The organism is Thioalkalivibrio sp. XN279 (genome assembly GCF_011089885.1).
Taxonomy (GTDB): Bacteria; Pseudomonadota; Gammaproteobacteria; order Steroidobacterales; family XN24; genus XN24.
On record NZ_JAANBD010000025.1, the window covers coordinates 283,548 to 341,218 of the forward strand.

General features: G+C 66.1%; 51 protein-coding genes, 2 tRNA genes and 1 pseudogene (2 of these 54 cut by a window edge). 10 read left to right on the top strand and 44 right to left on the bottom strand.

Annotated features, from left to right (window positions below; all coding sequences use genetic code 11):
- The 3 genes in view from G8346_RS06070 to G8346_RS06080 are tightly spaced (at most 48 nt apart) and all read right to left on the bottom strand, a layout consistent with a single transcriptional unit that may run on beyond the window.
- Positions 1–1,129, bottom strand: partial view of a tryptophan--tRNA ligase gene (locus tag G8346_RS06070; RefSeq protein ID WP_166049189.1) — the 5' portion only. The gene continues 89 nt to the left of window position 1, outside the view; 1,129 of the gene's 1,218 nt are visible here — the first part of the coding sequence; the start codon lies at positions 1,127–1,129; its stop codon lies beyond the left edge, outside the window.
- A gap of 23 nt (positions 1,130–1,152) precedes the next feature.
- A complete protein-coding gene (locus G8346_RS06075) occupies positions 1,153–1,782 on the bottom strand; it encodes a site-2 protease family protein (protein WP_240901318.1) in 630 nt (209 codons plus the stop codon).
- A gap of 48 nt (positions 1,783–1,830) precedes the next feature.
- Complete coding sequence (locus G8346_RS06080; protein ID WP_166049193.1) at positions 1,831–2,457, bottom strand: L-threonylcarbamoyladenylate synthase; 627 nt, start codon at positions 2,455–2,457, stop codon at positions 1,831–1,833.
- 47 nt (positions 2,458–2,504) lie between these two features.
- Here G8346_RS06080 and G8346_RS06085 point away from each other — a divergent pair, with 47 nt between their 5' ends.
- The 3 genes from G8346_RS06085 (at position 2,505) to G8346_RS06095 (ending at position 6,285) form a co-directional block, all read left to right on the top strand.
- The gene (locus G8346_RS06085) at positions 2,505–2,777 is read left to right on the top strand and encodes a BolA family transcriptional regulator (RefSeq protein WP_166049194.1); all 273 of its coding nucleotides are present in this window, start codon (positions 2,505–2,507) and stop codon (positions 2,775–2,777) included.
- Between the two features lie 677 nt (positions 2,778–3,454).
- A complete protein-coding gene (locus tag G8346_RS06090) occupies positions 3,455–4,360 on the top strand; it encodes a DUF6502 family protein (RefSeq protein WP_255453962.1) in 906 nt (301 codons plus the stop codon).
- Positions 4,361–5,031: 671 nt separating this feature from the next.
- Positions 5,032–6,285 carry a pentapeptide repeat-containing protein gene (locus tag G8346_RS06095; protein WP_166049199.1) on the top strand — a complete coding sequence of 418 codons (1,254 nt, stop codon included), beginning with the start codon at positions 5,032–5,034 and terminating at the stop codon, positions 6,283–6,285.
- A 158-nt stretch (positions 6,286–6,443) separates the two neighbouring features.
- Here G8346_RS06095 and G8346_RS06100 read toward each other — a convergent pair whose 3' ends face one another.
- From G8346_RS06100 to smc, 4 genes are all read right to left on the bottom strand, one after another.
- Complete coding sequence (locus G8346_RS06100; RefSeq protein WP_166049201.1) at positions 6,444–7,283, bottom strand: DUF6502 family protein; 840 nt, start codon at positions 7,281–7,283, stop codon at positions 6,444–6,446.
- 63 nt (positions 7,284–7,346) lie between these two features.
- A complete protein-coding gene (ligA, locus tag G8346_RS06105) occupies positions 7,347–9,371 on the bottom strand; it encodes an NAD-dependent DNA ligase LigA (protein ID WP_166049203.1) in 2,025 nt (674 codons plus the stop codon).
- Entirely contained in the window at positions 9,368–10,075 is a 708-nt protein-coding gene (locus tag G8346_RS06110; RefSeq protein WP_166049205.1) for a cell division protein ZipA C-terminal FtsZ-binding domain-containing protein, read from the bottom strand. The genes ligA and G8346_RS06110 overlap by 4 nt, the downstream gene beginning before the upstream one ends.
- A 17-nt stretch (positions 10,076–10,092) precedes the next feature.
- Positions 10,093–13,596 carry a chromosome segregation protein SMC gene (smc, locus tag G8346_RS06115; protein ID WP_166049207.1) on the bottom strand — a complete coding sequence of 1,168 codons (3,504 nt, stop codon included), beginning with the start codon at positions 13,594–13,596 and terminating at the stop codon, positions 10,093–10,095.
- 132 nt (positions 13,597–13,728) lie between these two features.
- Between smc and queF the strand changes: the two genes are divergently transcribed.
- The 5 genes and pseudogenes from queF (at position 13,729) to phaR (ending at position 16,720) form a co-directional block, all read left to right on the top strand.
- On the top strand, positions 13,729–14,142 hold the full coding sequence (gene queF, locus G8346_RS06120) for a preQ(1) synthase (protein ID WP_240901319.1): 414 nt from the start codon (positions 13,729–13,731) through the stop codon (positions 14,140–14,142).
- Between the two features lie 157 nt (positions 14,143–14,299).
- Positions 14,300–14,665, top strand: a pseudogene (locus tag G8346_RS14755) (histone H1-like repetitive region-containing protein); the annotation flags it as partial.
- A gap of 57 nt (positions 14,666–14,722) precedes the next feature.
- Positions 14,723–15,187 (top strand): RNA polymerase-binding protein DksA, encoded by a 465-nt coding sequence (dksA, locus tag G8346_RS14760; protein WP_240901351.1) that lies wholly within the window; start codon positions 14,723–14,725, stop codon positions 15,185–15,187.
- Positions 15,150–16,133 carry a tRNA glutamyl-Q(34) synthetase GluQRS gene (gene gluQRS / locus G8346_RS06130; protein ID WP_206202610.1) on the top strand — a complete coding sequence of 328 codons (984 nt, stop codon included), beginning with the start codon at positions 15,150–15,152 and terminating at the stop codon, positions 16,131–16,133. The genes dksA and gluQRS overlap by 38 nt, the downstream gene beginning before the upstream one ends.
- Before the next feature lie 86 nt (positions 16,134–16,219).
- Positions 16,220–16,720: a polyhydroxyalkanoate synthesis repressor PhaR gene (gene phaR / locus G8346_RS06135; RefSeq protein WP_166049211.1), complete on the top strand. Its 501-nt coding sequence runs from the start codon at positions 16,220–16,222 to the stop codon at positions 16,718–16,720.
- 218 nt (positions 16,721–16,938) lie between these two features.
- Here phaR and pnp read toward each other — a convergent pair whose 3' ends face one another.
- The 29 genes from pnp to rlmE form a co-directional block, all read right to left on the bottom strand.
- On the bottom strand, positions 16,939–19,026 hold the full coding sequence (gene pnp / locus G8346_RS06140) for a polyribonucleotide nucleotidyltransferase (RefSeq protein WP_166049558.1): 2,088 nt from the start codon (positions 19,024–19,026) through the stop codon (positions 16,939–16,941).
- A 55-nt stretch (positions 19,027–19,081) separates the two neighbouring features.
- Positions 19,082–19,351, bottom strand: coding sequence for a 30S ribosomal protein S15 (gene rpsO / locus G8346_RS06145; RefSeq protein WP_166049213.1), 270 nt, complete (start codon positions 19,349–19,351; stop codon positions 19,082–19,084).
- Between the two features lie 118 nt (positions 19,352–19,469).
- Positions 19,470–20,408 carry a tRNA pseudouridine(55) synthase TruB gene (truB, locus tag G8346_RS06150; protein ID WP_166049214.1) on the bottom strand — a complete coding sequence of 313 codons (939 nt, stop codon included), beginning with the start codon at positions 20,406–20,408 and terminating at the stop codon, positions 19,470–19,472.
- Entirely contained in the window at positions 20,401–20,778 is a 378-nt protein-coding gene (gene rbfA, locus G8346_RS06155) for a 30S ribosome-binding factor RbfA (protein WP_166049216.1), read from the bottom strand. Before rbfA ends, truB begins: the two co-directional genes overlap by 8 nt.
- Before the next feature lie 6 nt (positions 20,779–20,784).
- Positions 20,785–23,319, bottom strand: a complete 2,535-nt coding sequence (infB, locus tag G8346_RS06160; protein ID WP_166049218.1) for a translation initiation factor IF-2 — start codon at positions 23,317–23,319, stop codon at positions 20,785–20,787.
- A gap of 19 nt (positions 23,320–23,338) precedes the next feature.
- Positions 23,339–24,847, bottom strand: a complete 1,509-nt coding sequence (gene nusA / locus G8346_RS06165) for a transcription termination factor NusA (protein ID WP_166049220.1) — start codon at positions 24,845–24,847, stop codon at positions 23,339–23,341.
- Between the two features lie 22 nt (positions 24,848–24,869).
- Entirely contained in the window at positions 24,870–25,319 is a 450-nt protein-coding gene (gene rimP, locus G8346_RS06170) for a ribosome maturation factor RimP (RefSeq protein WP_166049222.1), read from the bottom strand.
- 128 nt (positions 25,320–25,447) lie between these two features.
- A tRNA-Met gene (locus G8346_RS06175) sits at positions 25,448–25,524 on the bottom strand.
- 65 nt (positions 25,525–25,589) lie between these two features.
- Positions 25,590–27,020, bottom strand: a complete 1,431-nt coding sequence (gene nuoN / locus G8346_RS06180; RefSeq protein ID WP_166049224.1) for an NADH-quinone oxidoreductase subunit NuoN — start codon at positions 27,018–27,020, stop codon at positions 25,590–25,592.
- Complete coding sequence (locus G8346_RS06185; protein ID WP_166049226.1) at positions 27,017–28,531, bottom strand: NADH-quinone oxidoreductase subunit M; 1,515 nt, start codon at positions 28,529–28,531, stop codon at positions 27,017–27,019. The genes nuoN and G8346_RS06185 overlap by 4 nt, the downstream gene beginning before the upstream one ends.
- 6 nt (positions 28,532–28,537) lie before the next feature.
- The gene (gene nuoL / locus G8346_RS06190) at positions 28,538–30,502 is read right to left on the bottom strand and encodes an NADH-quinone oxidoreductase subunit L (RefSeq protein ID WP_166049228.1); all 1,965 of its coding nucleotides are present in this window, start codon (positions 30,500–30,502) and stop codon (positions 28,538–28,540) included.
- Positions 30,503–30,505: 3 nt separating this feature from the next.
- Positions 30,506–30,811, bottom strand: coding sequence for an NADH-quinone oxidoreductase subunit NuoK (gene nuoK / locus G8346_RS06195; protein WP_166049229.1), 306 nt, complete (start codon positions 30,809–30,811; stop codon positions 30,506–30,508).
- On the bottom strand, positions 30,808–31,410 hold the full coding sequence (locus G8346_RS06200) for an NADH-quinone oxidoreductase subunit J (RefSeq protein ID WP_166049231.1): 603 nt from the start codon (positions 31,408–31,410) through the stop codon (positions 30,808–30,810). Before G8346_RS06200 ends, nuoK begins: the two co-directional genes overlap by 4 nt.
- Before the next feature lie 9 nt (positions 31,411–31,419).
- Complete coding sequence (nuoI, locus tag G8346_RS06205; RefSeq protein ID WP_166049233.1) at positions 31,420–31,908, bottom strand: NADH-quinone oxidoreductase subunit NuoI; 489 nt, start codon at positions 31,906–31,908, stop codon at positions 31,420–31,422.
- Complete coding sequence (nuoH, locus tag G8346_RS06210) at positions 31,908–32,954, bottom strand: NADH-quinone oxidoreductase subunit NuoH (RefSeq protein ID WP_166049235.1); 1,047 nt, start codon at positions 32,952–32,954, stop codon at positions 31,908–31,910. Before nuoH ends, nuoI begins: the two co-directional genes overlap by 1 nt.
- The gene (nuoG, locus tag G8346_RS06215; protein ID WP_166049237.1) at positions 32,951–35,122 is read right to left on the bottom strand and encodes an NADH-quinone oxidoreductase subunit NuoG; all 2,172 of its coding nucleotides are present in this window, start codon (positions 35,120–35,122) and stop codon (positions 32,951–32,953) included. Before nuoG ends, nuoH begins: the two co-directional genes overlap by 4 nt.
- Complete coding sequence (nuoF, locus tag G8346_RS06220; protein ID WP_166049239.1) at positions 35,122–36,429, bottom strand: NADH-quinone oxidoreductase subunit NuoF; 1,308 nt, start codon at positions 36,427–36,429, stop codon at positions 35,122–35,124. The genes nuoG and nuoF overlap by 1 nt, the downstream gene beginning before the upstream one ends.
- Complete coding sequence (nuoE, locus tag G8346_RS06225) at positions 36,429–36,920, bottom strand: NAD(P)H-dependent oxidoreductase subunit E (protein WP_166049241.1); 492 nt, start codon at positions 36,918–36,920, stop codon at positions 36,429–36,431. The genes nuoF and nuoE overlap by 1 nt, the downstream gene beginning before the upstream one ends.
- Positions 36,917–38,170, bottom strand: a complete 1,254-nt coding sequence (locus tag G8346_RS06230) for an NADH-quinone oxidoreductase subunit D (RefSeq protein ID WP_166049243.1) — start codon at positions 38,168–38,170, stop codon at positions 36,917–36,919. Before G8346_RS06230 ends, nuoE begins: the two co-directional genes overlap by 4 nt.
- A gap of 4 nt (positions 38,171–38,174) precedes the next feature.
- Complete coding sequence (locus tag G8346_RS06235) at positions 38,175–38,855, bottom strand: NADH-quinone oxidoreductase subunit C (RefSeq protein ID WP_166049245.1); 681 nt, start codon at positions 38,853–38,855, stop codon at positions 38,175–38,177.
- Complete coding sequence (locus G8346_RS06240; protein WP_166049560.1) at positions 38,852–39,322, bottom strand: NADH-quinone oxidoreductase subunit B family protein; 471 nt, start codon at positions 39,320–39,322, stop codon at positions 38,852–38,854. Before G8346_RS06240 ends, G8346_RS06235 begins: the two co-directional genes overlap by 4 nt.
- Before the next feature lie 20 nt (positions 39,323–39,342).
- A complete protein-coding gene (locus G8346_RS06245; protein WP_166049247.1) occupies positions 39,343–39,699 on the bottom strand; it encodes an NADH-quinone oxidoreductase subunit A in 357 nt (118 codons plus the stop codon).
- Between the two features lie 62 nt (positions 39,700–39,761).
- Positions 39,762–39,846: transfer RNA gene (locus G8346_RS06250), tRNA-Leu, on the bottom strand.
- Between the two features lie 32 nt (positions 39,847–39,878).
- The gene (gene secG, locus G8346_RS06255) at positions 39,879–40,268 is read right to left on the bottom strand and encodes a preprotein translocase subunit SecG (protein ID WP_166049249.1); all 390 of its coding nucleotides are present in this window, start codon (positions 40,266–40,268) and stop codon (positions 39,879–39,881) included.
- Positions 40,269–40,288: 20 nt separating this feature from the next.
- Entirely contained in the window at positions 40,289–41,041 is a 753-nt protein-coding gene (gene tpiA, locus G8346_RS06260; RefSeq protein WP_166049251.1) for a triose-phosphate isomerase, read from the bottom strand.
- Between the two features lie 54 nt (positions 41,042–41,095).
- The gene (gene glmM, locus G8346_RS06265; protein WP_166049253.1) at positions 41,096–42,433 is read right to left on the bottom strand and encodes a phosphoglucosamine mutase; all 1,338 of its coding nucleotides are present in this window, start codon (positions 42,431–42,433) and stop codon (positions 41,096–41,098) included.
- On the bottom strand, positions 42,430–43,287 hold the full coding sequence (gene folP, locus G8346_RS06270) for a dihydropteroate synthase (RefSeq protein ID WP_166049255.1): 858 nt from the start codon (positions 43,285–43,287) through the stop codon (positions 42,430–42,432). Before folP ends, glmM begins: the two co-directional genes overlap by 4 nt.
- Before the next feature lie 37 nt (positions 43,288–43,324).
- On the bottom strand, positions 43,325–45,247 hold the full coding sequence (gene ftsH, locus G8346_RS06275) for an ATP-dependent zinc metalloprotease FtsH (protein ID WP_166049257.1): 1,923 nt from the start codon (positions 45,245–45,247) through the stop codon (positions 43,325–43,327).
- A 54-nt stretch (positions 45,248–45,301) separates the two neighbouring features.
- Entirely contained in the window at positions 45,302–45,928 is a 627-nt protein-coding gene (gene rlmE, locus G8346_RS06280; RefSeq protein WP_166049259.1) for a 23S rRNA (uridine(2552)-2'-O)-methyltransferase RlmE, read from the bottom strand.
- A gap of 111 nt (positions 45,929–46,039) precedes the next feature.
- Between rlmE and yhbY the strand changes: the two genes are divergently transcribed.
- Positions 46,040–46,333 (top strand): ribosome assembly RNA-binding protein YhbY, encoded by a 294-nt coding sequence (yhbY, locus tag G8346_RS06285; protein ID WP_166049260.1) that lies wholly within the window; start codon positions 46,040–46,042, stop codon positions 46,331–46,333.
- Here the strand turns inward: yhbY and greA are convergent.
- The 7 genes from greA to grpE form a co-directional block, all read right to left on the bottom strand.
- Complete coding sequence (greA, locus tag G8346_RS06290; RefSeq protein ID WP_166049262.1) at positions 46,330–46,806, bottom strand: transcription elongation factor GreA; 477 nt, start codon at positions 46,804–46,806, stop codon at positions 46,330–46,332. The two genes, yhbY and greA, sit on opposite strands and share 4 nt — an antisense overlap.
- Positions 46,803–50,027 (bottom strand): carbamoyl-phosphate synthase large subunit, encoded by a 3,225-nt coding sequence (carB, locus tag G8346_RS06295; protein WP_166049264.1) that lies wholly within the window; start codon positions 50,025–50,027, stop codon positions 46,803–46,805. The genes greA and carB overlap by 4 nt, the downstream gene beginning before the upstream one ends.
- Positions 50,020–51,153, bottom strand: a complete 1,134-nt coding sequence (carA, locus tag G8346_RS06300) for a glutamine-hydrolyzing carbamoyl-phosphate synthase small subunit (RefSeq protein WP_166049268.1) — start codon at positions 51,151–51,153, stop codon at positions 50,020–50,022. Before carA ends, carB begins: the two co-directional genes overlap by 8 nt.
- Before the next feature lie 156 nt (positions 51,154–51,309).
- A complete protein-coding gene (dapB, locus tag G8346_RS06305; RefSeq protein WP_166049270.1) occupies positions 51,310–52,131 on the bottom strand; it encodes a 4-hydroxy-tetrahydrodipicolinate reductase in 822 nt (273 codons plus the stop codon).
- Positions 52,128–53,276, bottom strand: a complete 1,149-nt coding sequence (gene dnaJ / locus G8346_RS06310; RefSeq protein ID WP_166049272.1) for a molecular chaperone DnaJ — start codon at positions 53,274–53,276, stop codon at positions 52,128–52,130. The genes dapB and dnaJ overlap by 4 nt, the downstream gene beginning before the upstream one ends.
- A 75-nt stretch (positions 53,277–53,351) precedes the next feature.
- Entirely contained in the window at positions 53,352–55,283 is a 1,932-nt protein-coding gene (gene dnaK, locus G8346_RS06315; protein ID WP_166049274.1) for a molecular chaperone DnaK, read from the bottom strand.
- Positions 55,284–55,404: 121 nt separating this feature from the next.
- Entirely contained in the window at positions 55,405–55,965 is a 561-nt protein-coding gene (gene grpE / locus G8346_RS06320; protein ID WP_166049276.1) for a nucleotide exchange factor GrpE, read from the bottom strand.
- Between the two features lie 191 nt (positions 55,966–56,156).
- On the opposite strand from grpE, the gene G8346_RS06325 reads away from it, so the two are divergent.
- Complete coding sequence (locus G8346_RS06325; protein WP_166049278.1) at positions 56,157–56,666, top strand: fasciclin domain-containing protein; 510 nt, start codon at positions 56,157–56,159, stop codon at positions 56,664–56,666.
- Between the two features lie 88 nt (positions 56,667–56,754).
- On the opposite strand, the gene hrcA is transcribed toward G8346_RS06325, so the two are convergent.
- Positions 56,755–57,671, bottom strand: the 3' portion of a protein-coding gene (hrcA, locus tag G8346_RS06330; RefSeq protein WP_166049280.1) for a heat-inducible transcriptional repressor HrcA. 142 nt of this gene lie beyond the right edge of the window; 917 of the gene's 1,059 nt are visible here — the last part of the coding sequence; its start codon lies off the right edge, out of view; its stop codon occupies positions 56,755–56,757.

A 57,671-nucleotide genomic window follows, 5' to 3' on the forward strand; every position in this document is an offset into this window, starting at 1 on the left:
TGATATCCACGGTATCAGGGCTGGCGTTGTATTCGTCGATCTTCTCACGGATCGGCTTGAGCTCGGCCTGCACGGCGTCGATCACCGGCTGCTTGCACTCCACGCAACCGATGCCGGCGCTGCGACAGCCTTCCTGCACCCAGGCCTGGGTACGCTCGTCCGAGTACATGCGGTGAAACTGCCATACCGGGCATTTGCCGGGATCGCCGGGGTCCGTGCGCCGCACCCGCGCGGGATCCGTCTGCATGGTGCGCAGCTTCTTCTCCACGGCTTCGGGGTCCTCGGCCAGGCCGATGGTGTTGCCGTAGGACTTGGACATCTTCTGCCCGTCCAGCCCGGGCACCCGCGGCGTCGGCGTCAGCAAGGCGTCGGGCTCGACCAGGATAGTGCGCCCGATGCCCTCCAGGTAACCGAGCAGGCGCTCGCGATCGGCAAGGGTGAGGCGCGGGTGATTTTCCACCAGCGCACGGCCGGACTCGAGGGCGGTCTCGTCACCGCGTTCCTGGTAGCTCCTGCGGAACTCGAGATAGAGCTTGCTCTGCTTGCCGCCCAGGTGCCGCACCGCACGCTCGGCGCGTTGCTCGAAATCGGCCTCGCGCCCGTAAAGATGGTTGAAGCGGCGCGCGATCTCCCGCGTGATCTCCACGTGCGCGACCTGGTCCTCGCCCACGGGGACGTGGCCGGCGCGATAGATCAGGATGTCTGCGCTCTGCAGCAGCGGATAGCCGAGAAAACCATAGGTGCTGAGGTCGCGTTCCTTCAGCTTCTCCTGCTGGTCCTTGTAGGTCGGCACGCGCTCCAGCCAGCCGAGCGGCGTGATCATGGAGAGCAACAGGTGCAATTCCGCATGTTCGGGGACGTCCGACTGCACGAACACCGTGGCCGCCGCCGGGTTGATGCCCACGGCCAGCCACTCCACGAGCATCTGGCGCACGCTCGGGCCGATCCCGGACGGGTCTTCGTAATGCGTAGTCAGGGCATGCCAGTCGGCAACGAAGAAAAAGCACTCGTACTCGTACTGCAGCCTGAGCCAGTTGTTCAGTGCGCCGTGTAGGTGCCCGAGGTGCAGCGGCCCCGTAGGACGCATGCCAGACAGGACTCGCCGGTTTGGACCGGTGGTATTGCTCACTATTTGCTCCGTGCCGGCCCCGCCTAGAGACCCGCGATGCTCATGAAAAAGTTGGTGACCGTTGCAATGACGGGGCGCAAGTAGCCCCAGGCAAAAAAGATGAACGCCAGGACGATGATCAGGCCGTAAGGCTCAAGCGCGTCCAGGCGCGTGGACGCGCGTGGCGGCAACAGCCCGCTGAGGACGCGCCCGCCATCGAGCGGCGGGATGGGCAGCATGTTGAACACGGCGAGAATCACGTTGATGAAGACACCGATCTGGCCCATCGTCAGGAAGAATTGTGCAGTCATCCCGTCGAGGCCGCTGACCGCCACCAGCTTGGTAAAGAAAGCCCAGAACAGCGCCATGACGAGGTTGGCGCCCGGACCTGCGGCGGCGACAAACATCATGTCGCGGCGCGGGTTGCGCAGGTTGCGCATCGCCACGGGCACCGGCTTGGCCCAGCCAAAGAGGAATCCCGTGGTCATCAGGGCGATCGCCGGGACGATGACCGTGCCGATAGGGTCGATATGCTTGAGCGGATTGACCGAGAGACGCCCCAGCATCTCTGCCGTCCGGTCCCCGAAGCGCCGTGCCACCCACCCATGGGCGACCTCGTGCAAGGTGATGGCGAACAGCACTGGAATGGCCGCGACCGCAAGGACCTGGAGCATGGAAAGCTGTTGCATCGGCGTATTATAGAGAAGCCGGGGCCGCCTGAGTCAGGCCACTTCAAGGTGGCTGACGTCCCCCAGCCCGACCCGCGTCACGAGCGGCACCGGCCCGGTCAGGTCAATGACAGAGGTCGACTCGAGCGCGCACGGTCCGCCGTCGACAACCGCCGCGAGTTCATGATCGAGCAGTTCCCTGATCTCCCAGGCCGCGTTCATGGGATGGATTTGCCCCGGCAACTGCAGCGTGGTGCTCAGCAGCGGCTCTGGCAGTGCCTCCAATAGCGCCAGCGCGATCGGGTTGGCCGGCACCCTGATGCCGATGGTCTTGCGCTTCGGGTGCTGAAGCCGGTTCGGCACCTGTCGGGTCGCGGGCAGGATGAACGTGTAAGGTCCCGGCGTGAGCGCGCGAAGCAAGCGATAGGCCTGGTTGTCGACCCGCGCGTAGCTGGACAGCTCCGAGAGCCCCTCGCATACCAGGGTGAAATGGTGCTGCTTGTCCAGGTGTTTCAGGCGCCGAATACGCTCCTGCGCACTCTTGTCGCCCATGGCCCACCCGAAGGCATATGAAGAGTCGGTCGGGTACGCGACAATACCCCCGGCCTCGACGAGCGACGCCACTTCCCGCACCAGTCTCGGCTGCGGGTTATCAGGGTGAATCTCGAAGAATTCGGCCATGGCCGCAATTCTATCCCGAGAGCCCTTTACAGCATGAGGATTTCGGCATGACCCAAGCCCGCACGGAAATGATTCGCCGCTGCCTCGCGGAAGCGCTGGCGCCGGAGATGCTCGAAATCGAGGATGAGAGCCACCTCCACGCCGGGCATGCCGGGGCGCGGGACGGCCGCGGACACTTTCGCGTCACTGTTGTCTCGCCACGCTTTGCCGGCCTGTCCCGGATCGCCCGGCATCGCCTGGTGTTCGCGGCCCTCGAGGACCTGATGCATACGGACATTCACGCCCTGACCCTGCAGGCATTCAGCCCTGAAGAAGTGTGAGAGGGCTGCGCAAATTTTCGTGCTGCGCCGCAACAAATATCCCGCTGACCTCGCCACGCTCTCCTCCCCTGAGCGCAAACGGATCGTAAAACTGTGATGGAATCCAGATGTTTGCGAACGAAACTGTGAGCGAGTTCGTAGTTTGACTTAATCCGCGGCTGATATAGCGCGGCTCGGCGCCGGCCAGCTCCCGGCCGGGACGCCCCGATCCGGGCGCTGGGCCCGATACGGGTAAAGCCGGCATCGACCACTCCCCAGGGATCCACGGAGCTGCAGTCGACCCCGGATATTGTTAAACGACGCGGCGTGTAACGCGAAGTCTTGGGTCCGGGATCACGCGGAGCCTCGGGCCTTCCCCAGACCGCATCCAGAGCCCCGACCCCGGCGCTTCAGCGTAGCTATGACCTCATGGATGCCGCGTTTCGTGTTTAACATAATCTTCCGCCCGCATCGGGACTGAGGAGCCGCACTCCAGGTTTAGGTTTCTCACATTAGCACCTGAAACATTGAGAGTTTCCTTCCGGGCCACCCCCCTCTTCCGAGCCCCGCGTACCACCCGTCTTACGGAAAGTACAGCTGCAATATGTTGAATCGTTGACCAGATTACGAGGCTGGTTATAGTCAAATTCACCACGCCGCTGTGGTCTTTTCCCATCTCATGCAACGACCGAGGGCGAATGAACCTGGCTCCCCGCACATCGCGATTCGACACATTAGTCAGCTCAGTTGGTGACCACGTTCGGGCGGTCTACGTAGCTGCCTTCCGGAACCTGATGTTGCCCATTGTCAGAATGGCAATGCGGCATGGCCTGTCGCACGACGACCTTCATGAAGCCCTTAGACGATCCATCGCCGAGTGCGCAAAGGATTTGCATCCATCGGCTGCAACCTCGGATTCGCAACTCGCGATCCTCACGGGCCTGTCAAGGCCCCAAGCGGCACGTATACGGGCAACCATCGACGTAGGTGCCGCAGAGGAGTTGAGCAACTTGACGCTGATCGGACGTCTCATAGCCGGTTGGCAAAGAGACTTCTCCGGGCCTTATGGGGTACCGAAAGAACTCCCCCTCACCCCCGGTGAACACACCTTTCCAGACCTGGTCCGGAGGATCGCCGGACGCAGGCCTCCTAGTGATGTCTTAGAGGAGCTTAAAAAAGTTGGCGTGGTTGAGCTAACGAAGTCGGGCCGGGCCAAGCTTACCAACCGACCATATATCACTGGCCGACTTCGCCCGGAAAGTGTCGAGCGAATGAGCTGGGTCATTCGCGACCTTGCAGAGACACTGGATTACAACCTCAACCCTGATCGAGAAGGCCCTGCCCGATTTGAGCGGCGCATGTACACGCACGAGCCTCTCTCAGGCCAACTTCTGGCTGGTTTCCGTTTGTTAGCGAAGGATGAAGGCCAGGCATTTCTTGCGCGCTTGGACAGCTGGCTCAACGAACAGCTCAAAGAAATTCGAAAACGCCGCAGGCAATCCGGCGCTCCCTATCAACCGCTCTCAGACCTCCCCGATGCCAAACACGTAGGTGTTGGCGTCTATTGGTTTGAAAAAGACACTCTCGACGCCGAGGAAAGTTAGAAATGGTTATCACGCGGAATCCAAAACAAGTGAAAGTTGCGATCTTGGCGTTATCTTCGGCGCTAACTCTTTGTTCCGGCTCAGCAATAGGTGAACAACCGCGTCATGTGGAGCTGTCTCGAGCAATCGCCGCCGAGTTTCAGCAAGGAGTGACCCTCAAAGGCATCCTCTTTTTGGGCCCCGTCGAGCGAATCAGTTCTGACGGCCACCAAATTGAAATCTTAGGGAATCAGATCCCAAACCTGGAGCTTGCGCAGAGCCTTCTGCCAGCACAGTACGTTGCAGTCTACGGAGCTTTTGATAATGACGGTTCGATGGAGATCTCAAGGATCGAACTGCTCGATGAAGTCTATGCTCCCGGCTCCTCACCGGTCATTGCCGTTGGCACTCTCCTTCCATCGGGTTTTGGGCCAGGGTATGCCTCACTCGGCAGGACAGAAATAAATGCGGTCGCATTAGAAGGCTTTGGAGATTGGTCTACTGACCAGTTTGGCAAGGCCGGAGTCGTTTTCGGTACTCAGCCAATTGCCGGCGCTTCCATCGATGTTGTTGGGCTCGCGACTTTTGACCACAGTTCAGAACTTCTGTTTGACGAATCTATGGTCCGCGACAGAGGGGTTGATAGACCAAGCATTTCTGTACGTGGCCGTGGAATAGATGGATCCGGCATGGTGACGTTGGGTAGAGGCATCGACGGCTCGGGTGCCTTCACCAAGGGTATCGACGGATCGGGTGCTTCCACCAAGGGCATCGACGGCTCGGGCGCCTCCACCAAGGGTATCGACGGTTCGGGTGCTTCCACCAAGGGGATTGACGGCTCCGGTGCCTCCACCAAGGGTATCGACGGTTCCGGCGCCTCCACCAAGGGCATCGACGGTTCCGGTGCCTCCACCAAGGGCATCGACGGTTCCGGTGCCTCCACCAAGGGTATCGACGGTTCCGGCGCCTCCACCAAGGGTATCGATGGATCGGGCGCCTCCACCAAGGGTATCGATGGATCGGGTGCCTCCACCAAGGGCATCGACGGCTCGGGTGCTTCCACCAAGGGCATCGACGGCTCGGGCGCCTCCACCAGGGGTATCGATGGATCGGGTGCCTCCACCAAGGGCATCGACGGCTCGGGTGCTTCCACCAAGGGGATTGACGGTTCCGGTGCCTCCACCAAGGGCATCGACGGCTCGGGTGCTTCCACCAAGGGTATCGACGGCTCGGGCGCTTCCACCAAGGGTATCGACGGTTCCGGCGCCTCCACCAAGGGGATTGACGGTCCCGGTGCCTCCACCAAGGGCATCGACGGCTCGGGTGCTTCCACCAAGGGTATCGACGGTTCCGGTGCCTCCACCAAGGGTATCGACGGCTCGGGTGCTTCCACCAAGGGGATTGACGGTTCCGGTGCTTCCACCAAGGGGATTGACGGTTCCGGTGCCTCCACCAAGGGCATCGACGGCTCGGGTGCTTCCACCAAGGGGATTGACGGCTCCGGTGCCTCCACCAAGGGTATCGACGGTTCCGGCGCCTCCACCAAGGGGATTGACGGTTCCGGTGCCTCCACCAAGGGTATCGACGGCTCGGGTGCTTCCACCAAGGGTATCGACGGCTCGGGTGCTTCCACCAAGGGTATCGACGGCTCGGGTGCTTCCACCAAGGGCATCGACGGCTCGGGTGCTTCCACCAAGGGCATCGACGGCTCGGGTGCTTCCACCAAGGGTATCGACGGCTCGGGTGCTTCCACCAAGGGCATCGACGGCTCGGGTGCTTCCACCAAGGGGATTGACGGTTCCGGTGCCTCCACCAAGGGCATCGATGGCTCGGGTGCTTCCACCAAGGGCATCGACGGCTCGGGTGCTTCCACCAAGGGTATCGACGGCTCGGGTGCTTCCACCAGGGGAATTGACGGTTCCGGCGCCTCAACCAAGGGGTATTGATGGTTCTGTTACGTCTGCCCAGAGCAGCATTGAGCAGAATGGGAGGATGAACGAAGCCTGCGAACCCGACCCGGGCAAAGCCTAGAAGAAGCTATAGAACAGTCGACCGTGAAAGAGGGGTGTAAAGCACCCCTCTTTCGTTTTCCGAGTTGCAGTTCCTAGATAACTTCCTCTGGCTGTTCTCCGGCAACGGAGTCATCGAAGAAATAGACTCCTACACCAATTCGCCTGATAACCCCTTCACCATCGAGTTGAGGTGTACTGGATTCGCGCTCGCTTAACCAAGTATGCAAGTCCTGAAGCAGAAGCTCAGATTTATCTCGAGCGAGCTTCTTGAAACGCGAGCGTTGTGACACCGCTAACCTGTCAGAATAAACCCGGCGCTCCACGAACCTTACTTCGGGATCTTCACATTCCAAATTATGGACAATCGTAGAAGCCAGATCGCGTAGCGCCCCTCCAGCAAAGAGAATCCGCAGTGGATCATGTGGCTCTGGGATATAAGAACGCGAGACTACCCGCAGGTTCTCGCCCTCTTTAACCACAGACCCAGCCCGCAATAACTCATTGAGCATTGCCATAGGAGGGATATCTCCACCGGCACGGGACACTAAGTTGCGGAATGATATTTTGGAACCGTCGAACTCGAGAATCTTGGGTTGCCCTTGAGAATCTTGAAAGTCGGGATCTGTATGCCAGATGGTGAGCACTAACTCTGGACGCCGAGTACGACTTGGGATCTTAAGCGTTCCGCCGGAGATCAACTCGCGGACCCTTTTAATCTCCTTACGCGATAGTCCGGTCATCACGGCGACACGTGACATATTCGTTTTGCGGCCACGGATACCGTAATCCTCGCTGGCCACCTCCACAAACGCATTTTTCGCGATTTCGGCAAACTCTTGATACCCAACACCGTTCTTAATAAGAAGGCGGGCTATCGGCCGAAGAAATGCATAACAGGCGCTTAAGACAGCTGATTGGATGCCAGTCGGCATTTGGTCAACCTCACATGAACAAGAGGGGTTGGGGCTGCCCCAAAAAGTAAATACGAGCGACTACTACAGTTGGCTCAATAGCCCTGATTCATCGAGCACGGCCACTCCCAACTCCTCAGCCTTCTTCAGCTTCGAGCCAGGATCAGCGCCCGCAACCACGTAATTGGTGTTCTTAGAAACGCTTCCCGTAACCTTGCCACCGGCGGCCTCGATCCTTTTCTTGGCCTCATCCCTGGTCATTGATTCGAGGGTTCCAGTCAGCACGAACGTCATGTTCGATAGCGGTTTCGCACCGCCAGTCGGAACTTCGGTGGGCCAGCTTACACCATGCTCACGCAGCGCTGCGATGACTTTAAGGTTCTCGTCCTGATGAAAAAACTCATACACATGCTGCGCCACTACGGGCCCGACGTCTGGAACCGCCTCGAGTTGATTCACCTCGGCTGCCATGAGCGCGTCCAGGTCACCGAAGTGACGCGCCAGGACGGCCGCCGTAACCTCGCCGACTTCGGGTATCCCCAGCGCGTACAAGAACCGCGGCAGCGTCGTGTTCTTGCTGCGCTCTATGGCAGCTACTAGATTGTTCGCCGACTTCTCGCCCATACGTTCGAGTTGCGCCAGCTGGTCCGCCGTCAGTGCATAGATGTCCGCGGGGTCATGTATCTCGCGGCCGTCGATACCCTGCTCGACCAGTTGCTCGACGATCTTGGCGCCCAGGCCCTCGATATCCATCGCCCTGCGCGAGGCAAAATGCCGCAGCTTCTCTTTGCGCTGGGCCGGACACACCAGCCCGCCCGAACAGCGCGCCACGACCTGGCCTTCCGGCCGCACGACATCTGAACCACACGCAGGGCATTTTTTTGGCAAGCGGACCGGCTCGGGATTGCCATGCCTGCGCTCCTGCACCACCTTGACCACCTCGGGAATGACGTCGCCCGCTCGGCGAACGATCACCGTGTCACCTACGCGCACGTCCTTGCGCTCGATTTCATCCATGTTGTGCAGGGTCGCGTTGCTGACCGTCACGCCACCGACAAACACCGGCTCCAGCCTGGCCACAGGCGTCAAGGCGCCCGTGCGCCCGACCTGGAAATCGATGCCGTTGAGCACCGTTGTGACTTCCTGTGCCGGGAACTTGAAGGCGACCGCCCAGCGGGGTGCCCGAGACACGAAACCGAGGTCTTGCTGCAACTCTACGTTGTCGACCTTGAACACCACGCCATCGATCTCGTACGGCAAGTCGTCGCGCTGTCCGAGCATCTCGTCGTAATAGGCCTGGCATCCTTCGGCCCCGGTTACCACCTGCGTCAACGGCGACACCCTTACGCCCCAGTCACGCAGCATGGCGAGAATCTCGCTGTGCCGCGTCGGCAGCACACCGTCCTCGAAGAAGCCGACGCCATAGGCGAAGAATTCCAGTGGCCTGCTTGCAGCGACCTTCGGGTCGAGCTGCCGCAAGGTGCCCGCCGCGGCATTGCGCGGGTTGACAAAAGTCTTGGCACCGCGCTCGGCCAGCCTGGAGTTGAGTTGCGCAAACCCGGCCTTGGGCATGTAGATTTCACCACGAATCTCGAGCCTCGCCGGATGGCCGCGTCCGCGCAGCTTCAGCGGGATGGACTCGACCGTGCGGACATTGTGCGTAACTTCTTCCCCGGTCTGGCCGTCGCCCCGCGTCGCGCCACGTACCAGCTGCCCGCCCTCGTACAACAGGCTGATCGCCATGCCGTCCAGCTTGGTCTCTGCTGCGTATTCGATGGCCTCTTCGGCTTTCAGCCGGTCCCGCACCCGTCGGTCGAAGGCCACGAGTTCATCGGCGGTAAATGCGTTGTCCAGCGAGAGCATCGGCCGCAGGTGCCGGACTTCCTTGAATCCTTCCACCGGGGCGCCGCCAACCCTCTGGGTCGGTGAATCCTCGGTGCGCAGATCAGGATGAGCTTCCTCGAGCGCCTCGAGCTCGCGGAACATGCGGTCGTACTCGACGTCCGGAATCTCCGGATCGTCGAGGACGTAATAGCGGTAGTTATGATGGCGTATCAGCTCGCGCAACTCGGCGGCGCGAGCTGCGTCTTTTTTTCCCACAGCGTTCACGGCCGGGATTCTTTGGCCTCGTCGCCACTGGCGAGCTTGCTGCGACGGTGGTATTCGACCACCTGCTCCCGGAGCCATCCGGCCTGCTGCATGGTGAGCGGGTTGCCCTTGTCGTCGAGCACTTCGCCGTCGAGCCGTTCCGCCAGCCGACGGGCGCAAGTAAGCATCCCGTCGAGGGCCGTCAGCGGCTCCCGCGGACCGGGCAGGACCATGAACATCGAGACGCCAGGGCAGCGCAGCTCGTGCATCTTCTCGATCTCGAAGCTGCCGGGCTCCACCAGGCTGGCCACCAGGAATCGGCTGCGGCGACGCTCGTCCAGGGAATGGAAGGCGCCGAAGCGGCCATATTCAAGGCTCTCGGCGGAGAATGCCTTGACCAGGTCGGAGCCGTCGAACCCTTCAGCCTGTCTCGCCCTCAAGCGCAGCGCCACGATGAACTGCTCGCCCTCCGGCGGCAACTCGGGCGCGGCGTCAGCATCGGTATCGGGGGCGGTGCGTCGCTGGCGTGGCGGCACGTCCAGGTTGGGTTCCGGGGGAAGCGGCTCGGCCGCGGTGGAACTCCAGGGTGCGTCCCGGTCCTCCAGGCGCGGTTCGCGCCGGTGCGCGCCGTCCTCGTCGTCGTCGCGCTCACGGCGGCTCCAGAGGTACACGCCCACGATGAGAATGACGCCGATTGCGGTAAGGATCCAGCGAAGTTCAGGCATCTGACCCTGCTCCTGCTTCAGCCCGCCGCCATCCGCACGGCTTCCTCGATGTCCACGGCGACAAGCCGCGAGACACCGGGCTCATGCATGGTCACGCCGGTCAACTGGTTAACCATCTCCATCGTGGTCTTGTTGTGCGTGATGATGATGAACTGCACCTTGTCCGACATCGACCTGACTATATCGCAGAAGCGACCGACATTCGCGTCATCCAGCGGGGCGTCCACCTCGTCGAGCATGCAGAAAGGCGCCGGGTTGAGCTGGAAGATCGCGAACACCAGCGCCACGGCCGTCAGGGCTTTCTCGCCGCCCGACATGAGGTGAATCGTGCTGATGCGCTTGCCGGGGGGCCGAGCCATGACGGTGACGCCGGCCTCGAGCAGGTCGTCAGACTCCAGCTGCAGGTAGGCGTGACCGCCCCCGAACAGGCGTGGAAACAGCTCCTGTATGCCCACGTTGACCTGGTCGAAGGTTTCCTTGAAGCGCGTGCGGGTCTCGCGGTCGATGCGCCGAATCGCGGTCTCGAGCGTTTCCAGGGCGTCGTTCAGGTCAGCCAGCTGGGCATCGAGATAACCCTTGCGCTCGGTCTGCTCTTTAAGTTCGTCGATAGAGGCCAGGTTGATCGGCCCGAGCCGCTCGATACGCGCCGCCAGCTGGCCGAGCCGCTCGTCCCAGGCGGGGATGGCCGCATCTTCCGGCAACTCGGTGCGAACAGTCTCGAGGTCGAAGCCGGTGGCAGCGAACTGCTCCGCGGCGGTTTGCAGCCTGACACGGGTTTCACCCGCCGCCAGGCGCGCCGCCTCGAGCGTTTCCCGCACCTCGCCCACGGCGCTGTCACGCAGCGAGCGCTGCTCCTGCAGTTCCCTCAATCCGGCCTCGAGTTCCTGCACCTTGCGGCGTGCAGCACCGAGGCGCTCCTCGGTTTCGACGCGCGCGGCCAGGAGCGACTCGAGCTGGCTCTCACGCTCGGCGAGCGGCGCCACGCTGTCCTCGAGCTGCCGTTCGAGCTCCTGTTTCCTTGCGCTGAAGCGGGCCACCTGGTCCTGGAAACGCTGCATGCTCACGCCGGCGGAGTCCAGGCTGGAGCGACGTGACTCCACCCGGATCTCGATCTCCTGGGCCGCTGCGCGATCGGCGCGCGCCTGTTCACGGGCGCTCTCGAGACCATTGCGCAGCCGCTGGCGCTCTTCCTCCAGACCCTGGCGGCGAGTCTCGAAACCGCTCATGGATTCGATGCCCTGCTGCAGCTTGTTGCGGCTCTGGCGCAGCGACTCCTCGGCCTCCCCCACCTGGGTATCGATCTCCTGCCGCTCTTGCTCGAGGGTCAGCAGTCGAGTGCGTGTCTGCTCCATCCGGGAACGGGCGGTTTGCAGGCTGGCCTGCAGCCCGGCCGCGTTACGATGCGCCTCCGCTGCCTCTTGGCGCACTTCCTCGCGGGAGGATTCCAGCATCGCCAGCCGGGAGCGGATCTCTTCGTGCCGCGCGGCGAGCTCCTCGACTTCGAAAGCAGTGCCGCCGATCGAGGCCCGCAGCTCCCGGATTTCCTGCTCGCGCGCGAGCACGCCCGCATGCGGGTCCTCCGCCCGGTTCACGCGGAGCCAGTTCGGCCCGAGCCAGACACCATCGCGGGTAATGACCGATTCCCCCGGTCCCAGCCGGGGGCGCATGGACAGTGCGGCGCCGAGATCCTCGACCGCATGCACGCCCTCCACCAGGGTCGCGGCACCGGGGCCACCCTGCAGCTTTTCCGCGAGCATGCCCGCAGCGGCCTGCCGCCCCGCCCCGACATTCAGCGCGACGAAACTCGCCGCGCCCTGCGTCAAGCGGTCCAGGGCCGAGGAGACTTCGTCCAGGCCCTCCACGCAGACCGCTTCCAGGTAGTCGCCCAGCACCGTTTCCACGGCACGCTCCCAGCCCGGCTGGACCGAGAGTTTCTCCGCCAGTCGGGGGCGGTCGCCCAATCCCTGCCCGTCCAGCCACTCGATCAGCTTGCCACCATCGCGGCCCAGCGCGGCCTGCTGCAATGCCTCGAGTGACGCCAGGGTGCCGCGCAGCGTCTGCAGGGCGTTGCGGCCCTCGTCGAGCTGCACGACCAGTGCCCCGTCTTCCTCGCGCAAGGCCAGGATCTCGTCCCGCACCTCGACGTCGCGCTGCTGGGCGCTCTGCTCCCGCTCCCGGGCCTGGTCCAGCTCGAGCGCCATCGCATCCAGGTCCACGGTGCCGGAATCCGTATCGAGCCGCTCACGCTCTTCCTGCAGCCGGCGCCTGCGCTCGGCCAGGCGCGACAATTGCCCGTCGAGCTGCTCGATGCGCGCACGCTCCACCTCGACGATCTCGCGCGCGTTGGCGGCCTCGCGGTTGAACTCGTCCCAGCCAGACTGCCAGTCCTGCATCGCCTGCTCGGCGCTGCGCAGGGCTTCCGCCGAAGCGGCTTCCGCGTTCCGCGCCTTCTCGAGCTCAGGACCAAGCTCGCCCAGCACGCGATTCAACTCCTCCAACAGCCCGCGATCGCGATCGATGTGCTGGTGTACTTCGAGCAGCCCCTGCTGGGCCTGCTCGAGCTCCTGGGCCTGGCGCTGGCGCAGGTCCCGGGCATGCTGGATGGCTTGCTCGAGGCGCGCGATCTCGGCGCCGACCCGGTAATACTCGCCCTGGACCTGGTTCAGGCTCTCGCCATCCTCCCGGTGCCGCTCCCGTGCGGCCTCGAGCTCGGCCTCGATGCGGCGCAACTCTGCCACCGCCTCCTGCAGGCGCGTCTCGCGCTCGTCGAGGGCGCCCTTGTGACGCGCTTCCTCGCCTTCAAGCTGGCCCAGCCGCAAGGCGAGCAGCTCTGCCTCGAGGCGCCTCTCCTCGGCCTTCATCTCGCGATAGCGCTCTGCCGTCCTGGCCTGGCGTTGCAGGTGCCGGATCTGCTTTTCGACCTCCTCGCGCAGGTCGTTGAGGCGCTCCAGGTTCTCGCGCGTGTGGCGGATCCGGGTCTCGGTCTCGCGCCGCCGTTCCTTGTATTTCGAGATCCCGGCGGCCTCTTCGAGATAGGTGCGCAGTTCCTCGGGCTTCGCCTCGATCAGCCGGGAGATCATGCCCTGCTCAATGATGGCGTAGCTGCGCGGCCCGAGCCCGGTACCCAGGAACAGGTGGGTGATGTCCTTGCGGCGACAGCGGGCGCCGTTGAGGAAGTAGCTCGAGGTGCCGTCACGCGACAGGACCCGCCGGGCTGCGATCTCGCCGAAGCTGGCGAACTGCCCCCCCGCGGAGCCGTCCGAATTGTCGAACACCAGCTCGATCGAGGCCGTGCCGACGGGCTTCCGCCCGGTGGAACCGTTGAAAATCACGTCCGTCATCGAGTCGCCGCGCAGGTGCTTGGCAGAGCTCTCGCCCATGACCCAGCGCACGGCATCGATGACATTCGACTTGCCGCAACCATTCGGACCGACGACCCCGACGAGGTTGCCGGGGAACCGGATGGTCGTGGGGTCTACAAAGGACTTGAAGCCGGCCAGCTTGATCTTGCTGAGACGCATGCAGAGGGATTTCCGGGAGGCTCGACACGGGTGATTAACAGAACCGGGCTAGTGTAAAGTAATTCGCCTTCATTTCCAGTCGCGGCAGGAGGCCGAGGGCGCCGCCGCGGCATCCTGCAAAGGAGTGTCGAATTGTCAGACCTGCACGCCCTGGGCGGTCAATCCGTGCCCAATCGGGATCTCGAGACTTTCCCCAACCCGACTCCCGAGAACGACTACACCATCCGCATCAGGATCCCGGAATTCACCTGCCTGTGCCCGAAGACGGGACAGCCGGATTTCGCCGAGATCCTGCTCGAATACGTCCCGGATGCTCGTTGCATAGAGCTCAAGTCGCTGAAGCTTTACGTGTGGAGTTTTCGCGACGAGGGCGCGTTTCACGAGGCCGTGACCAACCGGATCCTCGGGGAATTGCGCGACCGGCTCGCACCGCGCTTCATGCGGGTCACGGCCAACTTCAACGTGCGCGGCGGGATCTACACCACGGTCGTCGCAGAGCACCGCAAGGACGGCTGGACCCCGCCGCCCCGGGTCGAACTGCCGTGAACCGGTGGTGGTCTCCCGGCCGGCCGCCTGCAGGGCTGGACTCGGGAGCCGAAACGGGCTAAAAAAGGCAGTTTGTATCGCCCGCCCTGGCCGTCCCGGACGGACGCGCCAGGCTTAATCCAGACAAACAGAATTCGCCATCCGCCGGGAGGCCATGATGCCCGCGAGCAAGAGCAGCAAGAAGAAGTCAGCGAGCGCGAAGAGCGCGTCCGCCAAGGCCGTTTCCCGCAAGAAGCCGGCCGCGAAGAAGACTTCTGCCAAGAACGCCACGACCAGCAAGCCGGCCGCGAAGAAGGCGACGGCGAAGAAGCCCGTGAGCAAGAAGAAGCCGGCGGCGAAGAAAGCGGTCGCCAAGAAGGCTCCAGCGAAGAAAGCCCCGGCCAAGAAGACTGCGGCGAAGAAGACTGTGAGCAAGAAGAAGCCGGCAGCAAAGAAAGCGCCTGCCAGGAAGGCTCCAGCCAAGAAGACCGTGGCGAAGAAAAAGCCGGCCGCCAGCAAGGCCCCGGCGAGGAAGGCGGCCCCAGCCAAGGCGCCGGCGAAGGCGCGGGCAAGCGACGCGCGCGCCAAGAAGGCGCTGGCGCTGCAGCCGGAGCGGCCGGAGCCGAGCTTCGCCTTTTCCGGCCCGCTCAAGTCCTTCAAGCCCTACCAGCCGAAGCCCGGCGAAGAGTACATGAGCGACCGCATGCTGGATCATTTCCGGCAGATCCTCACGGCCTGGAAGCAGGAACTGATGGAAGAGGTGGATCGCACCGTCCATCACATGAAGGACGAGGCCGCGAACTTCCCCGACCCGAATGACCGCGCCACGCAGGAATCGGAGTTCGGCCTCGAGCTGAGGACGCGGGATCGTGAGCGCAAGCTGCTGAAGAAAATCGAGCAGGCACTGCTGCGGATCGAAGACGGGACTTACGGTTTCTGCTCGGAGACCGGCGAGGAGATCGGCCTGCGGCGCCTCGAGGCGCGTCCGGTCGCCACCCTGACGGTCGAGGCGCAGGAGCGCCGGGAACTTGCCGAGAAGCAGTACCGGGATCGCGACGAGCGCTGACGGGCCTGACCGCCCCGGTACGCCCGCCGCGTCGGCCGCGGGCGTTTACCGCGGGCGTTTCGCACCCTCCCCGACCGGCCCCCTTCATTTCGGCTCGCTCCTGGCCGCGGCCGGGAGCTGGCTCGATGCGCGCGCCGCAGGGGGACGCTGGCTGCTGCGCATAGAGGACATCGACCCACCCCGGGAACCACCGGGCGCCGCCGACGAGATCCTGCGCACGCTCGAGGCATTCGAGCTCCACTGGGATGAAACCGTGCTCTACCAGGGCCGACGCAGGGAAGCCTTCGACGCTGCGCTGCTGGCCCTGCGCGACGCCGGATGGGTCTATCCTTGCGGCTGCAGCCGGAAAGACATCGAGGCTGCCAACAGGGCGCTGGGCCGCACCGGCGCGCGCACGTACCCGGGCACCTGCCGCAGCGGTGTGCAGGCGCCGCGCCGCAGCCGTGTCCTGCGGGTGCGCACAACCCCGGAGCCCACGGGCATGCACGACCGCCTCCAGGGCGCGTTTCAACAGCAACTGGAACTGGAAGTGGGGGACTTCGTCGTACGGCGGCGCGAGGGATACATCGCCTACCAGCTGGCTGTCGTGGTTGACGACGCGGCCCAGGGCGTCACCGACGTCGTGCGTGGCGTCGACCTCCTGGATTCCACCCCGCGCCAGCTTTGGCTGCAGCGGCTGCTCGGCTTGCCCGTGCCCCGCTACATGCACCTGCCCGTGGTGGCCGCCCCGGATGGCCAGAAACTGAGTAAACAGACCGGCGCCGAGGCGCTGGATCCGCGCCGCGCCGGCGTGCTGGCCTGGCGCGTGCTGCAGTGCCTGGCGCAAGCCCCGCCGCCTGAACTCAAGGGCGCTCCGCCCGGGGAGCTGTGGGCCTGGGGCGCGGCGCACTGGCGGCCGCAGCAACTGGCCGGGAGCCGCAGCATCCCGTTGCCGCCGCGGCTTTAGCTGCAGTGCAAAATGGATTATCTTTAGGGGGCTGATCAGCCCTCCACCCCGGCCGTGTCCGCGGCCGCCAAAGAACGGAAGTCGTCATGAGCGATCCACGGATTATCAAGAAGTACCCCAACCGGCGTCTTTATGACACCGAGGAAAGCCGGTACATCACGCTGTCTGACATCAAGCGCCTGGTGGTCGACAAGGTCGACTTCGTGGTGGTGGAAAAGAAGACCGGCAAGGACATCACGCGGAGCATCATGCTCCAGGTCATCAGTGAGCAGGAGCAGAGCGGCGAGCCGATCATGAGCCGCGATTTCTTGTCGCAGATCATCCGTTCCTACGGCAGCGCCATGCAGGGCATGGTCGGTGGTTACCTGGACCAGAGCCTGCGGCTGTTCATGAACCAGCAGCAGCAGCTGCGCGAGCGCGTCAAGGAAGTCGTCGGCCTGGATCCGGTCGGCATGGTGGCCGGGATCGCGCAGAAGAACTACCAGCGCTGGAAAGCGCTGCAGGAAGAGATTTTCCGGAATTTCGCGTCGTCGCGGCACGACGATGACGACAAGCCGGCCTCCGGGGGCCGCAGTTCGAAGCGTTAGACGGCTCCGGTTCGACCTGTTGACAGCCCTGCGGCGCGCTGATATTGTGCATCGCGTCAATTGATGCAACGCATCATCCCTGACGACTCCTCCATTTGGTCGCTTCAAAAGCGTCCGTTTAAGCCCCCTCCTCGCGAGGGGGCTTTTTTATGTGCGCCAAAGAAAACGGGCACCCGAAGGTGCCCGTCTTGTCTCGTCGCGCAGAGACGGGAACAGGCCTAGTTGCCGTCCACGTTGCGCATGCTGAGGCGGATGCGACCCTGGCGGTCAACCTCGAGTACCTTGACGCGGACGCTGTCGCCTTCCTTCAGCTTGTCGCTGACGCGCTCCACGCGCTCGTCGGAGATCTGCGAGATGTGCACCAGGCCGTCCTTGCCCGGCAGGATGGTGACGAAGGCGCCGAAGTCCATCAGGCGGGCCACCTTGCCATCGTAGACCTGCCCCACCTCGACCTCGGCGGTGATGAGGTCGATGCGACGCCGGGCCTCGCGCCCGGATTCGCCGTCCACGGAGGCGATGCGCACAGTGCCGTCATTGTCGATGTCGATGGTGGCACCGGTCTCCTCGGTGATCTGGCGGATGACCGAGCCACCCTTGCCGATGACCTCGCGGATCTTCTCGGGGTCGATCTTGAAGGCGATGATGGTGGGCGCCCAGTCGGACATCTTCTCGCGCGGCTTGTCGATGACCTTGTTCATCTCGCCGAGGATGTGCAGGCGCGCGTCGCGGGCCTGGGCCAGCGCGTCCGCCATGATTTCCTTGGTGATGCCGTCGATCTTGATGTCCATCTGCAGCGCGGTGACGCCATCCGACGTACCGGCCACCTTGAAGTCCATGTCCCCGAGGTGGTCTTCATCGCCCAGGATGTCGGTGAGCACGGCGTAGCCGTCGCCCTCCTTCACCAGGCCCATGGCCACGCCGGCCACCGGTGCCGAGACCGGCACGCCGGCATCCATCAGTGCCAGGCTGGCGCCGCAGACGCTTGCCATGGAACTGGACCCGTTGGACTCGGTGACCTCGGAGACCACGCGCAGGACATAGGGGAAGTCTTCCAGGTTCGGCAGCACAGCCTGCACGGCGCGGCGCGCCAGCTTGCCATGGCCGATCTCGCGCCGCTTCGGCCCCAGCATGAAACTGGTCTCGCCGACGCAGAACGGCGGGAAGTTGTAATGCAGCATGAAGGGCTCGCGGAACTCGCCCGACAAGGCATCGATGATCTGCGCATCCCGGCCGGTGCCGAGCGTCGTGACCACGAGCGCCTGGGTCTCGCCACGCGTGAACAGGGCGGAGCCGTGGGTGCGCGGCAACACGCCGGTGCGCACCTGGATCGGTCGCACGGTGCGGGTGTCGCGCCCGTCGATACGGGGCTCGCCGCGGATCACGCGGCCGCGCACGATGCGGCTCTCGAGGCTGCTGAGTGCGTCCTTGACCTCGTCGGTGCTCCAGGCCGGCTCGTCGCCCCCGCAGAGCTTTTCCTTCACCGCGGTCTTGATCTCGTCGACCTTGGCGTAGCGGTCCTGCTTGACGGTGATGCGGTAGGCCTCGTTGAGCGCAGCCTCGGCCTCGGCGGCAACCGCGGCGTCGAGGTCGTCATTGCCCGCCGGCGGCGTCCAGTCCCAGGCAGGCTTGCCCGCCTCGGCCTTCAGTTCGTTGATGGCGTTGATCACCACCTGCATCTGCTCGTGCCCGAACACCACGGACCCGAGCATCACGTCCTCGGGCAGCACCTTGGCTTCCGACTCGACCATCAGCACCGCATGGGCGGTACCCGCAACCACCAGGTCGAGCTTCGACTCGGCCAGCTGCGTGTTGGTCGGATTGAGCACGTACTCCCCGTTGATGTAACCCACGCGCGCGGCCCCGATCGGCCCGGCGAAAGGGAGACCCGACAGCGACAGCGCCGCGGAAGCGCCGATCAGGGACGGGATATCGGGGTCGACATCGGGATTCGCCGACATGACGGTGGAGATGACCTGGACTTCGTTGAGGAAGCCCTTGGGAAACAGGGGACGGATGGGCCGATCGATGAGACGCGAGGTCAGCGTCTCCTTCTCCGTCGGCCGCCCCTCGCGCTTGAAGAACCCGCCGGGAATACGCCCCGCCGCGTAGGTCTTTTCCTGGTAATTGCAGGTCAGGGGGAAAAACTTCTGGTTCTCCGCCGCCTGCTTGCGGCCCACCGCGGTGACGAGCACCACCGTGTCGCCCATGTTGACCATGACCGCGGCATCCGCCTGTCGCGCAATCTCGCCGGTCTCGATAGTGACCGTATGGGCACCGTACTGGAAGGTTTTCTTGATAGGAGTCAGATTCACTTTCTTCGCCTGTATTCTGCCGGTCCCCATGACCGGACTTGGGATTTGCTCAGCGACGCAGGCCGAGACGGGAAATGAGGTCCTGGTAGCGGCCGATGTCCTTCCGCTTCAGGTAGTCCAGCAGCTGGCGCCGCTGGTTGACCAGCTTCAGCAGCCCGCGCCGCGAATGATGGTCTTTCTTGTGGCTGCTGAAATGCTCAGTCAGCTCGCTGATGCGCGCAGACAGCAAGGCCACCTGCACTTCCGGGGAACCGGTATCCGCGTTGCCGCGGCCGTACTCCTTGATGATCTCTTGCTTCTGCTCTACCGACAGGGGCATCTGATATCTCCTGAAAACCTTTTATGCTGTTGACCGTCTGAAAAGCAGGCCATTGTAGCCCGTCCACAAGGAACGGAACAAGCCTGCACGCTGTAAAAACCCTTTAATCTTCGTTGCCTTAGCTCAATCTCGAAGTATCCAGCAAGCGTTTCGCCCGCACGTGCCCGGCGCCGTCGCGCTCCACCAGCCCGAGGAAGCCCGTCGGCCCGTAAGCCCGCAGGAGCCCGCCGGCACTGCCGGGCGCCGCGTCGACCACCTGGCCGCGGACCAGCCTGAGCACGTCCTCCTCTGACAGCGACACCGCTGGCAGGGCGGACAAAGCGGTATCCGCGCTCAACACCACGCCACCCAGCTCATCCGGGCCGCGTGCCGCAAGCGCTTCCAGCTCGGCAAGCGAATGCATGGCCTCGGCCGTGAACGGCCCGGCCCCGACCCGGCGCAGCGCGGTCACGTGGGCGCAACTTCCCGCCGCCCGCGCGATGTCTTCGACCAGCGTGCGCACGTAGGTACCCTTGGAACAGCTCACCTCGAGGGTGAACGCCGGCGGGTCCCAGGACACGAGCTCCAGCGCGTGGATCTCGACTGGCCGCGGCGGCCGTTCGACTTCCTCACCACGGCGCGCCTTGCGATAGAGCCGTTCACCGCCCTGCTTCAGCGCGGAATACATGGGCGGCACCTGGCTGATACGTCCGCGGAATCCCTCCAGCACGCTGCGCAAGGCATCGGCATCGATGCCTTCCCAGGGACACTGCTCCACCACGTCGCCTTCCGTGTCGCCCGTGGCGGTGCGGGTGCCGAGACGAGCGCCGACCTGGTAGGCCTTGGCCGCATCGAGCAGGAACCCGGAGAAGCGCGTGGCCTGGCCGAGGCAGATCGGCAGCAGCCCGCTGGCGAGGGGATCCAGGCTCCCGGTATGCCCCGCCTTGCGCGCGCCGAACAGGCGCTTCACTTTCTGCAGTGCGATGTTGGAGGAGAGCCCACGCGGCTTGTCGAGCAGCACCACACCGTCCACGGCCGTCGCGGGCCGTGCGGGAGCGGCCGGGAGGGCCTCAGTCATCGTTGTCGGGCCTGTCCTTGTCCGCCGCTACGGCCCGGTCGATCAACTCGGACAAGCGCGCCCCGCGCTCTACACTCTCGTCGTGGCGGAAATGCAGGGCCGGCACATGGCGGATGTACATGGCGCGGCCGAGCTTGCCACGGATCAGGCCGGCGGCCCGGGCCAGCGCCTCGCCGGCGGGCGCCGGATCGGCAGCGGGGTCCAACAGGCTGTACCACACGGTCGCATGCGACAGGTCGCGGGACACTTCCACGGCGGTGATGCTCACGCCCTCCACCCTCGGGTCCTTCACATCCCGCAGCAGCACCTCGCCGAGGAGGCGCTGCATCTGTTCGCCGACCCTGCGGCTACGGGCGTAGTCCTTGGGCATCCTGGCTCAGAGAGTGCGGGCGATTTCGACGCGCTCGAAGCACTCGATCTGGTCGCCGGCGCGGACATCGTTGTAGTTCCTCACGCCGATACCGCACTCGGTACCCGACTTGACCTCGTTGACGTCGTCCTTGAAGCGGCGCAGCGACTCGAGCTGGCCCTCGAAGATGACGACGTTGTCGCGCAGCACGCGGATCGGGTTGTTCCGGCGCACGGCGCCCTCGGTCACCAGGCAACCGGCCACCTGGCCGAACTTCGGCGAGCTGAACACCTCGCGCACCTCGGCCACGCCCACGATCTGCTCGCGGATTTCCGGCGACAGCATGCCGACGATGGCCTGCTTCACGTCGTCGATCGCCTCGTAGATGATGCTGTAGTAGCGCACATCGACGCCGGTTTCCTTGATGGCGCTGCGTGCGGCGCCGTCAGCCCGGGTGTTGAAGCCGATGACGATGGCGCCCGAGGCCGCCGCCAGGTTGACGTCAGACTCTGTGATGCCGCCCACGTTGCTCGCAATCACCTTGACCTTGACCTCGTCGTTGGAGAGACGGGTCATGGCGTCGCGCAGCGCCTCCGCGCTGCCCTGCACGTCGGCCTTGATGAGCAGCTGCACCGCGTTTGTCTCACCCTCTTCCATCTGGGTGAAGACGTCTTCCAGCTTCGCCGCCTGTTGCTTGGCCAGCTTGACGTCGCGGAACTTGCCCTGGCGGTGCAAGGCGACTTCACGCGCCTTGCGCTCGTCCGGCAGGACCACGACGTCGTCGCCCGCCATCGGGGTGCCGGACAGGCCGAGCACCTGTACCGGCGTCGAGGGGCCCGCCTCCTTGAGGGGCTTGCCAAGCTCGTTGAACATGGCGCGCACACGGCCGTACTCGCGCCCGGCCAGCAGGGCGTCGCCCGCATTCAGCCTGCCCTGCTGCACCAGGATCGTGGCCACCGCGCCCCGTCCCTTCTCCAGGCTCGACTCGATGACCACGCCCTTGGCCGGGCCGGTGGCGACGGCCTCCAGCTCGAGCACCTCGGCCTGCAGGGCCACGGATTCGAGCAGCGTGTCGATGCCTTCGCCGGTATGGGCGGATACGTTCACGAACTGCGTGTCGCCGCCCCAGTCCTCGGGGATGACGTCCTTCTGTGCCAGCTCGCTCTTCACGCGCTCGGGATCAGCGCCGTGCTTGTCGATCTTGTTCACCGCGACGACCATCGGCACGCCGGCTGCACGGGCATGCTGGATGGCCTCGACAGTCTGCGGCATGACGCCGTCATCGGCCGCAACCACCAGGATCACCACGTCAGTGGCCTGGGCGCCGCGCGCGCGCATGGCGGTGAAGGCGGCGTGACCGGGGGTATCGAGGAACGTGATGCGGCCCTTGGCCGATTCGACCACGTAGGCGCCGATATGCTGCGTGATGCCGCCGGCCTCGCCCGCTGCCACCTTGCTGCGACGGATGTAGTCGAGCAGCGAGGTCTTGCCGTGATCGACGTGGCCCATGATGGTGACCACCGGCCAGCGCGGCTCTTCCTTGCCCGTGCTCTTGGCGGCTTCCTCGACCACGTCCTCGATCTGGTTCTCTTTCAGCAACTTGGGCGTATGGCCCATTTCCTCGACCACGAGCACGGCCGTGTCCTGGTCGATGACCTGGTTGATCGTCACCATGGCGCCCATGCCCATCATGGTCTTGATGACCTCGGTGGCCTTCACGGCCATCTTCTGGGCCAGCTCGGAGACCGTGATGGTCTCGGGGATCGCGACTTCACGCTTGACTGGCGCCGTGGGACGCTCGAATCCCTGGCGCTCGATCTGGGAGCCGCCCGCCCGGCGGCCGGTGGCCGCGCGCTTGCGGCGCCGCCCGGACTTGTCACCGGCGACATGCAATTCCTTGCGGCCGTACTTGGTGCCGGCGTCGTCCGCCGCGGCGCCACGACGCGGCGGAGCCCGCTCGGCCTCGCGCCGCTTGCGGTCCTCGTCGGCAGTGCGCTTGCGCGCCTCGGCGAGCACGCGAGCCTCTTCCTCGACGACGCGGCGGGCCTCGTCCTCGGCCTTCTTGCGCGCGTCTTCCTCGGCCTGGCGCTTGGCCTGCTCCTCGGCCTCGAGGCGCTTCTGCTCCTCTTCGCGCTGGCGGAGTTCTTCTTCAGAAGACTTGCGCGCCTCTTCCTCGGCCTTCCTGCGCGCGTCTTCCTCGGCCTGGCGCTCGCGGTCGAGCTCTTCCTGCTGCTGGCGCGCCTGCTCCTCGAGCACGTCGCGCTTGATGTAGGTGCGCTTCTTGCGCACCTCGACGTTGACGGTGCGCGCGCGCCCCTGGCCCGCGGACTGCCGCAGTTCGCTCTGGGTCTTGCGCTTGAGCGTGATCTTGCGTGGCGTCGCGGCGGGCGCGTCACGCCCGTGGCTCTCGCGCAGGAATGTGAGCAGCTCGAGCTTGGCCTCGTCGCTGATGGTGTCCTCCGCGCCCTCGACCTGGATTCCAGCCTCCGCCAGCTGCGCAAGCAGCCGGTCGACGGGAACCTTCAATACATCAGCAAACTGGGCAACAGTGACGTCGGCCATAGATCTTGGAACCTCGTGTTCAGCCGTTCTCTTCGGTGCTCTCGAACCAGTGCGCGCGGGCGGCCATGATCAGCTTCCCGGCCCGCTCCTGGTCCAGCCCCTCGATATCCTCGAGGTCGTCGGTGGCCTGCTCCGCCAGGTCCTCGCGCGTGCGGATGCCGCGCGCGGCGAGCGCGAAAGCCAGGCCCTTGTCCATGCCGTCGAGCTCCAGCAGGTCGTCTGCCGGCTCGGACTGGTCGAGCTTCTCTTCCTTGACGATCGCCTGGGTGATGAGCACGTCACGCGCGCGGTTGCGCAGCTCCTCGACGATGTCCTCGTCAAACTCCTCGATGGACAGCAGTTCGGAGGTGGGCACGTAGGCGATCTCCTCGATGCTGGAGAAGCCTTCCTGCACCAGGATGACGGCAACCTCCTCGTCCACGTCGAGCTGCGTCTTGAAATTATCGATCAGCGTGCGGGACTCGGACTCGCTCTTTTCCTCAGCCTCCGTCGCGGTCATGACGTTCAGCTCCCAGCCGCTCAGCTCGCTGGCGAGGCGCACGTTCTGGCCGCCGCGGCCAATGGCCTGCGACAGCTTTTCCTCTTCCACCGCCACGTCCATGCTGTGGGCTTCCTCGTCCACGACAATGGACACCACCTCGGCAGGCGACATGGCGTTGATCACGAACTGGGCCGGGTTGTCGTCCCAGGGGATGATGTCCACGCGCTCGCCGGCCAGCTCGTTGGAAACGGCCTGCACGCGCGAGCCGCGCATGCCGACGCAGGCGCCGATCGGGTCGATGCGCTGGTCGAGGCTCTTGACCGCGATCTTGGCGCGGTGACCCGGATCGCGCGCAGCGCCCAGGATCTGGATCAGCCCCTGGCCCACCTCGGGCACCTCCAGCTTGAACAGCTCGATGATGAACTGCGGCGCCGTGCGCGAGAGGAAAATCTGCGGTCCGCGCGGCTCGGAGCGCACCTCGCGCAGGTACCCCTTGATGCGGTCCTGGGTGCGCACAGCCTCGCGCGGGATCATCTCCTCGCGGGCGATGAAACCTTCAGCGTTGCCGCCGAGGTCCACGAACACGCCATTGCGATCGACCCGCTTGACGATACCGCCGATGAGCGTGCCGACGCGGTCCCGGAACTCCTCGACCACCTGGGCGCGCTCGGCCTCGCGGACTTTCTGCACCACGACCTGCTTGGCCGTCTGGGCAACGATCCGGCCGGAAGGCGTGACGTCCAGGGGCTCCTCGACATAGCCGCCCACTTCCGCGTTCGGGTCCATGTCGAGCGCGTCCTCGAGGCGCAGCTCCTTGCTCGGGGTCTCCAGCTCGGTGGAATCGTCCGCGAACACCTTCCAGCGACGGAAGGTCGACAGGGCACCGGTCTTGCGGTCCATGGAGACGCGCGTGTCGATGTCCTCGCCCACGAACTGCTTGCGCGCGGCCGTCGCCAGCGCGCTCTCCAGGGCCTCGAAAATGATCTCTTTATCGAGCTCTTTTTCGGCCGACACCTGTTCGATAACCTGCAGGATTTCCTTGTTCATTTCAGTTGATCCGATTCCCGCGTCAGAACTCCGGCACCAGCCGGGCGGATTCAATGTCGGACAGCGAGAGGGCAACCCGCTCGCCGTCCACCTCTAATTCGATCACACCGTCCGCGGCCGCCTCGATGCGGCCCTTGTAACGGCGCCGCCCCGGGCTTCCCGGTGCCAGCACCACCTTCACCAGGTGCCCGAGCTGGCGCTGGTAATGCGCCTCGGTCCGCAGCGGGCGGTCCAGCCCCGGCGACGACACCTCCAGCACGTAGTGCCCCGGAATCGGGTCTTCCACGTCCAGCACGCCGCTGACCCGATGGCTGACCCGTTCGCAGTCGTCGACCGTAATGCCCTCGTCCCGGTCGATGTAAATTCTCAACGTGCCGGAACCACCGGCCCCCGGCGCGTCGAGCTCGACCAGCTCGTAACCCAGCGCCTCGACTTCCGGCGCCAGCAACTCCAGCAACTTTTCTTTCAGCACCAATTTCTTGCCAAACAAAAAATGGGCCCTGCGGCCCACCTGTTCGCCCCGCCTTTCGGGGCCCGCCGGACCCCTCCGGGGCCCGGATAAAGAAAAAGCCCCAGCGGGGCCTTTTCCGGCGAAAAGCTTGGTAGCGGGGGCAGGATTCGAACCTGCGACCTTCGGGTTATGAGCCCGACGAGCTGCCAGACTGCTCCACCCCGCATCCGCAGACCCGGTATTCTATGGAACCCTATGCCGCAGTGCAAGGCCGGCAGGGAAGAGCCGCGATCAGAGCACCAGCGCGACGGCCCCGATCAACGCCTGGGGGAAGAGCCCGAGCGCCAGCACCAGCAGCCCGTTGAAGCTCAGCACGATACGCAGGTCGCTCCCGGCGGCCAGCGGCGCCTGCTCCACCGGCTCGTCGAAATACATCAGCTTGACCACGCGCAGGTAATAGAAAGCCCCGATCACCGAGAACAGAACGCCGGCCACGGCGAGCCACGTCCGCCCCACCTCGATTGCCGCCGCGAGCACGGCGAACTTGGCGTAGAAACCGAGCAGCGGCGGCACGCCGGCCATGCTGAACATCACTACCAGCATCACGCCCGCGAACCATGGGCTGCGCGCGTTCAGGCCACGGAAGTCGGCCAGCTCCTCGGCCTCGAAACCTTCGCGGCTGAGGAGAATGATCATGCCGAAGGCGGCCCCCGCCATGATCACGTAGGCCAGCGTGTAATAGACAGCCGCCTCGATCCCGGCCGGCGTGCCGGCGAGGATGCCGAGCAAAATGAAGCCCACGTGAGAGATGGTCGAGTACGCCAGCATGCGCTTCAGGTTCGTCTGGGCGATCGCCACCACGTTGCCGATGGCCATCGACAGGAGCGCGAGAACCGCGAGCATGTCGGCCCAGCTGCCGTGCAGGGGTCCGAGACCCTCCACCAGCACGCGGAAGATCATCGCCAGGGACCCGATCTTGGCGGCCGTGCCGATGAACAGCGTGACCGGCGTCGGCGCGCCCTGGTAGACATCCGGCAACCACATGTGGAACGGCACGGCGCCGAACTTGAAGGCCACCCCCACGAGAATGAAGGACAGCGCCACCAACAGGTGGATGTCGTTGCCGTCGAGCTCCGCGGCGCGCCGGGCGATTTCGCCCAGGTCCAGCGAGCCGGTGACGCCATAAAGGATCGAGGTGCCATAGAGAAAGCAGCCGGTCGCGATGCCGCCAAGGATGAAGTACTTCATCGCGGCCTCCGCCGCCATCGGGCTCTCCCGGTTGAACGCCACCATCGCGTACAGGGACAGCGACATCAGCTCGAGGCCGATGTACAGGCTGAGCATGCTGTGCGCCGAGATCATGACGAAGATGCCCAGGGTCGCGAACAGGCCGAGCACGTAGTACTCGCCCTTGAGCAACCCCCGAACCGCCAGGTAGTCGCGCGCGTAAAGGAACGTCACGGCGACCACGATGCAGGTGAAAAGCTTGAGCAGGTGCGACAGCGGGTCGATGACATAGGCGCCGTGCAGGACCACCATGCGGGCATCGGGGGCGGTTGCCGTGAGCACGGTCGAGGTGCCGAGGATGGCGGCCAGCGCAAGGATATAGCTGGCCCCGCGGTAGCGCTGGGGCAGGAACAGGTCAGCCAGCAACACCACGCAGGCCGCACAGGCCAGGAAAATCTCGGCGCTCGCCGGCGCGAATTGGCTCAGGTCGTTCATAGCTTCGACTGCACCACGTGATCGGCAAGCCCCTGCAGGGTGGTCGCCATGACATCAATGAGCGGAGCGGGCCACAGCCCGAGCAGCAGGACAGCCACCGCGAGCACGGCAAGCACCAGGAACTCGCGCCTGCCGATGTCCCTGAGCGCTGCCACCTGGGCATTCGCGACCTCGCCGTAGAGCACTCGCTTCACCATCCACAGCGTATAGGCCGCGCCGAGGACCAGCGTCGTACCCGCCAGCAATGCGTACCAGAAACTGGCCTTGAAGCTGGCGAGGATGACGAGGAACTCGCCGACGAAGCCGGAAGTGCCGGGCAGGCCGGCGTTGGCCATGGCGAACAGCACCATGAATGCGGCGAACTTGGGCATGACATTCGCCACGCCGCCGTAAGCGGCGATGTCCCGGCTGTGCATGCGGTCGTACAGCACGCCGACGCAGAGGAACAGTGCCCCGGAAATGAGCCCGTGCGAGATCATCTGCACCATGCCGCCCTGCAGGCCCATGACGATCCCGTCCATGGCACCGGTGTTGTCGATGATCCGCCAGGCGAGGAAGAAGCCGAGCGTGACGAAGCCCATGTGCGCGATGGAGGAATAGGCGATCAGCTTCTTCATGTCCTGCTGCACCAGGGCGACGAAGCCGATGTAGACGATGGCGATGAGCGAGAGGCCGATCAGCAGCCAGTCCAGGGATTGCGACGCATCGGGCGTGATGGGCAGGCTGAAGCGCAGGAAGCCGTAGCCGCCCATCTTCAGCATGATCGCCGCCAGGATCACGGAACCGCCCGTCGGCGCCTCCACGTGCGCGTCCGGCAACCAGGTGTGCACCGGCCACATCGGCACCTTGACGGCGAAAGCCGCGAGGAAGGCCAGGAAAATCAGGGTCTGCGCCGTCATCCCCAGCGGCTGCTGGTGCAGCACGAAAATATCGTAGCTCCCGGCTTCGAGGCGCAGGTAGATCAGGGCCACCAGCATGAACACCGAGCCGAGAAACGTGTAGAGGAAGAACTTCAGCGTGGCGTAGACCCGCCGCGCGCCGCCCCAGATGCCGATGATGATGAACATCGGGATCAGCATGGCTTCCCAGAACACGTAGAACAGCAGCGCATCCACGGCCGCGAAGACGCCGATCATCATGCCCTCGAGCACCAGGAAGGCGGCCATGTACTGTGCCGGTCGCTTCTGGATCACCTCCCAGCCCGCAATGACCACCAGCACGGTGATGAAGGTGGTGAGCAGGATGAGCGGCATGGAGATGCCGTCGACCCCGAGGTGGTACCAGGCGTCGAAGGCCGGGATCCATGCGGCCCGCTCGGTGAACTGCATCGCCGTGGTGTGCGGATCGAAACCGCGCCACAAAGGCAGGCTGGCGATGAACGTGGCCAGGGCCACGAGCAGCGCCACGACGCGAGCCACGGCAGCGCGCGCGTCGCCGACCAGGAGCACCGCCACGCCGCCGAGGATCGGCAGCCAGATCAGCAGGCTGAGGAGCGGGAAATCGATGGCCATTGCGCCCTATCCCCTCGCCACGACCAGCACCAGCCAGGCGAGCATGACCGCCAGGCCGATGAACATGCCGAAGGCATAGTGGTACAGGTACCCGCTCTGCAACTGGCGTACCACCCCGGAGCACCAGCCCACCAGTCGCGCGGAACCGTTGACCAGCAGCCCGTCGATCAGCGCGCTATCGCCGCGACGCCACAGGAAACTGCCGAGACCTCGCGCCAGCGGCGCCAGCAGCTGCTCGTTGACCGCATCGAAGTAATACTTCTGCTCCAGCAGGGCGCGTGGACCAGGCAGCCGCGCCGCTATCCTTGCGGGCAGGTCCGGACGCTTCAGGTAAAGGAACCATGCCGCGGCGAGCCCGCCGAGCGCGAGCCACAGTGTCGGCGTCACCAGGCTGTGCGCCAGCATCGCGCCGGGCGTCCCTGCCGTGGCGGCCAGAGGGCCCAGTGTGTCCTGCGACGGCAGCACGAATATGGCGTCGCCGAAGAAGGTGCCGAACAGCACGCTCTCCATGGCCAGCCAGCCCGCCAGCACCGAAGGCACGGCGAGCGCGACCAGCGGGCCGGTCACGACCAGCGGCGTCTCGTGCAGGTGGCTGCGCGTGTGGTCGTCGAAGCGCTCCGGGCCATGAAACACCAGGAAGAACATGCGGAAGCTGTACAACGCCGTGACGAACACGCCGGCCAGGACACAGGCGTAGGCATACCCGGCACCCGGGAGCTCGGCGTGATGCACGGCCTCGATGATGGCGTCCTTGGAGAAGAAGCCGGAGAAACCGGGAAAACCGATCAGGGCAAGCGAGCCCAGCAGGGCAGTCCAGTAGGTCACCGGCATGTAGCGCTTCAGGCCGCCCATCTTGCGGATGTCCTGCTCGTGGTGCATGGCAATGATGACGCTGCCGGCGGCGAGGAACAGCAGCGCCTTGAAGAAGGCGTGCGTGGCGAGATGGAAGATACCTGCGGCGTAGGCCGAGGCGCCGAGGGCCACCGTCATGTAGCCGAGCTGCGAGAGCGTGGAATAAGCCACGACCCGCTTGATGTCGTTCTGCACCAGTCCGAGCAATCCCATGAAGAACGCCGTGGTCGCGCCAATCACCAGGATGAACGACAACGCCGTGGTGGAGAGCTCGAATAGCGGCGACATGCGCGCCACCATGAAGATGCCCGCCGTCACCATGGTCGCGGCGTGGATCAGCGCGGAGATCGGCGTCGGGCCTTCCATGGAATCCGGCAGCCACACGTGCAGCGGCACCTGCGCCGACTTGCCCATGGCGCCGATGAACAGCAGGATGCAGACCAGCGTCATCGCCGACCAGGCGTGGCCGTCGAAAATCTCCACGGTGGCCCCGGCCACCTCCGGCGCGCGCCCGAACACCGTCGCGTAATCCAGGCTGCCGAACCAGAACAGCACTCCGGCAATGCCCAGCAAGAAGCCGAAGTCCCCCACCCGGTTCACCAGGAAGGCCTTCATGTTGGCATGCACTGCGGACGGTTTCTTGTACCAGAAGCCGATCAGCAGGTAGCTCACCAGGCCGACGGCCTCCCAGCCGAAGAACAACTGCAGGAAGTTGTTGGCCATCACCAGCATCAGCATGGCGAAGGTGAACAACGAGATGTAGCTGAAGAAGCGCTGGTAGCCGGGATCGTCGCGCATGTAGCCGATGGTGTAGACGTGCACGCACAACGAGACGAAGGTGACGACGGTCATCATCAGCGCGCTAAGACGGTCGACCAGGAACCCCACTTCGAGGCGCACCCCGTCGACCACGGCCCACTCGTACACGGTGCCGTTGTAGGGCGCGATATTGCCCGCCAGCAGCGCCGCCAGCACCCAGGCGGACAAAACAAAGGACACGCCCACGCCGAGGATCGTCACGCTGTGCGCACCGGCGCGCCCGACCTGGCGGCCGAACAGGCCGGCGATGACCGCGGCGGCCAGGGGAGCGAGGACGATGGCAAGGTAAACGTTTTCCATGCCTCAGCCCTTCATCGAGTCCAGCTCGTCGACCTGCACACTCGGCCGGCTGCGGAACAGGACCACCAGGATGGCGAGACCGATGGCCGCCTCGGCCGCAGCCACGGTGAGGATGAAGAACACGAACACCTGTCCGGCGATATCGTCGAGGAAGCGCGACAGGATGATGAAGTTGAAATTCACCGCCAGCAACATCAGCTCGAGGCACATCAGCAGCAGGATCAGGTTGCGCCGGTTGATGAACACGCCGGCAATCGCCAGCGTGAACAACACGGCCGAGAGCGTGAGGTAATGAGACAGGCCGATCATTCTTCGCGCTCCGGCTTCATGCGCACCAGGCGCACGCGCTCCTCGCGCCGCACCGCGTGCTGGGCCGACACGTTTTGCACCTTCATGCCGGGACGCTTGCGCATGGTGAGCACGATGGCCGCGACGATGGCGACCAGCAGCAGCAACGCCGCCAGCTCGAAGGCATACACGTACTCGGTGTAGAGCACGGCGCCGAGGGCCTCGGTGTTGCTGGCGTCGGCCGGCGCGCGCGCCGGCGCTTGCAGCATGCTGAGCTCGCCCGGGCGGGTCCACAACACCAGGCCGAGCATCCCGACCACCAGCGCCACCACGCCCAGGCCCATGGGCGCGTACTGGGTGAAGCCGCCACGCAGGCGATCCGCCCCCACGTCCAGCATCATGACCACGAACAGGAACAGCACCATCACCGCGCCGACGTACACCAGCACCAGCACGATGGCGAGAAACTCGGCCTCGAGCAGCAGCCACAGGAAGGCGCTGGTAAAGAAGCACAGCACCAGGAACATCGCCGAGTGCACGGTATTACGCGAGGCGATCACGCCGATGGCGGCGCCCACCAGCACCGCGCCGAAGAAATAGAAAATGACCGCCTCGATCACAGCGATTCCCTATCGATAGCCCGCATCGGCGGCCTTGTCCGCGGCGATCATCGCCTCGTACTTGTCACCGATGGCCAGCAATTTTTCCTTGGTCATGATGTTCTCACCCGGCTTTTCCATGTGGTACTCGTGGATGCGCGTCTCGACGATGGAGTCCACCGGACAGGCCTCCTCACAGAAGCCGCAGTAAATGCACTTGAACAGGTCGATGTCGTAGCGCGTGGTGCGCCTGAGGCCGTTCTCGCCGACATCGCTCTCGATGGTGATCGCCAGGGCCGGGCATACCGCCTCGCACAGCTTGCAGGCGATGCAACGTTCTTCCCCGTTCGGGTAGCGGCGCAGCGCGTGCAGGCCGCGGAAGCGCGGCGACTGGGGCGCCTTCTCCTCCGGGTAGTGCAGCGTCACCTTGCGTCGGAACAGGTTGCGGAAAGTCAGCCGCAGCCCGGCGAGGAGCTCGGTGAGGAAGAATGTCCGGGCGAGATTGCGCAGTGTTCTCATCAGTCGAACCACGGGCCGACGCGGAACCACACCATGACCCCGACGACGAACAGCCAGGCCAGGGTCAGCGGGATGAACACTTTCCACCCGAGACGCATGATCTGGTCGTAGCGATAGCGGGGAAAGGTGGCGCGGAACCACAGGAAGCAGAACAGGAACAGGGAGGTCTTCAGCGCGAACCAGAAAAAGCCGGGCGCAGCGAGGAAGGTGCCGTCGAGCCCCGGTATACCCTGGAAGGGCGAAAGCCAGCCGCCGAGAAAGAAGGTCGCGGACAAGGCCGCGATCAGGATCATGTTGGCGTACTCTGCCAGGAAGAACACGGCGAAGGCCATGCCGGAATATTCCACGTGGAATCCGGCGACGATCTCCGACTCGCCCTCTGCGACGTCGAAGGGAGCGCGATTCGTCTCGGCGACGCCGGAGATGAAATAGACCACGAACAGCGGCAACAGCGGCAACCAGAACCAGTGCAACAGGCTGCCCTCCTGGGCGCGCACGATCTCGCCCAGGTTGAGGCTGCCACCGGCCATCAGCACGCCCACCAGGGCGAAGCCCATGGCGATCTCGTAAGCCACGATCTGGGCGGCCGAGCGCATGGCGCCGAGTAGCGCGTACTTCGAGTTCGAGGCCCAGCCGGCGAGGATGATGCCGTAGACGCCCATCGAGGTCAGTGCAAGCACGTAGAGCACGCCCGCGTTGATGTCGGCCAGCACGAACTCCGGGCTCAGCGGGATCACCGCCCAGGTCGCGAAGGCCGGCACGATCGCCAACAGCGGCGCGATGATGAAGAGGAAGCGGCTGGACTTCGAGGGAACGACGATTTCCTTGAGCAGCAGCTTCAAGACGTCGGCAAAGGGCTGCAGCAGCCCCCTCGGGCCGACGCGGTTGGGACCGATCCGGTTCTGGATCCAGCCGATCACCTTGCGCTCCGCCAGCGTGAGGTACGCGACGGTGAGAATCAGGGGCAGCAGCACGGCCACGATCTGCAGCGTGATGATCAGCGTGCGCTGCAGCTCCGCGGGCAGACCTGTCCACAGCTCCATCATGTGCGCCGCCTCGCGCCAGCCTGGGCGATCAGTGTCTCCTGGAGCGGGCGCGAGCGACGCAACAGCATGTCCGTGGCATAGGGACCGGGCTCGCTCCAGGCACCTGCGTGGCGCAGCCTCACAGCGCGCAGCGGCACCTCGGGGGCCTCGACCTGTACAGTCTCCAGCCCTGCGCGCAGCTCCTCGCGCGCCTCCTCGGAGGACATGTAGTCGAACCCGTCCAGGCCGAGCTGCGTGCCGAGCACCCGCAGGACTTTCCAGGCCGGTCGCGCTTCACCCACCGGTCGCGCGGCACCGGCAAAGCTCTGCCAGCGACCCGCACAATTCACGAAAGTGCCCGAGGTCTCGTAGGCGGTACCCACGGGCAGCAGGGCGTCGGCGTATTCCTTCATGGCCGGTGTGGCGTACGGCGTCAGGCAGGCGACGAACCCGGCGCTGGCCAGAGACGCCAGGCTGGCCTCGCCGGCCGCCGTATCGTGTTCAGGCTCGCAGGACAGCAGCATGACCGCCTCGAGGCCGCTCGTGAGCATCGCGCCAGCGTGCAGTCCGGGCGTAGTGACGCCCTGCCCCCCTGCGGCACGATGCGGCAATGCCCCGGCCAGGCAGGCGCCGGTGCTGTTCGCACCTTCGCCAAGGTACCCGAGCCGGGCGCCGGTGAGGCGCGACAGGGCCGCAGCCAGCACCTGGAGTTCCGCGTAGCCGGGGTGGCGTTGCGCCGCCAGCCCCAGCCAGACCACGCGCGCACCCTCGCCCCTGAGCGCCTCCACCATGCGACGCGCTGCGACGTCGGGCGTGCGCTCACGCAGCTGGTCCGCAAGCTCCGCCGGGAGGTCGGCAGCGCCAGACTCCAGTGCCGCGGCCACGACGTCCGCAAGCCGGCCGGCCAGTGCGCTCGCATCGGCCACCAGCTCCGCTGCGACCGGGAAGCGCCACTGCAGCGGCTCCGGGTTGACGAAACCGACCTGCGCCCCGGCCAGTGCCGCCTTGCGCAGGCGATGCGCCAGCAGCGGCGCCTCGAGCCTGAGTTCGGAGCCGACCACCAACGCGGCATCCAGTGTCTCCACGTCCGCGAGCGGCAATCCCAGGCCAGGGAGGAGCGGATCCGCGGCCTGGGACGAGAAATCGCGCCGCTGCAGGCGATGATCGATATTGTCCGTGCCGAGCCCGCGCGCCAGCCGCGCCAGCAGGTAATGCTCCTCCAGCGTGGCGCCGGGGGCAGCAAGGAAACCCATGTTCTCCGGCGCGCAGGCCTTGAAACTCTCGCCGACGCGCAACAAGGCCTGTTCCCAGCTGGCCTCTTCCCATGCGCCTCGCTCGTTGCGGAGCATGGGCTTCTCCAGGCGGTCCTCGGCGTAGAGGCCGTGGCAGCCGAAGCGATCCCGGTCGGCGGCCCAGGTCTCGTTGATCTCCTCGCACTCGCGCGGCACGTTGCGCATGACCTTGCCGCGCAGCGTGTGCGTGAAGAGTTGCCCGCCCACGCAGTCGTGCGGCGACACCATCTCGTGCTGGGTCATTTCCCAGGCGCGTGCACGGTAGCGGTAGGGCTTGTTGTTCAGCGCCCCCACGGGACAGACGTCGATGATGTTGCCGGACAGCTCGTGGTCGACGCTGTGCTCGATGTAGGTGCCGATGACCGTGTTCTCGCCGCGGCCCATGGTGCCGAGCTCCTGGATGCCGGCGATTTCCTGGCCGAAGCGGACGCAGCGCGTGCAATGGATGCAGCGGGTCATGTCGGTGGAGACGAGCGGCCCCAGGTTCTTGTCCTTGACGATGCGCTTGCGCTCGGTGAAGCGCGACACGTCCGAGCCGTAGCCCATGGCCAGGTCCTGCAGCTCGCATTCCCCGCCCTGGTCGCAGATCGGGCAATCCAGCGGGTGGTTGATCAGCAGGAACTCCATGGTCGCCTTCTGCGCAGCGATGGCGCGCGGCGACCGCGTGAAGACCTTCATTCCTTCCATCACCGGCGTGGCACAGGCCGGCAGCGGCTTGGGCGCCTTCTCGACCTCGACCAGGCACATGCGGCAGTTCGCGGCGATGCTCAGCTTCGGGTGGTAGCAGAAGCGCGGCACGTACACCGCGGCGGCATCCGTGACCTCGATGATCATCTGGCCGCGCCGCGCCTGCATCGGCACGCCGTCGACCTCGATGTTGACCATGTCGTCGCTCATCAGGCGGCCTGCGTCCCTGTGGTGCTCTCCAGGATGCTGCGCCCCCGGTGCTGGATCATGTACTCGAATTCCGGGCGGAAGTGGCGGATGAAGCTCTGCACCGGCCAGGCCGCGGCATCGCCGAAGGCGCAGATCGTGTGTCCCTCGATGCGGCGCGAAACGCCGTCGAGCAGGTCCAGGTCCTCGCTGCGCCCCTGGCCGGCGAGGATGCGCTGCACGACGCGGTGCATCCAGCCCGTGCCCTCGCGACAGGGTGTGCACTGGCCGCAGGACTCCATGTGGTAGAAGCGGCAGATGCGCTCCAGGGTGCGCACCATGCACGTGGTCTCGTCCATCACCATGACCGCGCCGGAGCCGAGCATGGAGCCGGCCTTCTTGATGGAGTCGAAGTCCATCCGCGCCGCCATGACGGCCTCCGCCGGGAGCACCGGGGCCGAGGAGCCGCCCGGGATCACGGCCTTGAGCTTGCGTCCCTTCCAGACGCCCCCCGCGAGTTCCAGCAGCTCGGCGAAGGGGATGCCCAGGCCGACCTCGAAGTTGCCCGGCCGCTCGACGTGGCCGGACACCGAGAAGATCGCAGTGCCGCCGGAGCCTTCCACGCCCAGGTCCGAGAACCAGGCTGCGCCGTGGCGCAGGATGGTCGGCACGGAGGCGAAGGTCTGGGTGTTGTTGATGGTGGTCGGCTTGCCGTACAGGCCCTTGTTGGCCGGGAAAGGCGGCTTGAAGCGCGGCTTGCCCTGCTTGCCTTCCAATGACTCCAGCAGCGCGGTCTCCTCGCCGCAAATGTAGGCGCCGGCGCCTACAAAAGTGTAGAGGTCGAAGTCCACGCCTGAAGCGAGGATATCCCTGCCCAGCAATCCCGCCTCGTAGGCCTCGCGCACTGCAGCCTCGAAGCGGGGCACCGGCTCGGCGAGGAACTCACCGCGGATGTAGTTGTAACCGATCGTGGCGCCCATGGCGTACCCGGCGATCGCCATGCCCTCCACCACGGCATGCGGGTTGAAGCGCAGGATGTCGCGGTCGCTGCAGGTGCCAGGCTCGCTCTCGTCGGAGTTGCACACCACGTACTTCTGCAGCGCGGGATCCTTGGGCATGAAGCTCCACTTCAGGCCGGTGGGGAAACCCGCGCCACCGCGCCCGCGCAGGCCGGAGGCCTTGACCTCGTCGACGATGCTCTCAGGCGCCGGCCGTTCGGCGAGGATCCGGCGCCAGGCCTGGTAGCCACCGAGCGACTCGTACACCGACAGCGTCCACGAGGCATCATGAGCGAGCGGCGCGAAACAGACCTGGTTCAACGGCCGGGCCATCAGTCCAGTCCCTCCAGGATCTCGTCGATCTTCGCCGTCGTCAGGTTCTCGTGGTAGACGTGGTCCACCATCATCATCGGCGCGCCACAGCAGGCCGCGAGGCACTCCTCTTCCTTTTTCAGGAAAATGCGCCCGTCAGGCGTGCTCTCGCCCACCTTGATGCCGAGTTTCTTCTCGACGTGGCGCAACAAGTCGTCGGCGCCGCGCAGCATGCAGGAGACGTTGGTGCAGACGGATACGTGGTGACGTCCGCAGGGCTCGGTCTCGAACATGGAATAGAAAGTCGCCACCTCGTAGACCTGCACGGGCGGCAGGCCGAGATAATCCGCGACGCCGTCCATCAGCGCCGGCGTGAGGTAGCCGTTATTCTCGTGCTGCGCCGCGCGCAGCGCCGCCAGCACGGCGGAGCGCTGCCGCCCCTCCGGGAAGCGCGCCACCCAGCGGTCGATCTCCTCGCGCACGTGTGCCGAGAGCACGTTCGTCCCGCTCACCGGTCCACCTCCCCGAACACCACGTCGATGGTGCCGATCATCGCCACCACGTCCGCCAGCATGTGGCCGCGCACCATTTCGTCCAGCGCCGCCATGTGCACGAAGCCCGGCGCGCGCAGCTTGACCCGGTACGGCTTGTTGGCGCCATCGGACACCATGTAGCAGCCGAACTCGCCCTTCGGCGCCTCCACGGCGGCGTAGACCTCGCCTGCGGGTGCGCAATAGCCCTCGGTGTAAAGCTTGAAGTGGTGAATGAGAGATTCCATGTCGCCTTTCATCTCCACCCGGCGCGGCGGCACGATCTTGTGGTTGTCTATCGAGATCGGCCCGGGATTCTCCCGCAGCCATTTCACGCACTGGCGGATGATGCGGTTGGACTGGCGCAGCTCTTCCACGCGCACGAGATAACGGTCGTAGCAGTCGCCGTTCACGCCGACGGGGATGTCGAAATCCATCTGCCCATAGGCGGCATAGGGCTGCTTCTTGCGCAGGTCCCACTCGACGCCGGAGCCGCGCAACATCGGTCCGGTGAAACCCAGCGCGACGGCACGCTCCGGCGACACCACGCCGATGTTCACGGTGCGCTGCTTCCAGATCCGGTTGTCGGTCAACAGCGTCTCGTATTCGTCCACGCAGGCCGGGAAGCGGTCGGTGAAATCCTCGATGAAGTCGAGCAAGGAGCCGGAGCGCGCCTCGTTCAGGCGCGCCGTCTCTTTCTTGCTGCGGAAGCGCGACTCCTGGTAGCGCGGCATTTCCAGCGGCAGGTCGCGGTGCACCCCGCCGGGGCGGTAATAAGTCGCGTGCATGCGCGTGCCCGAGACCGCCTCGTAGCAGTCCATCAAATCCTCGCGCTCGCGGAAGCAGTACAGGAAAATGGTCATGGCGCCGATATCCAGCCCGTGCGCCCCCAGCCACATGAGGTGATTGAGGATGCGGGTGATCTCGTCGAACATGACACGGATGTACTGCGCGCGCAGCGGCGGCGTGACGCCGAGCAGGCGCTCGATCGCCATGACGTAAGCGTGCTCGTTGCACATCATGGAGACATAATCGAGCCGGTCCATGTAGCCGATCGACTGGTTATACGGCTTGCTCTCCGCGAGCTTCTCGGTCGCGCGATGCAGCAGCCCGATATGCGGATCGGCCTTCTGGATAACCTCGCCGTCCATCTCCAGCACCAGGCGCAGCACGCCGTGGGCCGCCGGGTGCTGCGGACCGAAATTCATGGTGAAGTTGCGTATCTCCGCCACGGCCTCAGTCCTTGATTGCCGGGTCGTAGCGGTGATCGTCGCGGATCACCCGCGGCACCAGGGTGCGCGGCTCGATCTGCACGGGCTCGTACACCACCCGCTGCTGCGCCGGATCGTAGCGCACCTCGACCTGGCCGCTGAGCGGGAAATCCTTGCGGAACGGATGGCCGATGAAGCCGTAGTCCGTGAGGATGCGGCGCAGGTCGGGATGGCCGTCGAACAGGATGCCGAAAAGATCGAAGGCCTCGCGCTCGAACCAGTTGGCCGACGGCCAGATCCCGGTCAGCGTGGGCAGGCACGGCGGGTCGCCCGGCGGCGCATAGCAACGCAGGCGCAGGCGCTGGTTCAGGCTCAGCGACAGGAGCTGGCAGACGATGGCGAAGCGCCTGGGCGTATCCGGGGAGACCGGCGGCGAGCCGCGCCGCACGCCGCGACTGAAGCCGGAGGCGGTGGCCTGGAGCGTCTTCCACTCGTCCATGCCGTAAGTCAGGTAATCCACACCCGCCAGGTCGACCAGCATGGCGAACTCGAGCCCGGGCGCGTCGCGCAAGGCGGTGGCGGACTCGAGCAGCTGCTCCGCAGGCACGGTGATGCCGAGCTCGCCCCCATGCCCGATCACCTGCTCCAGGCTGTCGCCGAACAGTTCGTGCAGGCGCGCCGCCAGTGTTTCGCTCTTCCTGCTCATCGCGCGATGGTGTTGGTCCGCTTGATTTTTTTCTGCAGCTGCAAGATGCCGTACAGCAGCGCCTCGGCGGTCGGCGGGCAGCCCGGCACATAGACGTCGACCGGCACGATGCGATCGCAGCCGCGCACCACGGCGTAGGAGTAGTGATAGTAGCCGCCGCCGTTGGCGCAGCTGCCCATGGAAATCACCCAGCGCGGCTCGGACATCTGGTCGTACACCTTGCGCAGGGCCGGTGCCATCTTGTTGACCAGCGTGCCGGCGACGATCATGACGTCCGACTGGCGCGGACTGGGGCGGAACAGGATGCCGAAGCGATCGAGGTCGTAGCGCGCCGCGCCGGCATGCATCATTTCCACCGCACAGCAGGCCAGGCCGAAAGTCATCGGCCACATGGACCCGGTACGCGCCCAGTTCACTACTGCGTCCACGGAGGTGGTGACGATGCCGGGCTTCTGGCTCTTCCCCAGCGTCTCTGGCAGCGGGGCGTTCAATCCCACTCCAGCGCCCCTTTCTTCCACTCGTAGATGAAGCCCACGACGAGGATGAGCAGGAACACCGCCATGGCCAGCATGCCGAAGCCACCAATCACGTCGAGGGAAACCGCCCACGGAAAGAGGAAGGCGATCTCGAGATCGAAGATGATGAACAGGATGGCGACGAGGTAGTAGCGCACGTCGAACTTCATGCGGGAGTCCTCGAAGGCCTCGAAGCCGCACTCGTAAGGTGAAGTCTTGGCCTCGTCAGGCCGGCGGGGTCCGAGCAGGAAGCCCAGCGACAGGAGCACGCCGCCCAGCACTGCAGCGATGACCAGAAAAACAAGGATGGGCAGGTAATTCTCGAGCATTCCCGTTCCTGTTTTTCGCCGGCCCGGCCGGGCCGGATTCCCCGGCCCGGTGGGCGAGAAGATGGTGCGGATGGTCGGACTCGAACCGACACGGCTTGCGCCACTGCCCCCTCAAGACAGCGTGTCTACCAGTTCCACCACATCCGCATTAAGACAGTGGTCGCCCCAGCTGCAGCCGCTTATTGCGGCGGCGGCGGCGGCTCTTCGGCCGGCGGCTCGGCTGCAGGCAATGCAGGCGTGTCGCCGTCCTGTGCCGGCACCGGGATGGCGGTCGGCGCTTCATTCCCGGCGGGCGCCGTCACCGGCACGCGCTCGAGAATGCTGTCCGGCTCGCTCCGCTGGCCAGCGAGGTACGCGAGCCCGAGGCTCGTAATGAAAAACAGTGTCGCCAGCACGGCCGTCGACCTGCTGAGGAACGAGGTCGTGCCGCGGGAACCGAACACGGTCCCGGACGCGCCGGCCCCGAAGGCCGCGCCGGCATCCGCACCCTTGCCGCGCTGGAGCAGCACGAGCGCAATGATGGCCACGGCGAGGAAGACATGGCTCACGGTAGCTAGAGTCTGAAGCATCTGGTCCTGGTATCCGTAACTCAGCCGGCTGCGCGACAGATGCTCGCAAAGCCCTCGACCTCGAGCGAGGCGCCGCCCACGAGCCCGCCGTCGACATCCGGCATGGCAAAAATCTCGGCTGCATTGGCGGCCTTGACGCTCCCGCCGTACAGCACCTTCACGAAGTCGGCAATATTAGCATTTTCCGCGCGCAGTAGGCCACGGATAAATGCATGCACCGCCTGCGCCTGCTCCGGGGTCGCCGTGCGCCCGGTGCCGATCGCCCAGATCGGCTCGTAGGCAATCACGGCCCGCGCAAAGGCCTCGATCCCGGCCGCCGCCAGCACCGCGCGCACCTGGCGTGCGACCACTTCCTCGGTCCGGTCCGCCTCTCGTTCTTCGAGGCTCTCGCCCACGCAGAGGATCGGCGCCAGGCCGTGCCGCTGGGCCGCCAGGAACTTGGCCGCCACCAGCGCGTCGTCCTCGGCGTTCAGGCTGCGGCGCTCCGAATGGCCGACGATCGCGTACCGGCAACCGATCTCCGCGAGCATCGCACCCGACACCTGGCCGGTGAACGCGCCCTCGTCCCGGTCCGAAACATCCTGGGCGCCCACCGTCACGGGCGTGCCCCCGGCCGCGCGACAGGCCTCCTCCAGGAACGGGAACGGCGGACACACCGCGATTTCGCACGGCGCCCCGTCGGCAAACTCGGCCGCCAGGCCGGCCACCAGCGCGCGCGTCATGGCCCGCGAGCCATACATCTTCCAGTTACCAGCGACCAGCTTCTGTCTCATCGCGGTCTCCCGTCCCGTGAAGGCGCGGCACTTTAGCCGCAGCCCCGGGGGAAATCAATGTCCGGCTGCCGCCCGGACCACCTCGGCCAGCTGTTCCGCGGTCGTGCGCGCCTGCGCTGCGTCGCGCGCCTCCACCATGACCCGGATCACGGGCTCCGTGCCCGAGGCACGCAGTACCACCCGGCCGTCGTCCCCCAGGGTCTGCTCTGCCCGCTCCACCGACACGGCGACGCCGGCCTCGGCGTCGGGGCCGAGGCGCTGCGCGACCCGCACATTGATCATCACCTGGGGCAGCCTCGGCATGTCGCCGGCCAGGTCCGCAAGGCTGCGCCCGGTGCGGCGCATCACCTCGAGCACCTGCAGCGCCGTGGCCAGGCCGTCGCCGGTCGACGTGCGCGCCAGGTTGATGATGTGCCCGGAGGTCTCCCCGCCGAGCTGCCCGCCGGCCTGCCTGAGCATGGCCATGACGTTGCGGTCGCCGACCGCGGCACGCCGGAAGTCGATGCCGAGCCCCTCCAGGGCCTGCTGCAGGCCGAGGTTGCTCATCACCGTGCCCACCACCGGCCCCCGCAGCTCGCCGCGCTCGGCCGCGTCGCGCGCGAGGATGAACAGGATCTGGTCGCCGTCCACCAACTTGCCCTTCGTGTCCACGAGCACGCAGCGATCACCGTCGCCGTCCAGGGCGATGCCCATGCACGCGCCGACCCCGCTCACGGTGGTGGCCAGCAGTTCCGGCTGGGTCGAGCCGCAGCCCTGGTTGATGTTGCGCCCGTTCGGGGAGCAGCCGATGGGAATGATCTCGGCGCCCAACTCGGCCAGCACGCGCGGCGCCACCTTGTAAGCCGCGCCGTGGGCGCAGTCGATGACCAGCTTGAACCCCCCCAGGTCCGTACCCTGCGGCAGCATGGTCTTGCAGAACTCCTGGTAGTCGATGCGCGCGTGATCCACGCGCCGCGCCCGCCCGAGCGCCGCCGACTCGCGCGTCAGCGGCGGCTCATCCAGCAGGGCCTCGATCGCCTGCTCCTGCACGTCGCTGAGCTTCTCGCCCCCCGCGGCGAAAATCTTGATGCCGTTGTCGTCGTAGAGGTTGTGCGATGCGCTGATGACCAGCCCGAACTCGGCACCCAGTTCACGGCAAAGGTAAGCCACGCCCGGCGTGGGCAGCGGTCCGACCAGGAGCACGTCGACGCCCGCCGCGGTGAAGCCGGCCTCCAGCGCCGCCTCGAACATGTAGCCGGACAGCCGCGTGTCCTTGCCGATCAGGACGGTGCCCCCGTCGGGCGCCAGCACCCGGGCCGCCGCGCTGGCCAGCCGCAAGGCGAAGTCCACCGTCATGGGCGGTGTCCCCACCGTGCCCCGCACGCCGTCAGTGCCGAAATAGCGTCTGCTCATCCCTGTTCTCCGTCGTCCCCTGTCGCCAACACTGCAGCCGTCACCTCGAGCGCATCGCGCGTGGCTTCGACGTCGTGGCTGCGAATAATAGCCGCCCCCGCCTGTGCCGCGAGTGTCGCCAGCGCGAGCCCGCCGGCGAGCCGCTCCGTCACCGGGCGGCCCGTGAGCGCGCCGATCATGGATTTGCGCGACACGCCGACCAGCAGCGGCACGCCCAGCCCGGCGAAACGCGCCAGCCCCCGCATCAGCAGCAGGTTGTGCTCGAGCGTCTTGCCGAACCCGAAGCCCGGGTCCACCACGATGCGTGCCAGCTCGATGCCGGCCGCGGTGCAAGCCTCCACCCGACGGGCGAGGAAGTCGTAGACCTCCGTCACAACATCGTCGTAGCGCGGCGCCTGCTGCATGGTGCGGGGCTCCCCCTGCATGTGCATCAGGCAGACGGCGCAGCCGCTTTCCGCCGCGGCCTGCAGCGCCCCGGGAGCCCGCAGGGCCATGACGTCGTTGATCATCTCGGCCCCGGCCGCCGCCGCTGCGCGCATCACCTCGGGCTTCGTGGTATCGACAGACACCGGGGGCGCCCCGGCCGCAACCAGCGCCTCGAGCACCGGCAGCACGCGCCCGAGCTCCGCCGCAGCCTGGACCGGCTCTGCGCCCGGCCGCGTCGATTCGCCGCCGATATCGAGCAGGGCCGCGCCCGCCGCCGCCATGGCCAGCGCATGCGCCACGGCGCGCTGCGTATCGTCGAAGCGCCCCCCGTCCGAAAAGGAGTCGGGCGTGACGTTGAGGATCCCCATCACCACGGGCCTGGAGAGATCGATCCCGCGGGTACGGAGCTGGAGGGCGCGGCCGGTCATCCGGGGATGATATCGCGACCCGGCCGCGCCGATGGTGCTAGTGCTGGCTGGCGGGCCCGGCGATGGGCGGCGCGCCCTTGTCGCCCTGCGCGGCCGGACGCTCCTCCTCGGGCACCGGCGGCGGGTTGTCGGTCCAGTCGGCGGGCGGGCGCGGCTCCTTGCCGGCCATGATGTCCCTGATCTGCTGCTCGTCGATGGTCTCGTACTTGACCAGCGCGCCGGCCATGGTGTGGAGCTTGTCCATGTGCTCCTCGAGGATCTGCTGCGCGCGGCGATAGTTGTTGTCGATGATGGCGCGGATCTCTTCGTCGATGGCGTGGGCCGTCACGTCCGAGACCTGCTTGTGCTGGGTCACGGAGCGGCCGAGGAAGATCTCGCCGTCGTCCTCGCTGTAGGCCAGCGGGCCGAGACGCTCGGACAACCCCCACTTGGTGACCATGTTGCGGGCCAGGCCGGTGGCCCGCTCGATGTCGTTGGAAGCGCCCGTGGTCACCGCATCCGCGCCGAAGATCAGCTCCTCGGCAATGCGCCCGCCGAACAGCGACGCGATCTGGCTCTCCAGGCGGCGCTTGCTGAAGCTGTAGCGATCCTCCTCGGGCAGGAACATGGTCACGCCCAGGGCGCGGCCGCGCGGAATGATGCTGACCTTGTACACCGGGTCGTGGTCCGGCACGTTCAGGCCGACGATGGCGTGGCCGGCCTCGTGGTAGGCGGTGAGCTTCTTCTCGGAGTCGCTCATGACCATGGAGCGCCGCTCGGCGCCCATCATGATCTTGTCCTTGGCCTTCTCGAACTCCTCCATGGTCACCGTGCGCCGGTTGGCGCGTGCGGCGAACAGGGCGGCCTCGTTGACCAGGTTGGCGAGGTCGGCGCCGGAGAACCCGGGCGTGCCGCGCGCGATGATCGCCGGGCGCACGTCGTCGCCCAGGGGCACCTTGCGCATGTGGACCTTGAGAATCTGCTCGCGGCCGCGCACGTCAGGCAGCGGCACCACGACCTGGCGGTCGAAACGGCCCGGGCGCAGCAGCGCCGGGTCGAGCACGTCGGGACGGTTGGTGGCGGCGATGACGATAATGCCCTCGTTGCCCTCGAAGCCGTCCATTTCGACCAGCAGCTGGTTCAGCGTCTGCTCGCGCTCATCGTGACCGCCGCCCAGGCCGGCGCCGCGGTGGCGGCCGACGGCGTCGATTTCGTCGATGAAGATGATGCAGGGGGCGTGCTTCTTGGCCTGCTCGAACATGTCGCGCACGCGCGAGGCGCCGACGCCGACGAACATCTCGACGAAGTCAGAGCCGGAAATGGTGAAGAACGGCACCTTGGCCTCGCCGGCGATGGCGCGGGCGAGCAGGGTCTTGCCGGTGCCCGGCGAACCCACCATCAGCACGCCCTTGGGGATCTTGCCGCCGAGGCGCTGGAACTTGGCCGGGTCCTTGAGGAAATCGACGATCTCGCTGACTTCTTCCTTGGCCTCCTCCACGCCGGCGACGTCGGCGAAGGTCACGTTGACCTGGTCCTCGCCGAGCAGCCGCGCCCGGCTCTTGCCGAAGGACATCGCGCCGCGCCCGGCGCCCCCGCCCTGCATCTGGCGCATGAAGTAGATCCAGACCGCGATCAGCAGCAGGATGGGGAAGGAGGAGATGAACAACTGCATGAGGAAGGACTGCCGCTGCGGCGGGGCCGAGCGGAAGTCCACGCCGGCGGCCTTCAGCTCGCCGATGAGGGCGCGGTTGTCGGTCTCGGGGCTGAAGGTGGTGAAGCGTTCACCGCTGCTGAAGGTGCCGTTGATCTTGTCGCCCTCGAACACGACCTCGCTCACCGAGCCGTCGTCGACGCGCTCGAGGAAGGCCGAATACGGGATGTCCTGGGCGACGCGCGGCGCGGTGCCGAAGCTGTTGAACACGGTCAACAGCACGACCGCGATCACGATCCACAATACGATGTTCTTGGCTAGGTCGTTCAACGAAACTGCTCCTCAAGTCCCGGCACGGGTCATGCGCCCGTGACCGCTTAGACACTACATGACGCCGTAGTTTCCTGCCACCAGGTAAAATTCCCGGCTCCTGTCCCTGGAAGCTTTCGGCTTGCGCTGGCGGACGGTTTCGAAAAGCCGGCGCGCCTCGGCCACCAGCGCGTCGCTGCCCTCGCCCTGGAACACCTTGATGACCGCGCCGCCTCCCGGCGCCAGGCGGCTGCGCGCAAATTCCAGCGCCAGTTCCGCGAGATACATGGCGCGCGGCTGGTCGACGCTGGACATGCCACTGATATTGGGGGCCATGTCGCTCAACACAAGTCCCACCCGGGAATCGCCCAACGCCGCCTCCAGTGCGGCCAGCGTCTCCTGCTCCCGGAAGTCGCCCTGGATGAACTCCACGTCCCCCAGCGGATCCATGGGCAGCAGGTCCAGCGCGATCACCCGCCCGCGCGGGCCGACCAACTTCGCTGCGAACTGGCTCCAGGCCCCGGGGGCTGCGCCGAGATCGACCACGGTCATGCCCGGCTTGATGAGACGGTCTTTTTCCTGGATTTCCTGCAGCTTGTACACGGCCCGCGAACGCCAGCCTTCCTGCTGCGCCTTTTGCACGAATTCGTCGGCCACGTGCTCGTCCATCCAGCGCCGGCCCCGTCGCGTGCGCCCGCTCATATCGACCCCTTGCCCGGCGAACCCCGCCGGACTGCTAGACTAGCGTCCCGGCACGCAGCTGCGCAGCCACGCCCTGCCTCTAAACAAGAAATGACCTGAAGTATCACTTGTATGCCATTGAATGAAAAACAGAAGAAGCACCTGCGTCGTCTTGGCCATGCACTTGAGCCCGTGCTCCTGACCGGCGGCGCCGGCGTGACCCCGGGGCTGCTGGCGGAGCTGGACTCCACCCTGTCGCACCACGAGCTGATCAAGGTGAAGGTCCGGGCCGAGGATCGGGAGGCGCGTGACGCCATGATCGACGCCATGTGCTCGGCCTCGGGCGCCGAACTGGTGCAGCGCATCGGTCACGTCGCGCTGTTGTGGCGGCCCAATCCCGAGCGGCGGCGCGTGCCCCTGGCCTAGATGTATTCAACCTTCAGGATCACGTAGACCCGGTCGCCGCCCGGCGCCTGCACGCTCACCTCGTCACCCTCGTTCTTGCCGATCAGCGCCCTTGCGATCGGCGAGGCGATGGAGATGCGCCCGTCCCTGATGTCGGCCTCTTCCTCGCCCACGATCTGGTAACGCAGTTCGGCGTCGTCGGCCTCGGAGAACAGCTCCACGGTGGCGCCGAAGACGACGCGACCGGCGGCATTGATGGACGCAACATCGATGATGTCGACATGGGACAGCTTGTACTCGAGGTCGCGGATGCGCGCCTCGACCAGGCCCTGCTGCTCCTTGGCGGCGTGGTACTCCGCATTCTCCTTGAGGTCCCCATGGGCGCGCGCCTCGCCGATGGCGGCGCTGATGCGGGGCCGCTCCACGTTCTTCAGCCGCGTCAGTTCCTCGCGCAGGCGCTCGGCGCCGCGGGCGGTCATGGGCACCTTGGTCATGGGCTGATCTCCAGGTGGAGGTCCTGCAGGCGGTTGACGTCGGTCGCGTCGAGATGGTCGAGCGCCACGCAGGTCGCCTTGGCGGCCGAGATGGTGGTGTAGTAGGTGACCTTGCGATGCACCGCCTCGCGCCGGATGGAGTGCGATTCGCGGATGGCCTGGCGGTTGTCGGTGGTATTCACGATCAGGCTGATCTCGCCGTCCTTGATCATGTCCACGATATGCGGCCGGCCCTCGCGCACCTTGTTCACGGCGCGGCAGGCCACCCCGGCGTCCTGGATGGCCTTGGCCGTCCCGGAGGTGGCCACCAGCTGGAAGCCTCGGTCCACCAGGATGCGCGCCAGCTCGACTGCCCCGTCCTTGTCCTGGTCGCGCACACTGATCAGCGCCGTACCGCCGCGCGGCAGCACCACGCCGGCGGCGAGCTGGGCCTTGGCATAGGCCTCGCCGAAGAAGCGCCCGGTGCCCATGACCTCGCCGGTGGACTTCATCTCGGGACCGAGGATCGGGTCGGCGCCGAGGAACTTGGCGAAGGGGAACACCGACGCCTTCACCGACAGGTAGTCCGGGCGCCGCTCGCCGGACACGCCCTGGTCTTTCAGGCTGATGCCGGCCATGCACAGCGCGGCGATCTTCGCCAGCGGCCGGCCCGTCGCCTTGGACACGAAGGGCACGGTACGCGAAGCACGCGGATTCACCTCCAGCAGGTAGATGCGCCCGTCCTGGATGGCGAACTGGGTGTTCATCAGCCCGCTCACGCCGAGCGCCCGCGCCAGGCGCCTGACCTGGTCGCGCAACTGCTCCTGCAGCGATGGATCCAGCGTGTTGGGCGGCAGGCAGCAACCCGAATCGCCGGAGTGCACCCCGGCCTGCTCGATGTGCTCCATGATGCCGCCGATCACCACCGTCTCGCCGTCGCTGACCACGTCGATGTCCACCTCGACCGCATGGTCGAGGAAGCGGTCCAGCAGGATCGGGCTGTCCTCCGAGACTTTCACCGCGAATTGCATGTAGGTGCGCAGTTCGCTTTCGGAGAACACCACTTCCATGGCGCGCCCGCCCAGCACGTAGGACGGCCGCACCACCAGCGGGTAACCGATCTCTTCCGCGAGGCGCACTGCGTCCTCGACGTTACGCGCCGTGCGGTTGGCGGGCTGCAGCAGCTCCAGCTCATTCACCAGCTGCTGGAAGCGCTCGCGGTCTTCCGCCAGGTCGATGGAGTCCGGCGTGGTGCCGATGATCGGCGCCCCGGCCGCCTCGAGCTTGCGCGCGAGCTTCAGCGGCGTCTGGCCGCCGAACTGGACGATGATGCCCTCGGGCTTCTCCAGCTCGACGATCTCCATCACGTCCTCGAAGGTCAGAGGCTCGAAATAGAGGCGGTCCGAGGTGTCGTAGTCCGTGCTCACCGTCTCCGGGTTGCAGTTCACCATGATGGTCTCGAAACCCGCCTCGCGCAGGGCCAGTGCGGCGTGCACGCAGCAGTAGTCGAACTCGATGCCCTGGCCGATGCGGTTGGGACCGCCGCCCAGGATCATGATCTTGCGCCGGTCGGTAGGCGCCGCCTCGCACTCCGCCTCGTAGCTGGAGTACATGTAGGCGGTGGTGGTGGAAAACTCCGCCGCGCAGGTATCGACCCGCTTGAACACCGGGCGCAGGCCGAAACCGAGCCGCCTTGCCCGCACCTCCGGCTCCTTGACGCCAACCAGGCGCGCCAGGCGCGCGTCGGAGAACCCCCTGCGCTTGAGCGCCCACAGCCGGTCCCGCGTCAGCCCCTCGAGGCCCGCCTGCCGGACCTGCGTCTCCTCCTGGACCAGTTCCTCGATCTGCGCCAGGAACCAGGGATCGATACGCGACCAGTTGTGCACCGTCTCGATGCTGCAGCCGGCGCGGAAGGCGTCGCCCACGTAGAAGATCCGGTTGGCCCCCGGGAAACGCAGTTCGCGCTCGATGCGCTGCATGGTGGGCTCGTCCCAGGGCGCTTCCACCTGCTCTTCGAGCCCGGCGCAGTCCGTCTCCAGGCCGCGCAGCGCCTTCTGCAGGGATTCCTGGAAGGTGCGCCCCATGGCCATCACCTCGCCCACGGACTTCATCTGCGTGGTGAGCAGGGGGTCGGCATCGGGGAACTTCTCGAAAGTGAAGCGCGGGATCTTGGTGACCACGTAGTCGATGGTCGGTTCGAAGGATGCGGGCGTGGCGCCGCCGGTGATGTCGTTCTTCAGCTCGTCCAGCGTGTAGCCGACCGCCAGCTTGGCGGCGACCTTGGCGATGGGGAAGCCGGTGGCCTTGGAGGCCAGGGCCGAGGAACGCGACACGCGCGGGTTCATCTCGATGATGATCAGGCGGCCGTCCTCGGGGTTGACGGCGAACTGCACGTTGGAGCCGCCGGTCTCGACGCCGATCCGGCGCAGCACCGCGATCGAGGCGTCGCGCATGCGCTGGTATTCCTTGTCGGTCAGCGTCTGCGCCGGCGCGACAGTGATGGAGTCGCCGGTATGCACGCCCATGGGGTCGAAGTTCTCGATCGAGCAGATGATGATGCAGTTGTCCTTGCGGTCGCGCACCACCTCCATCTCGTACTCTTTCCACCCCAGCACCGACTCCTCGAGCAGTACCTCGTTGGTCGGCGACAGGTCCAGGCCGCGTTCGACGATGGCTTCGAACTCGTCGGCGTTGTAGGCGATGCCGCCGCCGCTGCCGCCGAGGGTGAAGCTCGGACGAATGATGGTCGGGAAACCGATTTCACCCTGGATGGCGCGCGCCTCCTCCATGGTGTGGGCCACTGCGGAGCGCGGCACTTCCAGCCCGATCTCGATCATGGCCTTGCGGAACAGGTCCCGGTCCTCGGCCGTGTCGATGGCCTCGCGCGAGGCCCCGATCAGCTCGACGCCGTATTTCTCCAGCACGCCGTGTGCCACCAGGTCGAGCGCAGTGTTGAGCGCCGTCTGGCCGCCCATGGTGGGCAGCAGCGCGTCGGGCCGCTCTCTCTCGATGATGCGTTCCAGCACCCGCCAGTCGACCGGCTCGATGTACACCGCGTCGGCGGTGTCCGGGTCGGTCATGATGGTGGCCGGGTTGGAATTCACCAGGATGACGCGGTAGCCCTCCTCGCGCAGCGCCTTGCAGGCCTGCGCACCGGAATAATCGAACTCGCAGGCCTGGCCGATGACGATCGGGCCGGCGCCGATGATGAGGATGCTCTCCAGGTCCGTGCGCTTAGGCATTCCGCACCCCCGCCATCATGGCAATGAACTTCCCGAACAGCGGCCGCAGGTCGTGCGGCCCCGGACTTGCCTCGGGGTGCCCCTGGAAAGAGAAGGCGGGACAGTCGGTGCGCTCGATGCCCTGCAGCGTGCCGTCGAACAGGGAGCGATGCGTGGGCCGCAGGTTCTCCGGCAGGGAGTCCTCGTCCACCGCGAAGCCGTGGTTCTGGCTGGTGATGAGCACCTGGCCGGTGTCGAGATCCTGCACCGGATGGTTGGCACCGTGGTGGCCGAACTTCATCTTCACGGTGCGCGCGCCGCCGGCGAGGCCGAGGATCTGGTGCCCCAGGCAGATGCCGAACACCGGCACCCCGGCCGCCATGCACTCCTGCGTCGCCTTGATCGCGTAATCGCAGGGTTCCGGGTCGCCGGGCCCGTTGGAGAGGAACACGCCATCGGGCTTCATCGCCAGCACCTCGGCCGCCGGCGTCATGGCCGGGACCACGGTCACGGTGCAGCCCGCCTCCGCCAGCAGCCGCAGGATGTTGCGCTTGATGCCGAAATCCCACGCCACCACGCGGTGCAGGGCCTGCGGGCCCCGCGGCGTCTCGTCCTGTTCATGGCGCCACACGCCCTGGTCCCAGTCGTAGGCACGGGCGGTCGACACCACGCGCGCCAGGTCCATGCCTTTCAACCCCGGAAACTCGCGTGCCTTCGCCACCGCCAGGTCGCCATCGTCGCTCCCGGCGAGGATACAGCCGCCCTGGGCGCCTTTTTCGCGGATCAGGCGCGTCAGGCTGCGCGTGTCGAGGTCGGAGATCGCCACCACCCCCTCGCGCTGCAGGAACTCGGGGAGCGACTCGTTGGCGCGGTAGTTGCTGGCGCGCGGCGGCAGGTCGCGGATGATCAGGCCTGCGGCGTAGACCCGGTCGGACTCGTAGTCCTCAGGGTTCGTGCCGGTGTTGCCGATGTGCGGATAGGTCAGCGTGACGATCTGGCGGGCATAGGAAGGATCCGTGAGGATCTCCTGGTATCCGGACATGGCGGTGTTGAACACCACCTCCCCCACGGTCTCGCCCGGCGCGCCAATCGAAAGGCCGCGAAAGACCGTGCCGTCTTCAAGTCCCAGGACTGCCGGCTGCGTCACTTCATCTCCCGGAGTTTTCTCACGCGCATGCTAAAAAGCGGGACGGGGCCGCGCTGGTCCCTTCCCGCTCTTGACCCGGAGAAAGCCCCGGCCCTGCTGGATGCAGGACCGAAATCCGTCCCGGGTGAGATCAGGCCAACGCCTGAATGCGACAGTTTACTGGCCGCCCGCCAGAGTGTCCACGCGTCCGAGGCCGAGGACGTCGCCGAGGGTGTACATTCCCGGCTCGCGGCCGGCCAGCCAGGCGGCCGCCCGCAACGCCCCGCGGGCGAAAATCGCCCGGTCGGTCGCACGATGGGTGAGTTCGAGCCGTTCGCCCGGCCCGGCCAGCGTGACCGTGTGCTCACCGACCACATCGCCCAGGCGCTCTGCGGCGTAGGCCAGTCCGCCGGCCCTGAGCCGTTCGTCGGGCGCCGCCGCGGCGGGGGGCTGGCCCCGCCCTTCGACCACGGCCCGGCCAAGGGCCAGCGCGGTGCCGGAGGGCGCGTCCCGCTTGGCGGTGTGGTGCACCTCGTACACGCCGGCATCGAAGTCCGCCAGCGCCGCCGCCGCCAGCGCCGCGAGGCGCTCCAGCACGGCCACGCCGGCGCTCATGTTGGGCGCCCACAGTACCGGCACGGCCTCGGCGGCCTCGCGCAGCGCGGCCTCCGCGCGCGCATCCAGCCCGGTGACCCCGCACACCAGCCCCACACCCGCGGCACGGCAGGCCGCTGCATTGGCCGCGACGGCCGCCGGCAGCGTGAAATCCACCGCCACGCGCGCGCCGCCCGCCAGGGCGCCGGCCGGGTCGTCATGCAGCACGACGTCCATCGAAGCCAGCCCCACGGCCTCGCCGGCATCGCGGCCCGCCAGGCCGGTTTCGGCTGCGGTGGATGCACCGGCCAGCGCCAGCGCAGGAAATTCCGGCAGGCAGCGCAGCAGCGTCGCGCCCATGCGACCGCTGGCGCCGAGAATGGCTACGGGGATGCGTTCGCTCATGAGCCGAGCCTGTCAAAAAAGCCCTTGACCTTGTCCATCCAGCCCTGTTCGCGCGGGCTGTGGCTGCGCCCGCTGTCGCGCAGGCTGTCCTCGAAAGCCTGCAGCAGCTCTTTCTGCTGCTTGTTCAGGCCCACCGGAGTCTCCAACTGCACGTGCACCATCAGGTCGCCCTGCGGCCCCCCGCGCACCGGCCGCACGCCCTTGCCGCGCAACCTGAACACCTTGCCGCTCTGGGTACCCTCCGGGATCTTCAGCTTGACCGCGGATTCCTCTCCCAGCGCCGGCACCTCGACCTCGCCGCCCAGGGCCGCTGCAGCGTAGCCGATGGGCACCTCGCAAGCCAGGTCGGCGCCGCGACGCTCGAAAATGGGATGGGGGCGTACCAGGACTTCGACATAGAGATCGCCGGGCGGGCCGCCGTTGCGCCCGGCCTCGCCCTCGCCGCCGAGCCGGATCCGGTCGCCGCTGTCCACGCCGGGCGGGATCTTCACCGCGAGCGTCTTGGTCTCGCGCACCCGGCCCTCGCCGTGGCAATCCTCGCAGGGGTCCTCGACGACCGTGCCCTGCCCCTTGCAGGCCGGGCAGGTCTGCTCCACGGCGAAGAAGCCCTGTTGCATGCGCACCGAGCCGCGTCCGCCGCAGGTGCGGCATCCGACTGGAGAAGAACCGGGCCGCGCGCCGCTGCCATGGCAGGTGGTGCATTCGACCGCCAGCGGCAGGCTGATGGTCACGGTGTCGCCGAACACTGCCTGCTCGAGGTCGAGTTCCAGCTCGTAGCGCAGGTCAGCGCCGCGGAACACGCGCGAGCGCCCGGCGCCGCGGCGTCCCACGCCGAAGATGTCGCCGAACACCTCGCCGAAGATGTCGCTGAAGGCGTCTTCGGGGCCGAAACCGCCGGGGCCGGCCCCGCCGCCGGGACCCCCCACGCCGGCATGGCCGAACTGGTCATAGGCCGCGCGCTTGCGTGGGTCCTTGAGCACCTCCCAGGCCTCCTTCACCTCCTTGAAGGCGGCTTCGGCCTCGGGATCCCCGGGATTGCGGTCCGGGTGGTATTTCATGGCCAGGCGGCGGTAGGCCTTTTTCAGCTCGGCTTCGGTCGCGTTGCGGGCCAGCCCGAGGACCTCGTAGTAGTCGCGCTTCGCCATCCGGCGCTCCGTGGTTGTGCAAGACATGGGCACGCCCCCCGGTATGCGGGAGGCGTGCCCGTGATTCAGCAGATGCTACTTCTTGTCGTCCTTGACTTCCTCGAACTCGGCATCCACCACGTCCTCTTCGGCCTGGCGCGCGCTCCCGGCCTGGTCGCCGCCGTCGCCCTCGGCCGCACCGGCCTTGGCCTCCTCGGCGTACACCCGCTGCATGACACCGGCCGAAGCCTCCGCCAGCGCCTGCGCCTTGGCCTCGATGCGCGCCTTGTCGTCAGACTTCACGGCGTCCTTGAGGTCAGACACGGCGGACTCGATTTTCGCGCGCTCCTCGGGTTGCACCTTCTCGCCCAGGTCCTTGAGCGACTTCTCGCTCGAATGGATCATGGCCTCGGCCTGGTTGCGGGTATCGACCAGCTCGCGGAACTTCTTGTCCTCCGCCGCGTGCGCCTCGGCGTCCTTGACCATCTGCTCGATCTCGTCGTCGCTCAGGCCGCTGGAGGCCTTGATGACGATCTTCTGCTCCTTGCCGGTGGCCTTGTCCTTGGCCGAGACATTGAGGATACCGTTGGCGTCGATGTCGAACGTCACCTCGATCTGCGGCACGCCGCGGGGGGACACGGGCAGGTCGGTCAGGTCGAAGCGGCCGAGCGACTTGTTGTCCACGGCACGCTCGCGCTCGCCCTGCAGCACGTGGATCGTGACGGCCGTCTGGTTGTCCTCCGCGGTCGAGAACACCTGGTGCGCCTTGGTCGGGATGGTGGTGTTCTTTTCGATGAGCTTGGTCATCACGCCACCGAGCGTCTCGATGCCCAGCGACAGCGGGGTCACGTCGAGCAGCAGCACGTCCTTGACCTCGCCGGAAAGCACGCCGGCCTGGATGGCAGCACCGATGGCGACCGCCTCGTCCGGGTTGACGTCCTTCTTCGGCTCCTTGCCAAAGAAGTCCTTCACCGCTTCCTGCACCTTGGGCATGCGGCTCTGGCCGCCCACCAGGATGATGTCGTCCACTTCGCCGACCTTCAGTCCGGCGTCCTTCAGCGCCACCTTGCAGGGCTCGATGGTCCGTCGCACCAAGTCCTCGACCAGCGACTCCAGCTTGGCCCGGGTCAGCTTGATATTCAGGTGCTTCGGCCCGCTGGCGTCGGCCGTGATGTAGGGCAGGTTGACCTCGGTCTGCTGCGAGGAGGACAGCTCGATCTTGGCTTTCTCGGACGCTTCCTTGAGCCGCTGCATGGCGAGCGCATCCTTGCGGATGTCGATGCCGCTCTCCTTCTCGAAACTGTCGGCGAGGTACTGGATGACCTTCAGGTCGAAGTCCTCGCCGCCGAGGAAGGTGTCGCCGTTGGTCGCGAGCACCTCGAACTGATGCTCGCCGTCCACCTCGGCAATCTCGATGATGGAGATGTCGAAGGTGCCGCCGCCGAGGTCGTACACGGCCACCTTGCGGTCGCCGCGCTGCTTGTCCAGCCCGTAGGCCAGCGCCGCGGCGGTGGGCTCGTTGATGATGCGCTTGACCTCGAGACCGGCGATCTTGCCGGCATCCTTGGTGGCCTGGCGCTGGGAATCATTGAAGTACGCCGGCACGGTGATCACGGCCTCCGTGACTGGCTCGCCCAGGTAGTCCTCGGCGGTCTTCTTCATCTTCATGAGCACGCGCGCGGAAATTTCGGGCGGGGCCATCTTCTTGTCGCCGGCCGCCACCCAGGCGTCGCCGTTCTCGGCCTCGATGATCTTGTAGGGCACCATGTCGCGGTCCTTGGCCACGACGGGATCGTCGAAGCGGCGTCCGATGAGACGCTTCACCGCGAACAGCGTGTTCTGGGGATTGGTCACCGCCTGGCGCTTGGCCGGCTGGCCGACCAGCACCTCGCCGTCCTTGGTGAAGGCCACGGTCGACGGCGTCGTGCGATCGCCCTCGCTGTTCTCGATGACCTTGGGGGTCTTGCCCTCCATGATGGCCACGCAGGAATTCGTGGTCCCGAGGTCGATTCCAATCACCTTGCCCATGTCAAAGTCTCCGTTTGCATTCTTGCGTTCGGCCGCAACGGCCCGCCTGTTCAGGAAATGGGGGCCGGATCGCAGCTTTCAAGGGTTCGTCTCAAGTCCGTCCGGGCACAGTCGCCATTGCTCAAGCGTCAGGGGCCCGGGCCACGATGACCCGCGCCGGGCGCAGCAGGCGCTCGTGGATGCGGTAGCCGGGCTGCACCACGGTGACCACCGTGTCGGGCGCCGCCTCGGCCGTGGGCTGGGTCATGATGGCCTCGTGCGCCTCGGGATCGAAGGGCTGCCCCTCGGCTTCCACCGGCGTGACGCCGAACTTCTCCAGCACCGACAGCAACAGGCGCAGCGTGGCGTCCATGCCTTCGGCCACGGCGCCGCCCTCGCCCGCATTACGCGCCGCCTCGCGACCCATTTCGAGGCTGTCGACCACCGCCAGCAGCTCGCGCGCGAAGCGCTCGACGCCGTAGCGGTGCGCGTTCTCCACGTCCCGGGCTGCGCGGCGCCGTGTGTTTTCCAGTTCCGCCGCGGCGCGCAGCACCTGCTCGCGGAGTTCTGCCGCGGCCTGCTCTGCCTGGTCCGCCCTGGCCGCGTGTTCGGCGCCTGCACCCGCCTCGCCGCCCTGGTCTCCCGTGCCGCCGGCCGCGGCCGTAATCTCTTCGGCTTGCAGGTCCTTGTCGTGCTCGCTCATCGAGTGTTCTCCCTTGCAGTCAGGTTGACTTGGGGGCCGTAGTGGAAATTTCAAGCCCGCAAGCCAGGAAGTATCTCACCTGCCGTGGCAACCGGCCGGCATTGAATCCAGGCGGCACAGGATGCCCGAACACGTGTTCCGACCGGTCACGACAATCCATCCTAGCTCCCCACGTACAAGGAGATTCCCCGATGTACAAGTTGACTGCCATGGTTGCTGCCGTCGCCGTGTTCGCCCTGGGCAGCGTTTCTGCCTCTGCCTACGAGAGTTCCAGCAAGAAGCCGGCCGCGGCTGATATCGTCGATACCGCCGTCGCCGCAGGTTCGTTCAATACGCTGGTGGCTGCCGTGCAGGCAGCCGGACTCGTCGACACCCTCAAGGGTGATGGTCCGTTCACCGTGTTTGCACCGACGGACGCGGCGTTCGCCGCGCTGCCCGCGGGCACCGTTGAATCATTGCTCAAGCCGGAGAATCGCGACCAGCTCGTGGCCGTGCTGACTTACCACGTGGTGCCCGGCAAGGTCACCGCTGCCGAGGTGGTGAACCTCTCCGAGGCGGGCACCGTCAACGGCGCCAACGTGACCATCTCGTCGAGCTACGGCAAGGTCAAGATCGACGGCGCCACTGTACTGCAGGCCGATGTCATGGCCAGCAACGGGGTCATCCACGTCATCGACCAGGTGATCCTGCCCCAGGGCTGACGCGGCGCCGCCACCATCCTCTCGGTCCATTACGCAACGGCGCCCCGCGGGGCGCCGTTTTTTTTGCACGGTGGAGGCTCGACCCAGGCTACTCGCGTGAATTCAGCGCCGAGCCCAGCAGGCGGGCCGTGATGTCCACGATGGGAATGATGCGGTCGTAGGCCATGCGCGTGGGCCCGATCACGCCCAGCACGCCCACCACCTCGCCTTCCACCGAGTACGGGCTGGCGACCACGCTGACGGATTCGAGGATGCGGTAGCCGGACTCCTCGCCGATGAAGATCTGCAGGCTCTCCGCTGCCAGGCACTTGTCCAGCAGGTGCAGGATGTCGCGCTGGCGCGCGAAGGCCTCGAACAGTCCGCGCAACCGCTCGACGTTGGAGAGCTCGGCGAACTGCATGAGATTGGTCTCACCGGCCAGCACGAAGCCCTGGCCCGGCTCGTCCACCGTCTCGAAGGCCTGGCGCGCCAGGCTGATGGCCTGCTGCATCATGCTGTTCATGGTCTCGCGGGTGTCGGCGAGGTCGGCGAGCAGCTTGTCGCGCAGAGAGGACAGCGTCTGGCCGGCGAATTGCTCGTTGAGGTAATTCGCCGCCACGCGCAGCTCGTCGGCGCTGTAATCCCGGTCCATGTGCAGGATGCGGTTCTGCACTTCCTTCTCGTCGATCACCAGGATGGCGAGAATGCGACGATCAGACAGCGGCAGGAACTCGACCTGGCGCAATGCGGCGTGGCTGCGCCGCGGCACCGTAACCACGCCCGCCATGCGCGTCAGCGCCGAGAGCAGGTTCGAAGCGGAGCCGACGATGTCGCCGTCGCCACTGCGGATGGCGTCCATCTCCGCCTGCAGGCGCCGGATCTCGGCATCCGTCATCGGCTGCACCTTGATCAGCGCGTCGACGAACAGGCGGATGCCCTTGGGCGTCGGCACCCGGCCGGCGGACGTGTGCGGCGCGACCACGAGGCCCATTTCTTCCAGGTCGGCCATGACGTTGCGGATGGTGG

Excerpts from the sequence above, each read along its gene's own strand:
- G8346_RS06075 (WP_240901318.1), bottom strand. The coding sequence starts at position 1,782 with ATGCTCCAGGTCCTTGCGGTCGCGGCCATTCCAGTGCTGTTCGCCATC.
- G8346_RS06080 (WP_166049193.1), bottom strand. The coding sequence starts at position 2,457 with ATGGCCGAATTCTTCGAGATTCACCCTGATAACCCGCAGCCGAGACTG.
- G8346_RS06085 (WP_166049194.1), top strand. The coding sequence starts at position 2,505 with ATGACCCAAGCCCGCACGGAAATGATTCGCCGCTGCCTCGCGGAAGCG.
- G8346_RS06090 (WP_255453962.1), top strand. The coding sequence starts at position 3,455 with ATGAACCTGGCTCCCCGCACATCGCGATTCGACACATTAGTCAGCTCA.
- G8346_RS06100 (WP_166049201.1), bottom strand. The coding sequence starts at position 7,283 with ATGCCGACTGGCATCCAATCAGCTGTCTTAAGCGCCTGTTATGCATTT.
- G8346_RS06110 (WP_166049205.1), bottom strand. The coding sequence starts at position 10,075 with ATGCCTGAACTTCGCTGGATCCTTACCGCAATCGGCGTCATTCTCATC.
- smc (WP_166049207.1), bottom strand. The coding sequence starts at position 13,596 with ATGCGTCTCAGCAAGATCAAGCTGGCCGGCTTCAAGTCCTTTGTAGAC.
- phaR (WP_166049211.1), top strand. The coding sequence starts at position 16,220 with ATGAGCGATCCACGGATTATCAAGAAGTACCCCAACCGGCGTCTTTAT.
- rpsO (WP_166049213.1), bottom strand. The coding sequence starts at position 19,351 with ATGCCCCTGTCGGTAGAGCAGAAGCAAGAGATCATCAAGGAGTACGGC.
- truB (WP_166049214.1), bottom strand. The coding sequence starts at position 20,408 with ATGACTGAGGCCCTCCCGGCCGCTCCCGCACGGCCCGCGACGGCCGTG.
- rbfA (WP_166049216.1), bottom strand. The coding sequence starts at position 20,778 with ATGCCCAAGGACTACGCCCGTAGCCGCAGGGTCGGCGAACAGATGCAG.
- infB (WP_166049218.1), bottom strand. The coding sequence starts at position 23,319 with ATGGCCGACGTCACTGTTGCCCAGTTTGCTGATGTATTGAAGGTTCCC.
- nusA (WP_166049220.1), bottom strand. The coding sequence starts at position 24,847 with ATGAACAAGGAAATCCTGCAGGTTATCGAACAGGTGTCGGCCGAAAAA.
- nuoN (WP_166049224.1), bottom strand. The coding sequence starts at position 27,020 with ATGAACGACCTGAGCCAATTCGCGCCGGCGAGCGCCGAGATTTTCCTG.
- G8346_RS06185 (WP_166049226.1), bottom strand. The coding sequence starts at position 28,531 with ATGGCCATCGATTTCCCGCTCCTCAGCCTGCTGATCTGGCTGCCGATC.
- nuoL (WP_166049228.1), bottom strand. The coding sequence starts at position 30,502 with ATGGAAAACGTTTACCTTGCCATCGTCCTCGCTCCCCTGGCCGCCGCG.
- nuoK (WP_166049229.1), bottom strand. The coding sequence starts at position 30,811 with ATGATCGGCCTGTCTCATTACCTCACGCTCTCGGCCGTGTTGTTCACG.
- nuoI (WP_166049233.1), bottom strand. The coding sequence starts at position 31,908 with ATGAGAACACTGCGCAATCTCGCCCGGACATTCTTCCTCACCGAGCTC.
- nuoH (WP_166049235.1), bottom strand. The coding sequence starts at position 32,954 with ATGATGGAGCTGTGGACAGGTCTGCCCGCGGAGCTGCAGCGCACGCTG.
- nuoG (WP_166049237.1), bottom strand. The coding sequence starts at position 35,122 with ATGAGCGACGACATGGTCAACATCGAGGTCGACGGCGTGCCGATGCAG.
- nuoF (WP_166049239.1), bottom strand. The coding sequence starts at position 36,429 with ATGGCCCGGCCGTTGAACCAGGTCTGTTTCGCGCCGCTCGCTCATGAT.
- G8346_RS06235 (WP_166049245.1), bottom strand. The coding sequence starts at position 38,855 with ATGAGCAGGAAGAGCGAAACACTGGCGGCGCGCCTGCACGAACTGTTC.
- G8346_RS06245 (WP_166049247.1), bottom strand. The coding sequence starts at position 39,699 with ATGCTCGAGAATTACCTGCCCATCCTTGTTTTTCTGGTCATCGCTGCA.
- secG (WP_166049249.1), bottom strand. The coding sequence starts at position 40,268 with ATGCTTCAGACTCTAGCTACCGTGAGCCATGTCTTCCTCGCCGTGGCC.
- tpiA (WP_166049251.1), bottom strand. The coding sequence starts at position 41,041 with ATGAGACAGAAGCTGGTCGCTGGTAACTGGAAGATGTATGGCTCGCGG.
- glmM (WP_166049253.1), bottom strand. The coding sequence starts at position 42,433 with ATGAGCAGACGCTATTTCGGCACTGACGGCGTGCGGGGCACGGTGGGG.
- folP (WP_166049255.1), bottom strand. The coding sequence starts at position 43,287 with ATGACCGGCCGCGCCCTCCAGCTCCGTACCCGCGGGATCGATCTCTCC.
- rlmE (WP_166049259.1), bottom strand. The coding sequence starts at position 45,928 with ATGAGCGGGCGCACGCGACGGGGCCGGCGCTGGATGGACGAGCACGTG.
- yhbY (WP_166049260.1), top strand. The coding sequence starts at position 46,040 with ATGCCATTGAATGAAAAACAGAAGAAGCACCTGCGTCGTCTTGGCCAT.
- greA (WP_166049262.1), bottom strand. The coding sequence starts at position 46,806 with ATGACCAAGGTGCCCATGACCGCCCGCGGCGCCGAGCGCCTGCGCGAG.
- carB (WP_166049264.1), bottom strand. The coding sequence starts at position 50,027 with ATGCCTAAGCGCACGGACCTGGAGAGCATCCTCATCATCGGCGCCGGC.
- dapB (WP_166049270.1), bottom strand. The coding sequence starts at position 52,131 with ATGAGCGAACGCATCCCCGTAGCCATTCTCGGCGCCAGCGGTCGCATG.
- dnaJ (WP_166049272.1), bottom strand. The coding sequence starts at position 53,276 with ATGGCGAAGCGCGACTACTACGAGGTCCTCGGGCTGGCCCGCAACGCG.
- dnaK (WP_166049274.1), bottom strand. The coding sequence starts at position 55,283 with ATGGGCAAGGTGATTGGAATCGACCTCGGGACCACGAATTCCTGCGTG.
- grpE (WP_166049276.1), bottom strand. The coding sequence starts at position 55,965 with ATGAGCGAGCACGACAAGGACCTGCAAGCCGAAGAGATTACGGCCGCG.
- G8346_RS06325 (WP_166049278.1), top strand. The coding sequence starts at position 56,157 with ATGTACAAGTTGACTGCCATGGTTGCTGCCGTCGCCGTGTTCGCCCTG.